Source organism: Saccharospirillum alexandrii, assembly GCF_043641555.1.
Classification (GTDB): domain Bacteria; phylum Pseudomonadota; class Gammaproteobacteria; order Pseudomonadales; family Natronospirillaceae; genus Saccharospirillum; species Saccharospirillum alexandrii_A.
On the sequence record NZ_JBHZRJ010000002.1, the window covers coordinates 720,012 to 777,682 of the forward strand.

Annotated in this window: 50 protein-coding genes (2 of these 50 cut by a window edge); 23 read left to right on the top strand and 27 right to left on the bottom strand. The window is 57.6% G+C overall.

What is annotated here, in order from left to right:
- Together prfA and hemA are read right to left on the bottom strand one after the other, a co-directional pair.
- Window positions 1-758, bottom strand: the 5' portion of a protein-coding gene (prfA, locus tag ACHUE7_RS09215) for a peptide chain release factor 1 (protein WP_394169706.1). Its footprint begins 328 nt before the window's first position; 758 of the gene's 1,086 nt are visible here — the first part of the coding sequence; the start codon lies at window positions 756-758; the stop codon falls past the left edge of the window.
- Between the two features lie 15 nt (window positions 759-773).
- Window positions 774-2,030 carry a glutamyl-tRNA reductase gene (hemA, locus tag ACHUE7_RS09220; protein ID WP_394169707.1) on the bottom strand — a complete coding sequence of 419 codons (1,257 nt, stop codon included), beginning with the start codon at window positions 2,028-2,030 and terminating at the stop codon, window positions 774-776.
- A gap of 461 nt (window positions 2,031-2,491) precedes the next feature.
- Here hemA and ACHUE7_RS09225 point away from each other — a divergent pair, with 461 nt between their 5' ends.
- Entirely contained in the window at window positions 2,492-4,240 is a 1,749-nt protein-coding gene (locus ACHUE7_RS09225; protein WP_394169708.1) for a tetratricopeptide repeat protein, read from the top strand.
- On the top strand, window positions 4,237-4,797 hold the full coding sequence (lolB, locus tag ACHUE7_RS09230; protein ID WP_394169709.1) for a lipoprotein insertase outer membrane protein LolB: 561 nt from the start codon (window positions 4,237-4,239) through the stop codon (window positions 4,795-4,797). The genes ACHUE7_RS09225 and lolB overlap by 4 nt, the downstream gene beginning before the upstream one ends.
- Window positions 4,798-5,005: 208 nt before the next feature.
- Here lolB and ACHUE7_RS09235 read toward each other — a convergent pair whose 3' ends face one another.
- The 5 genes from ACHUE7_RS09235 to ACHUE7_RS09255 all read right to left on the bottom strand — a co-directional run bounded on the left by ACHUE7_RS09235 (window position 5,006) and on the right by ACHUE7_RS09255 (window position 10,968).
- Window positions 5,006-6,178 (bottom strand): 1-acyl-sn-glycerol-3-phosphate acyltransferase, encoded by a 1,173-nt coding sequence (locus tag ACHUE7_RS09235; RefSeq protein WP_394169710.1) that lies wholly within the window; start codon window positions 6,176-6,178, stop codon window positions 5,006-5,008.
- Window positions 6,179-6,261: 83 nt separating this feature from the next.
- Window positions 6,262-6,936 (bottom strand): TetR/AcrR family transcriptional regulator, encoded by a 675-nt coding sequence (locus tag ACHUE7_RS09240; RefSeq protein ID WP_348475679.1) that lies wholly within the window; start codon window positions 6,934-6,936, stop codon window positions 6,262-6,264.
- A gap of 135 nt (window positions 6,937-7,071) precedes the next feature.
- A complete protein-coding gene (gene guaD / locus ACHUE7_RS09245; protein WP_394169711.1) occupies window positions 7,072-8,418 on the bottom strand; it encodes a guanine deaminase in 1,347 nt (448 codons plus the stop codon).
- A 221-nt stretch (window positions 8,419-8,639) separates the two neighbouring features.
- Window positions 8,640-9,332 carry a sensor histidine kinase gene (locus ACHUE7_RS09250; RefSeq protein WP_213678275.1) on the bottom strand — a complete coding sequence of 231 codons (693 nt, stop codon included), beginning with the start codon at window positions 9,330-9,332 and terminating at the stop codon, window positions 8,640-8,642.
- A complete protein-coding gene (locus ACHUE7_RS09255; RefSeq protein ID WP_394169712.1) occupies window positions 9,316-10,968 on the bottom strand; it encodes a response regulator in 1,653 nt (550 codons plus the stop codon). Before ACHUE7_RS09255 ends, ACHUE7_RS09250 begins: the two co-directional genes overlap by 17 nt.
- A 283-nt stretch (window positions 10,969-11,251) precedes the next feature.
- On the opposite strand from ACHUE7_RS09255, the gene ACHUE7_RS09260 reads away from it, so the two are divergent.
- The 4 genes from ACHUE7_RS09260 to fabB all read left to right on the top strand — a co-directional run bounded on the left by ACHUE7_RS09260 (window position 11,252) and on the right by fabB (window position 16,483).
- Window positions 11,252-12,736: a tetratricopeptide repeat protein gene (locus tag ACHUE7_RS09260; protein WP_394169713.1), complete on the top strand. Its 1,485-nt coding sequence runs from the start codon at window positions 11,252-11,254 to the stop codon at window positions 12,734-12,736.
- Window positions 12,737-12,747: 11 nt separating this feature from the next.
- A complete protein-coding gene (locus tag ACHUE7_RS09265; RefSeq protein ID WP_394169714.1) occupies window positions 12,748-14,469 on the top strand; it encodes a FecR family protein in 1,722 nt (573 codons plus the stop codon).
- Between the two features lie 272 nt (window positions 14,470-14,741).
- Window positions 14,742-15,263, top strand: coding sequence for a bifunctional 3-hydroxydecanoyl-ACP dehydratase/trans-2-decenoyl-ACP isomerase (gene fabA / locus ACHUE7_RS09270; protein WP_028669714.1), 522 nt, complete (start codon window positions 14,742-14,744; stop codon window positions 15,261-15,263).
- Between the two features lie 2 nt (window positions 15,264-15,265).
- Window positions 15,266-16,483, top strand: a complete 1,218-nt coding sequence (gene fabB / locus ACHUE7_RS09275) for a beta-ketoacyl-ACP synthase I (RefSeq protein ID WP_394169715.1) — start codon at window positions 15,266-15,268, stop codon at window positions 16,481-16,483.
- Between the two features lie 568 nt (window positions 16,484-17,051).
- Here the strand turns inward: fabB and galU are convergent.
- Window positions 17,052-17,894: a UTP--glucose-1-phosphate uridylyltransferase GalU gene (gene galU / locus ACHUE7_RS09280; protein WP_394169716.1), complete on the bottom strand. Its 843-nt coding sequence runs from the start codon at window positions 17,892-17,894 to the stop codon at window positions 17,052-17,054.
- A gap of 333 nt (window positions 17,895-18,227) precedes the next feature.
- Here galU and ACHUE7_RS09285 point away from each other — a divergent pair, with 333 nt between their 5' ends.
- Window positions 18,228-19,973, top strand: a complete 1,746-nt coding sequence (locus ACHUE7_RS09285) for a sugar phosphorylase (protein ID WP_394169717.1) — start codon at window positions 18,228-18,230, stop codon at window positions 19,971-19,973.
- A gap of 155 nt (window positions 19,974-20,128) precedes the next feature.
- Here the strand turns inward: ACHUE7_RS09285 and ACHUE7_RS09290 are convergent, their stop codons facing one another.
- Window positions 20,129-20,734, bottom strand: coding sequence for a LysE family translocator (locus ACHUE7_RS09290; RefSeq protein ID WP_394169718.1), 606 nt, complete (start codon window positions 20,732-20,734; stop codon window positions 20,129-20,131).
- 43 nt (window positions 20,735-20,777) lie between these two features.
- Window positions 20,778-21,491, bottom strand: a complete 714-nt coding sequence (locus ACHUE7_RS09295) for an alanyl-tRNA editing protein (protein ID WP_394169719.1) — start codon at window positions 21,489-21,491, stop codon at window positions 20,778-20,780.
- A 301-nt stretch (window positions 21,492-21,792) separates the two neighbouring features.
- Here ACHUE7_RS09295 and ACHUE7_RS09300 point away from each other — a divergent pair, with 301 nt between their 5' ends.
- Complete coding sequence (locus ACHUE7_RS09300) at window positions 21,793-23,184, top strand: aminotransferase-like domain-containing protein (RefSeq protein ID WP_394169720.1); 1,392 nt, start codon at window positions 21,793-21,795, stop codon at window positions 23,182-23,184.
- Between the two features lie 7 nt (window positions 23,185-23,191).
- Window positions 23,192-24,121: an EamA family transporter RarD gene (gene rarD / locus ACHUE7_RS09305; protein ID WP_394169721.1), complete on the top strand. Its 930-nt coding sequence runs from the start codon at window positions 23,192-23,194 to the stop codon at window positions 24,119-24,121.
- Here the strand turns inward: rarD and ACHUE7_RS09310 are convergent.
- Window positions 24,087-24,713, bottom strand: a complete 627-nt coding sequence (locus ACHUE7_RS09310) for a LysE family translocator (RefSeq protein ID WP_394169722.1) — start codon at window positions 24,711-24,713, stop codon at window positions 24,087-24,089. The two genes, rarD and ACHUE7_RS09310, sit on opposite strands and share 35 nt — an antisense overlap.
- Window positions 24,714-24,851: 138 nt before the next feature.
- Here ACHUE7_RS09310 and ACHUE7_RS09315 point away from each other — a divergent pair, with 138 nt between their 5' ends.
- On the top strand, window positions 24,852-25,922 hold the full coding sequence (locus ACHUE7_RS09315; protein ID WP_394169723.1) for a hypothetical protein: 1,071 nt from the start codon (window positions 24,852-24,854) through the stop codon (window positions 25,920-25,922).
- A 6-nt stretch (window positions 25,923-25,928) separates the two neighbouring features.
- On the opposite strand, the gene ACHUE7_RS09320 is transcribed toward ACHUE7_RS09315, so the two are convergent.
- Together ACHUE7_RS09320 and ACHUE7_RS09325 are read right to left on the bottom strand one after the other, a co-directional pair.
- The gene (locus tag ACHUE7_RS09320; RefSeq protein WP_394169724.1) at window positions 25,929-28,025 is read right to left on the bottom strand and encodes a putative bifunctional diguanylate cyclase/phosphodiesterase; all 2,097 of its coding nucleotides are present in this window, start codon (window positions 28,023-28,025) and stop codon (window positions 25,929-25,931) included.
- Window positions 28,022-29,164 (bottom strand): FIST N-terminal domain-containing protein, encoded by a 1,143-nt coding sequence (locus ACHUE7_RS09325; protein ID WP_394169725.1) that lies wholly within the window; start codon window positions 29,162-29,164, stop codon window positions 28,022-28,024. The genes ACHUE7_RS09320 and ACHUE7_RS09325 overlap by 4 nt, the downstream gene beginning before the upstream one ends.
- Window positions 29,165-29,387: 223 nt before the next feature.
- Between ACHUE7_RS09325 and ACHUE7_RS09330 the strand changes: the two genes are divergently transcribed.
- From ACHUE7_RS09330 to ACHUE7_RS09345, 4 genes are all read left to right on the top strand, one after another.
- Window positions 29,388-30,197 (top strand): DUF1338 domain-containing protein, encoded by an 810-nt coding sequence (locus tag ACHUE7_RS09330; RefSeq protein WP_394169726.1) that lies wholly within the window; start codon window positions 29,388-29,390, stop codon window positions 30,195-30,197.
- A gap of 139 nt (window positions 30,198-30,336) precedes the next feature.
- A complete protein-coding gene (locus ACHUE7_RS09335) occupies window positions 30,337-30,525 on the top strand; it encodes a hypothetical protein (RefSeq protein WP_213678294.1) in 189 nt (62 codons plus the stop codon).
- A gap of 81 nt (window positions 30,526-30,606) precedes the next feature.
- Window positions 30,607-30,990, top strand: a complete 384-nt coding sequence (locus tag ACHUE7_RS09340; RefSeq protein ID WP_394169727.1) for a VOC family protein — start codon at window positions 30,607-30,609, stop codon at window positions 30,988-30,990.
- Window positions 30,990-31,781 carry an NRDE family protein gene (locus tag ACHUE7_RS09345; protein WP_394169728.1) on the top strand — a complete coding sequence of 264 codons (792 nt, stop codon included), beginning with the start codon at window positions 30,990-30,992 and terminating at the stop codon, window positions 31,779-31,781. The genes ACHUE7_RS09340 and ACHUE7_RS09345 overlap by 1 nt, the downstream gene beginning before the upstream one ends.
- Window positions 31,782-31,787: 6 nt before the next feature.
- On the opposite strand, the gene ACHUE7_RS09350 is transcribed toward ACHUE7_RS09345, so the two are convergent.
- The 7 genes from ACHUE7_RS09350 to ACHUE7_RS09380 form a co-directional block, all read right to left on the bottom strand.
- Window positions 31,788-32,591, bottom strand: a complete 804-nt coding sequence (locus ACHUE7_RS09350; protein ID WP_394169729.1) for a carbon-nitrogen hydrolase family protein — start codon at window positions 32,589-32,591, stop codon at window positions 31,788-31,790.
- A gap of 206 nt (window positions 32,592-32,797) precedes the next feature.
- A complete protein-coding gene (locus ACHUE7_RS09355; RefSeq protein WP_394169730.1) occupies window positions 32,798-36,742 on the bottom strand; it encodes a YhdP family phospholipid transporter in 3,945 nt (1,314 codons plus the stop codon).
- 79 nt (window positions 36,743-36,821) lie between these two features.
- Entirely contained in the window at window positions 36,822-38,282 is a 1,461-nt protein-coding gene (gene rng, locus ACHUE7_RS09360) for a ribonuclease G (protein WP_394169731.1), read from the bottom strand.
- Between the two features lie 96 nt (window positions 38,283-38,378).
- Window positions 38,379-38,981, bottom strand: coding sequence for a Maf family protein (locus tag ACHUE7_RS09365; protein ID WP_348475702.1), 603 nt, complete (start codon window positions 38,979-38,981; stop codon window positions 38,379-38,381).
- Window positions 38,982-39,067: 86 nt separating this feature from the next.
- Window positions 39,068-39,556 (bottom strand): rod shape-determining protein MreD, encoded by a 489-nt coding sequence (gene mreD / locus ACHUE7_RS09370; RefSeq protein WP_127554949.1) that lies wholly within the window; start codon window positions 39,554-39,556, stop codon window positions 39,068-39,070.
- Complete coding sequence (mreC, locus tag ACHUE7_RS09375; RefSeq protein WP_394169888.1) at window positions 39,553-40,395, bottom strand: rod shape-determining protein MreC; 843 nt, start codon at window positions 40,393-40,395, stop codon at window positions 39,553-39,555. The genes mreD and mreC overlap by 4 nt, the downstream gene beginning before the upstream one ends.
- Before the next feature lie 64 nt (window positions 40,396-40,459).
- Window positions 40,460-41,494: a rod shape-determining protein gene (locus tag ACHUE7_RS09380; RefSeq protein WP_127554947.1), complete on the bottom strand. Its 1,035-nt coding sequence runs from the start codon at window positions 41,492-41,494 to the stop codon at window positions 40,460-40,462.
- 427 nt (window positions 41,495-41,921) lie between these two features.
- On the opposite strand from ACHUE7_RS09380, the gene gatC reads away from it, so the two are divergent.
- From gatC to ACHUE7_RS09405, 5 genes are all read left to right on the top strand, one after another.
- Window positions 41,922-42,209 carry an Asp-tRNA(Asn)/Glu-tRNA(Gln) amidotransferase subunit GatC gene (gatC, locus tag ACHUE7_RS09385; RefSeq protein WP_394169732.1) on the top strand — a complete coding sequence of 96 codons (288 nt, stop codon included), beginning with the start codon at window positions 41,922-41,924 and terminating at the stop codon, window positions 42,207-42,209.
- Between the two features lie 12 nt (window positions 42,210-42,221).
- Complete coding sequence (gene gatA / locus ACHUE7_RS09390) at window positions 42,222-43,670, top strand: Asp-tRNA(Asn)/Glu-tRNA(Gln) amidotransferase subunit GatA (RefSeq protein ID WP_394169733.1); 1,449 nt, start codon at window positions 42,222-42,224, stop codon at window positions 43,668-43,670.
- Window positions 43,671-43,765: 95 nt separating this feature from the next.
- On the top strand, window positions 43,766-45,199 hold the full coding sequence (gene gatB, locus ACHUE7_RS09395; RefSeq protein ID WP_394169734.1) for an Asp-tRNA(Asn)/Glu-tRNA(Gln) amidotransferase subunit GatB: 1,434 nt from the start codon (window positions 43,766-43,768) through the stop codon (window positions 45,197-45,199).
- 254 nt (window positions 45,200-45,453) lie between these two features.
- Window positions 45,454-47,457, top strand: coding sequence for a methyl-accepting chemotaxis protein (locus tag ACHUE7_RS09400; RefSeq protein WP_394169735.1), 2,004 nt, complete (start codon window positions 45,454-45,456; stop codon window positions 47,455-47,457).
- A gap of 79 nt (window positions 47,458-47,536) precedes the next feature.
- Window positions 47,537-48,568: a serine hydrolase domain-containing protein gene (locus ACHUE7_RS09405; RefSeq protein ID WP_394169736.1), complete on the top strand. Its 1,032-nt coding sequence runs from the start codon at window positions 47,537-47,539 to the stop codon at window positions 48,566-48,568.
- A 68-nt stretch (window positions 48,569-48,636) separates the two neighbouring features.
- Here ACHUE7_RS09405 and ACHUE7_RS09410 read toward each other — a convergent pair whose 3' ends face one another.
- Window positions 48,637-50,325, bottom strand: a complete 1,689-nt coding sequence (locus tag ACHUE7_RS09410) for a methyl-accepting chemotaxis protein (RefSeq protein WP_394169737.1) — start codon at window positions 50,323-50,325, stop codon at window positions 48,637-48,639.
- A gap of 518 nt (window positions 50,326-50,843) precedes the next feature.
- On the opposite strand from ACHUE7_RS09410, the gene ACHUE7_RS09415 reads away from it, so the two are divergent.
- From ACHUE7_RS09415 to ACHUE7_RS09425, 3 genes are all read left to right on the top strand, one after another.
- Window positions 50,844-51,347, top strand: coding sequence for a hypothetical protein (locus tag ACHUE7_RS09415; protein ID WP_394169738.1), 504 nt, complete (start codon window positions 50,844-50,846; stop codon window positions 51,345-51,347).
- Between the two features lie 10 nt (window positions 51,348-51,357).
- Window positions 51,358-51,852, top strand: coding sequence for a hypothetical protein (locus ACHUE7_RS09420; RefSeq protein WP_394169739.1), 495 nt, complete (start codon window positions 51,358-51,360; stop codon window positions 51,850-51,852).
- A gap of 201 nt (window positions 51,853-52,053) precedes the next feature.
- A complete protein-coding gene (locus tag ACHUE7_RS09425) occupies window positions 52,054-52,977 on the top strand; it encodes a dienelactone hydrolase family protein (protein ID WP_394169740.1) in 924 nt (307 codons plus the stop codon).
- A 12-nt stretch (window positions 52,978-52,989) separates the two neighbouring features.
- On the opposite strand, the gene ACHUE7_RS09430 is transcribed toward ACHUE7_RS09425, so the two are convergent.
- From ACHUE7_RS09430 to grxD, 5 genes are all read right to left on the bottom strand, one after another.
- Window positions 52,990-53,298 (bottom strand): AzlD family protein, encoded by a 309-nt coding sequence (locus tag ACHUE7_RS09430; protein WP_394169741.1) that lies wholly within the window; start codon window positions 53,296-53,298, stop codon window positions 52,990-52,992.
- Window positions 53,295-54,032, bottom strand: coding sequence for an AzlC family ABC transporter permease (locus tag ACHUE7_RS09435; RefSeq protein WP_394169742.1), 738 nt, complete (start codon window positions 54,030-54,032; stop codon window positions 53,295-53,297). The genes ACHUE7_RS09430 and ACHUE7_RS09435 overlap by 4 nt, the downstream gene beginning before the upstream one ends.
- 112 nt (window positions 54,033-54,144) lie before the next feature.
- On the bottom strand, window positions 54,145-54,723 hold the full coding sequence (locus ACHUE7_RS09440) for a YqgE/AlgH family protein (RefSeq protein ID WP_348475712.1): 579 nt from the start codon (window positions 54,721-54,723) through the stop codon (window positions 54,145-54,147).
- 178 nt (window positions 54,724-54,901) lie between these two features.
- Window positions 54,902-55,669, bottom strand: a complete 768-nt coding sequence (locus ACHUE7_RS09445) for a HesA/MoeB/ThiF family protein (RefSeq protein ID WP_394169743.1) — start codon at window positions 55,667-55,669, stop codon at window positions 54,902-54,904.
- Window positions 55,670-55,775: 106 nt separating this feature from the next.
- Window positions 55,776-56,105, bottom strand: a complete 330-nt coding sequence (grxD, locus tag ACHUE7_RS09450) for a Grx4 family monothiol glutaredoxin (RefSeq protein WP_368055461.1) — start codon at window positions 56,103-56,105, stop codon at window positions 55,776-55,778.
- A 360-nt stretch (window positions 56,106-56,465) separates the two neighbouring features.
- Between grxD and argF the strand changes: the two genes are divergently transcribed.
- Window positions 56,466-57,374: an ornithine carbamoyltransferase gene (argF, locus tag ACHUE7_RS09455; RefSeq protein ID WP_394169744.1), complete on the top strand. Its 909-nt coding sequence runs from the start codon at window positions 56,466-56,468 to the stop codon at window positions 57,372-57,374.
- 207 nt (window positions 57,375-57,581) lie between these two features.
- On the opposite strand, the gene ACHUE7_RS09460 is transcribed toward argF, so the two are convergent.
- Window positions 57,582-57,671, bottom strand: partial view of a DMT family transporter gene (locus tag ACHUE7_RS09460; RefSeq protein WP_394169745.1) — the final stretch only. Its footprint extends 792 nt past the window's final position; 90 of the gene's 882 nt are visible here — the last part of the coding sequence; its start codon lies off the right edge, out of view; its stop codon occupies window positions 57,582-57,584.

Here is a 57,671-nt window from a genome sequence, read left to right on the forward strand (position 1 = left end):
GTAGGCAGGTGCGTCAGACGCACCGCCGAATCGGTTCGGTTAACGTGCTGACCGCCAGCGCCCGAGGCGCGGTAAGTGTCGACCCGCAAATCACCCTTGTCGATCTCGACTTCGGCCAGTTCATCGGCTTCAGGCATCACCGCTACGGTACAAGCCGAGGTGTGTATACGCCCCTGGCTCTCGGTTTCCGGGACGCGCTGAACCCGGTGGGCACCGGACTCAAACTTGAGATGCGAATACACCTGGTCACCGCTGATGCGACTGATGATTTCCTTGAAACCACCGTGCTCGCCTTCACTGGCCGACAACACTTCCAGACGCCAGCCCATACGTTCCGCGTATCGGCCGTACATCCGGTGCAGGTCACCGGCAAACAGAGCGGCTTCGTCACCGCCGGTGCCAGCCCGTACCTCAAGAAAGACGTTACGGCCGTCGTTCGGGTCTTTGGGCAGCAGCAGAATCTGCAGTTCATCAGTCAGTTGTTCCAGGCGCTCTTCGCCCTGTTTTACTTCGTCGCGACCCATGTCGCGCATCTCGGGGTCGCTGTCGTCCAGCAACTGGCGGGCATCAAGAATATCTCGTTCAACACCCTCATAGCGGGCAAAGCAGCCAACCACGTCTTCAAGCTCCGCATATTCCTGTGAATACTGACGGAACCGGGTCTGATCGGTGATCACCTCGGGCTGGGAGAGCAGACGTGCCAGTTCGTCATAGCGTTCTGTCAGTTCAGACAGTTTCTGGCGGATGGAGTCTTTCATAGACGCATGGATGCCTTATAAATCAAACAGACGGGAAACCCAGTCACTGGCTTCCTTGTCATCACCGTCCCCATGGGCCTTGCGCAAGGCCACCGTGGGGGCGTGGAGTAATTTGTTGGTCAGCCCCCGGGCCAGTTGCTCGACCACCCGCTGGGCGTCGACACCCTGTTCCAGAGCTCGCCGGGCTTTTTCCAGCTCGACGTCTTTCAATGTTTCGGCCTGTTGGCGCAGAGCGCGAATGGTGTCAGCCGCCTGGCGTTCTTTCAACGACTGACTGAATGCATCAGTCGAACGGGCGATGATGTCCATGGCTGCGCGCGCAGCCTCCTGCCGGCTTCGTACGTTGGCTTCGATGACGGTTTTGAGATCATCCACCGTGTATAGATAGACGTCTGAAAGATCCCCAACTTCACTCTCGATATCCCGTGGGACGGCGATGTCGACCATGAAAACCGGCTTGTGACGGCGTTTCTTCAGCGCCCGCTCCACCATGCCCTTGCCGATGATGGGCAACTGACTGGCGGTTGAGGAAATCACGATGTCGGCGCCGGGCAGTTCATCGGGAATGTCTGACAACAAGACCGCACGGGCCCCGAACTCCGATGCCAGACTTTGCGCCCGGGCCAGCGTTCGGTTGGCAACGACGATGTCGGTTACGCCCTTGTCGCGCAGGTGGCGGGCCACCAGGTCAATGGTTTCACCGGCGCCAATCAGCAGTGCCCGGCACCGGTCCAGGCGGTCGAAGATGCGAGTGCTGAGGCGCACAGCAGCGTAGGCGACACTGACGGCATTCTCACCAATGGCAGTGTGGGTGCGCACTTCCTTGGCCACACGAAAACTGTGTTGAAACAGATGGTGCAGCTGCTGACCGACGGAATCGTATTCCTGGGCAACGGCGAAGGCCGACTTCAGTTGCCCCAGAATTTGCGGTTCGCCCAGCACCATGGAATCGAGCCCGGCCGCAACGCGCCCCAGATGGGAGACTGCATCGGCATCGGCATGTATGTAGAGCGCAGCGCGCAGTTCGTCGGGGGAGATGCGGTGTGTCAGGGCAAGCCACTGGATCAGGGCTTCTATGCCAACGGCAGGCTCGGTCAGGGAGCAATAGATTTCACTGCGATTGCAGGTGGAGAGAATCACCGTCTCTTCGACGCCCGGAATCGACAACACCGATGCCAGCGAGTCAGACATGGTTTCGGGAGCGAAACTGACTTTCTCCCGAACGTCTACTGACGCCGTGTTGTGATTAATACCTAGGGCCAGCAATGACATGTTTGGACGGGGCCTGCTCACTTCGTTGATCAAACGCGTAGTCTACCGATTTTCCGGTCCCGAGGCGACTGTGATAACGCCCGGCACCCAGGCTCTAACAAGCCTGAAGGCTGCCATCTTTACACGGATTTACGCTTCGTCTGCTGTACCCGGCAGCCACCCACAGGTCACTCTAACCAAGCACTGGAAGGCAGTATGAGGGCAGCCGGGTCACAAACAATGCCGCGGCCGCTATACTCACGATTGCCGATAGCTATCACGCATGGCGGGATGCACTGTCCGAGCCACCCGAGACTGAGCTGAACCATCACCCTGTGCGTACACCCTAATCACGATGTTGACTGCACCGGCTGTGATTCAGTCCGTGCACCCTAGGGCAACACCCCGGCAGCAAAGCCCGGAGTAACCTGTGTGTTAACCCAGGTCGTAACCCTCACCATCAGACTGCGAAGCCGAGACACATGACATCTACAGCACCTTTCAAACGCACCATGCTGGCCACTTTGGTTCTTAGCCTGGCCTTAAGCGGCTGTACCACGACCGCCTCCCAGGCCGAGTCATCGGGCGATGCCGCGCCTCAAACCGGGTCATCAGAAGCGCAAGCACCCCAGTCCGACACTCGCATTGCGACAACGCCGCTGACCGGAGAGGCCTTCTACACCCTGCTACTGGCAGAAATTGCCACGAACCGTGGCGACTACGGCTCAGCCGCGCAGCTCTACAGCCGTCTCGACCGGCAATACGACGATCTGGAAGTGGCCCAACGCGCCACCGCCTTGAACCAGGTGGTGGGTAATTACGACGCCATGGGCGAACATGCCGGCCACTGGTTGCGGCTCGAACCAGAGAACGCCGAAGGCTGGCAAGCGCTGACCATCGCCAGCCTGGCCAATGCAGACCAGGTCACCGCCAGCCGGGCCCTGAATCAGTGGCTGACGCTCGACCCGGACGCTGAAATTGAAGTGGCACTCGCCGGTATTTCCACCCTGGCCGCCGACCAGCAAGAACGTTTGCTGCCGGTACTGGCCGAGGCCGAGGCCAACCATCCGGAGAACACCAGCATTGGGTTTGCCAATGCCCAGTTGCTGTCGACGCTGGGCCAGTACGAACAGGGGCTGGAGGTCATCAGGGCCAATCGGGCTCAGCAAGACAGTCCGGACAAAGGCCTGCTGGAATTCCGGCTCCATCTCGAACTGAACGACATTGAACAGGCCCGCACGGTAATCAGCGACCTGGCCGAGCGTTACCCAAACAACAGCCAGGTCGCCACCACCTTTGCCGGCTTTGCCTATGCCGATTCGGATACCAACAAAACAGAGACGCTGGAATCCCTGTTCAACCGCTTTCCGAACGAACCGGTGATCGCCCGTGCCTTTGCCCGCGAGTCGTTCGACAATGAAGACTACGACACCGCAGAAGTGCTGTTCGAACGACTGATAAACTCTGAATTCAGCGACGAGGCCCACTATTTTCTGGGCAGAATCAGTCGCATTAATCGTGTGCCGGAAGAAGCTGCCCAGCGCTTCTTAAGTGTCGAAGCGCCACCTTACCTGGTGTCGGCCCTCGCTGAACTCAGTGAAGTCTGGCAAGACAGTCGACCGACCGATGTGCAGGAAGCCCTGCACCAGGCCCGCCAGGATTACCCGGCCCAGAGCCCGGTCTTGTGGCGCATTGAAGCGGATCTGTTCCGTCGACTGGGCAATACCGATCAGGCCATGGCGGTATATGGACAAGCCCTGTCAGCCCACCCGGGTGACACCAGCCTGCTGTACGATCAGGCGTTAATGGCGGCCAACCTGGGCCAATATGAGTTGCTTGAGGAAAACCTGACCGAGGTTCTGGAACAGGAGCCAGACAATGCCTCGGCACTGAATGCGCTGGGTTACACCTGGGCAGACCGCAACATGAATCTGGACCAGGCAAAACGCTACATCGACCGGGCACTCGAGCAGCAACCGGATGACCCGGCAATTCAGGATTCCAAGGGCTGGGTGGAATACCGCCTTGGCAATCTCGAAGAAGCGGAGCGCTGGTTACGTCGCTCACTGGAATCCATGGAGTCCGATGAAGTAGCGGCGCATCTGGCGGCGGTACTGTGGGAACAGGACAAACAGGAAGAAGCCCAGCGCTGGCTCGACCAGGCGTTTAGCTGGAACAGCAACAGCCCGACCGCCAGGAACATCATTGAAACGCTGGACATCGACCGATGAGGTCCCTCCTCGTTGTTGCTCTGGCTACTCTGGTACTGACTGGTTGTGCCGGTTTCGGCAAGCAGCCCGGGGCCAGTGAGCTGACCGAAAACTGGGCGCTATCGGGCAAGATGGCGGTTCGCAACGCCACCGAAGCCAGCAGTTTCAATGTAGACTGGGAGCAACGGGCACAGGACTTCGAGATCGAACTGAGCGGCCCACTGGGGCAAGGTGCCGTTCAGATTAGCGGTGAACCGGGCGAAGTGACTCTAACAAAAGGGTCCGATCAGGTGACCCGAAGCACCCTGCGCGAGCTAGCCTACGAAATTACCGAACTGGATCTGCCTCTCGACTACCTGCAATACTGGGTGCGCGCCAAGCCCTACCCGGGCATAGAGGCTACCGTTAACCGAGATACGGACAACGGGCAAGTAAAAAGCATTTCTCAATCGGGCTGGCAAGTGGACTACCCGTTGTACTTCACTGAAACCGGAGAATCCCTGCCTAGACGAATTGATTTCGCCCGCAATGGCAGCAGTGGCCGGCTGGTCATCCGTAACTGGGTCAGTGAGCTTTAGAGCCGTTTCGGAGGCCGCGGCTGACAGGTTGCCGATAACCCGTGCCGGTCACCAGATAGGCTTATCCAGGGTCGGCGTGAACCCATCCATGGGGCCTGGACCGCAGCGTCCTGCTGCGGACCACCCTGGATAAGCCTATCTGGCAACCGTCACTAGCCTTCTTTGGCGCGGCCTCCGAAACGGGGGCTGCTTCCCCAAACGCCCGTCCCTATTGATCCTTGGTATCGTCAGACTTTGGCGCAGCAGCATCCATTGCTGAGGTAAGTGCCGGCAAGCCCCGCTTCATTTGCACCGCATTCGCATACTGGCGCAGCATGTAGGGTTTGAGGGTATCCCGCGTTACCGCTACTCGCTCAGCCAGCTTCACTGCATCCGCATTGGTCGGTTCGGTGTGGTCACCATGAAGAGTGGCGTGGGCCCATTCGTTGGATTCGTACAAGCGGTAATGTTTGTGCACCTGGGCATCGATCGCTGCGGCGACATCGGTGTCTTTTTCGTAGTCGCCGTTCAGTACCTCGCCAAAGGCCAGATGCACTCGCCCTTTCCAGCCGGTCATGCCTCGGGCGATGGACTGAACATCTTCGTGGGCTTTTTTCTTGTAACCGCCCTTGTGTTCCTGGGCATAGAGCTCGCGTGCCTTTGATAAATCGAGCGGATCGACTTCATAGCTGATGGTCACCGGCACGATGTTCAGTTCGCGAATGTAGCTGGCGTAGTCGCGGTCTTTGGGTTTGCTCAGGCTGAACATACCAATGACCGCCGGGTTGGTTTTGTCGTAACCGTCTTTGGCTCGCCCTTCCCGCTGTGCAATCCAGACATTCGCCTTATCTTCGGTGATACAGTGGTGAATGTACCGCGACAGAATCTGGGCTTCTTTCAGCTTGGCCTTCATGCCCTTTACCGAGCGACGCACGATAAAGCTTTTGTTCAGCCGCATCAGATCACTGACAAAGGGCTTACTCAGCAGGTTGTCGCCAATGGCGATGCGTACGGTCTGGAAACCCGCGTGGTAGAGTGTCCAGTTCACCATGGCCGGGTCCATGACGATGTCCCGGTGGTTGGAGACAAAGAGGTAGCCTTTGGTCGGGTCTAGCGATTCCAGCCCCGAGACGGTCAGGTCGGCGACGCTTTTATCGAGAATGCGTTTCAGGTAACCGCGCAACCGGGGTTGAAAGTCGTCCACCCGGCGGATGCCACGAAATTGCCAGGCAAGTCCCAGCCGAATCAGGGGGCGCAGTAGCCAGGGAGCCTTGCGGTTCAATCCCGGGGCTACCCAGGCGCCGATGGCGGCGTGCATTTCCGGGTCGGCCAGCACCCGCTTTAATACGAGCGGTACTTCGTCGTCGTTAAAAGGACGAATGTCGTCAAATTCAGCAGTCATACAGCCCTACAAGACCAGTAAAAAGGCGGCTACTGTACTCCAACCTCGCCTTAAAATCAGGCCCGGCGTTCAGAATACAGACGTCAGGCCTCACCGGGCACCTGCAGACCAATGCCCTTGAGAATCACGTGCGTCAGCGTGCGTTCTGCTGCTTCGAAATCGGCTTCTGTCAGTCCGTCGCTGTCGAGCGCCCATTCGATCTGGGTGGCGAAGTCGGCGTAATGTTGTGTGCTGCCCCAGATCATGAACATCAGGTGCAGCGGGTCGATCGGGTCTATTTTTCCGGCGTCAATCCAGGCTTTGATCACCTCGGTGCGGCCCAGGGCCCAGTGGTGCATGTCTTGCGCCAGGTATTTCTTCAGGTGTGGCGCCCCCTGAATCACCTCGATGGCGAAGATCTTCGACGCCAGGGGGTGACTGCGGGAATAACGTATTTTTGATCGAATGTAAGCGTATATCGTGTCCGCCGGGTCTTCGTCGGCGGTGGTGGTGTTGAAGGCCTGGTTCCACATGCCCAGTATGTCTGACAACACCGCGCCATACAGGCCGATTTTGCTCTGAAAATAATAGAGGATGTTGGATTTGGGCAGGCCGGCGCGTTCGGCAATGGCATTCAGCGAGGTTCCCTTGAAACCGTGCTGCGCGAATTCAATTTCGGCGGCTTCAAGAATGATGGCTTCGTTCTGTTGCCGGATTCGCCCTGCCTTTTCCTTGGTCTGGAACTCTTCTTTCAAGCGTTTCTGGGCCTGATCGACCATGATGACTTCCCGCACTGAGGTGATAGAGAGGGCGAAGCCAGTGGCTAACGACCAGCGCTCACCGGCCAGTCTAACCCACTGATTCCGCGTACATTTCGAGCTTAAGCGGCTTCCCAGTTCAATGCAACTGGCTGGCTAGGCGCTGAAGCGCAGTTCCCCGGCGACCCAGGTAGCGCGCGTCAGACGTTCATCGCCCAGAATCAGGGTCGCGAACAGGGCTTCATCGAGCGATGTTGCTTGCGCCAGTCGCGCGCTGAGGTTGACGCTGCGGTTCGGGTCGAGCACGAACAGATCCGCCATTTTACCGCTGTCCAGGGTGCCGATGTCAGCCTGCAGGTGCAGCGCCCGGGCATTGCCCGAGGTCATCTGGTACCACAGCTGGTTGGCCGTCAGTTTGTAGCCCTTCAACTGACCGACTTTATAGGCTTCAGCGGCCGAGACCAGTTGCGACAACGAGGTGCCACCGCCGACATCACTGGCCAGGCCCAGCACAACGCCTTCCTGTTCGGCCCGGGCGAAATCGAAGAGGCCACTGCCCAGAAAGGTATTGGAGGTCGGGCAAACGGCAATGCGCGTCTGGTGCTCGCGCAGGGCAGTCCATTCGCGGTCGGTCAGGTGCAGCCCGTGTGCCAGCACAGCCCGGTCGTGCAGCAGACCATAGTGTTCATAGACATCCACATAGTCTCTGGCTTTCGGAAACAGTGATTGCACCCAACTGACTTCATCCGGGTTTTCGGACACGTGGGTTTGCATGTACAGCCCGGCGGCCTCGCTGTGCAAGGCACCCGCTCGCTCCAGTTGTGCTTCGGTCGAGGTTGGCGCGAAGCGGGGAGTGATGGCGTAGTGCAGGCGGTCGGTGCCGTGCCAGCGATGAATCAGCCGGGCGCTGGCATCAAACCCGCTGTCAGCGGTGTCGCTGAGGTAATCCGGGCAATTTCGGTCCATCAGTACCTTGCCGGCAATCAGAGCCATGCGGCGCTCGCGGGCTGCTTCGAACAGGGCATCGGTGCCCGCCTCATGCACGGTGCCAAACACCATGGCGGTGGTGGTGCCATGCGCCAGCAGCGCATCCAGAAAGACATCGCTTTGCTGACGGGCGACCAACGGGTCTTCAAAGCGGCGCTCGGCCGGAAAGGTGTAGCGGTTCAGCCAGTCGAGCAGTTGCTCACCCCAGCTGGCCATCACTGGCATTTGGGCGGCGTGGACATGGGTGTCGATCAGGCCAGGCAGAATCCAGGCGTCGCCATAGTCTTCAACGCGGGCAAAGGCCTGTTGCGCCACTGGCAATTCCGCGGCGGGGCCTTGCCAGGCAATACGCCCCTGATGGATCACCAGTGCGGCGTTCGGGCACTGGCGAATCGTATCGGGCTCGGGAAAATCGATGCTGTGACCGAGTATCAGGGTTGCCCGGGCAAGCTGCTCGGGTGTCAGGCTGGCCGACACATCAGGTGCCGGTGAGGTGTTCTGTTCGGGGCTGGTCATGGCGAGTCACGGGTAGTTCATACAGGAAGACTGTACCAAAGCTGACCGAAAGGTCAACTAGGAGCCTGTCGGACATAGGGGGATCGAAGCGAGGGAGTGGGACGGCGAGACCAAATGTCTGCAAATTTCGAGTGCATAGTGGGCCTATGTGCTCGAAATTTGCAGACATCTGGGCCGACGTCCTGCTTCCGTAGCCGATTCATCCTAAGTCCGACAGGCTCCTAGGGCAGCCACAAGGTGAACACAGCACCGCCATGTTCTGGATGGTTGGTCAGTTTGATGTAGCCTTCGGCGTCTCCCTGGCGATGCAATTGAGCGATCTGCTGGCAAAAGTACAGCCCGAGGCCGGTGCTGCCATTCTGAAAACTGAGTTCGCCCTGGTTTGGGGTTTCACTCATGAAGTTCATCATTTTCGCGGGATAGCCTTCGCCGTTGTCGGTGAGGGTAATGCACAGCCCACCGTCCGCCATGAAGGCCCGGAAATCGAGTCGGTCTTTGGTGTAACGAATGCTGTTGGTCAGAATATTGGCCAGTACACCTTCGATCAGTACCGGGTCGATGACCCAGGCGATGTCCGGGTCTTCCAGTTCGATTCCCAGATGAATGCCCAGTGATGCCAGCGTTTGCTGGTAACGGGAGGTCGCATCGTGAATGACGTCTTCAATCAACACCTCATCGAAATCGGGCCGGAAAGTGTCGGTGTTCATGCGATACAAGCCGAGCATGTGCACCAGATCGTTGTTGATACGCCCTGCTTCCAGTCGCAGCCGGTTCAATTTCAGCGTACTTTCCGGCTCGCGCTCGTGAATGCTGTCGATCACTTCACGCAGTTCGTTATCGATCAGGCTGAGGGCATTTTTCACATCATGGACGGTGGCGGCCATGATGGTGTGCATATCAACTGGGTTGCTCATGTTTCACCTTGGAATGCAGCGCAATGACTTTGTCTCGAATGCTGGTATAGCGCTCGTACTGATAGTGGTCGGCGGGCAGATAATCCAACCGGTTGACGATATCGAGACAGCGATCAAGCTGTGACAGAGACACACGGGTCTGCCCCATCAGCAGCAAACTCGACTGAACGAAATTCAGAATAATGCCCGGGTGGCGGGGCGAGAATTTGAGGGCATCTTCAAACAGCTTGGTCGCTGCCTGGTAGTCCTTGTGCTTGTACAATTCGATGCCTTCGGTGTTCACCTTGTGGGCATGACGCCGGGCTTCCTGGGTGATGGGTTCGGCCTGCAGCTGGTTCAGCCGTTTTACAAAGTTACCAGACTCTTTATGGTACTGACGCAATTCCTCGACCAGGGCGTCGGCTTCTTTCGACAGCCCTTTTTCATAAAGAATGTCGACGATATCCAGTGCGCTGTCTTCGCCGAGGTCACCCATTTGCTCCCGCGCCGCCTCGGCGATCGATTCCAGAAACACCCGGTCGGTTGACTCGGCATCGCCAGCATCAGCCAGGTAAGCCCGATAAGCTTTACTGAACAGTTCGGTATCCGGTTCATCCGGGTATTGCTTGATCAGTTTTTTCAGCAGCGACTGGGCATCCTTCTGCAACCGGCGCTTGAGGGCTTCGTCATCCAGGCTTTGCAGTTGTGTTCGGGTTGAGCGCAGCACATCTTTATACCCTCGGGACGATTCATGCATGGTGCCATCCGCCAGGCTGACGATTTCCTTATAGGCCCGGGTGGCGGCAACATGATCGCCGTTATCGCTGGCCAGCCCGGCGAAAACACGTTGGCGGGCAATGTTTCGCGGCGATCGAACCAGTGCCTGTGACAGGGTTTCCTGTGCCTTTTCGGGCTGCTTGATCTGCATTTGCACGTCAGCCAACAGGTCGTAGGCTTCGACCATGTTGGGCTGCAGCATGATCAGCGTTTTCAGGCCGCGCTCTGCGGCTTCGAGTTTGCCTTCCTGAACATCGATCCGGTGGCGTTCCAGTCGCGCCCAGGGCAGGTCCCGTTTGTCGAGCAGAGCTTGCAGAAAATGCGCGGCTTCGGTCAACTGGCCCTGGTGGTAGAGCGCTTCAACATATTTTCGTTGCGCCCAGCCCCGGTATCTCGGTTTGGTTTCCATCACCTCCCGCGCTGCCTTGGCCAGCGCCGGGTAATCTTTTTTATCCAGCGCCTGATTGATCGGCCCCAGCGCCGACTGTCGATCCAGCCAGCGGTCCAGCCGATTCTGCAGGGTATCCATGGCGAAGGGTTTGGCCAGGTAGTCATCGGGCTGAAATTCGAGGGCGCCCATCACAAAATCGCGCGAGGTTTCGGCGGTGATCATCACAAACACGGTCTGGTAAGACAGCCACCCCCGGGTGCGCCACTCTTCCAGTAGCTGAGACCCGTTTTTGCTTTTTCCAAGATTGTAGTCGCAGAGAATGACATCGAACGTCTGATCACGAACGCTTTTGGTTGCCTCTGCTCCATTGGACGCCTCGGAGACATGGCTGACCCCCAGGGAGTTCAGCATGCCCTTGACCGACTTGCGCACATTGGAAAAATCGTCAATCAGCAAAAACTTTTTGTTCAAAGACTGGTTCAGTTCCAAATCACTGTTTCCTGTCGGTTTCAAATTGCCTGGGAGCCTCGGGTTTCCAACAGACCCCAAATCAACTAACGACGGTGTCGTTTTGACCTCTGTTCAACTACCCCACTGCCCTCAGCGTAGCCCCAATTTCGCTTTTTTGCCCGGGTCAGACTGCCAGAACGATGACGTTTGGGGCTATACTGTCACCACTTTCGGTCAATTAGAAATTTCGGCCGGGTTTACGCACACCGCTAGCGCCAGCGGCGGTGTAAAACCAACAGATTCACGGCGGAACCGCTGCATTATGACTGTTGCTGCATTGTCCGAGTACCGGGTTTACACCCGACGACTGTTTACCCCTATTTTCCGGCTTAGCCTTGGCCTGCTCACTGCCCTGACGCTGACGACAGCCTTCGCCGAATCTGATTCGTCCGATTCTGCTGACCCGGCAGCGCCTCAATCGACGCAAAACAGTGAACCCGGTGCAGAACCAACGGCACCTTTATCGGCCGACAATGCCGACGAAGACACCGCCCTGGCAAAGTTCATTGCCATGGTCGACGCGCAAGACTGGCCCAACGCCCGGGTGATGGGCAGCGAGATACGAGACCGTTTCGAGGGCACCCCGCGGTTTGATCTCTACTACGCCCGCGTGCTGATTCAGGAAGGCCGGGCGCAGGAGGCCATTTTCGCACTGGAGCGGGTGCTGGCCTTCGCACCCGAGCGGCACAGAGTGCGGCTCGACCTGGCGCGAGCCTATTTCATCAATAACAATCTGGAACGGAGCCGAACGGAGTTTGAGCGGGTTCGGGCCACCAACCCACCGGTCAATGTCCGTAATAACATCAACGATTTTCTGGCGCGAATCGATGCCGCCCAGCGGGCCCAGATCCAGCAATTTCAGATGTTTGCCGGGCTTGATGTGGGGTACGACACCAACATCAACGGCGGCGCAACGCTCGATGAGCGTTTGGCCCCCAACCTGCTGGGCCTGACGAACCTGAGCGAGTCGTCGAAAGCCATCGACAGTAGTTTTGGGCGATTTCGAATGGGCAGCACCTGGGTGCGACCTACTCACCTCCGGGCGGCCAACATTTATAGCCTGCAGGGCTTTACCACCCTCTATCCCGGCAACAGTGGCTACAACCAATTGGGCCTGAACGGCCAATGGCGGTACCAGAGTAACACTGACCGGTCGCGTCAGACGGTAGCCGTCAATGCCGGACAGCTGTGGCTGGATAACACTCCCTGGCAATTCAGTCTCAACCTGAGCGGCGAAGCGACCTACCCGGTTTGGGAGACTGTATGGATGGGGCCGGTAGCATCGACCAACATGGCCTTTGCCCAGCAGGATGGCCGCCGCAACAGTGTTCGGGATGCACTCGGTCTGGTTGCCACTGTGCAGGATGCGCCTCGCCGTCACCGCGTTAGCAGTCAGTATGTTCAATACAGCCGGGCTGGAACCGATAACGGCTACAGCGAATGGCGCGGGCTGGCACAACGCTATCAGCTCGACTGGCGCTGGCCGAACCGGTTGACGTCGACCCTGGTGCTGGAACACCAGTGGCACCGGTATCAGGCCGACGACCGTCTTTTTGTGGAACAAGGCACGACCAATAACAAGCGACGCTCTGATCAGCTGTTGTCGTTCGATGCCAGCCTGACCTGGGTTCCCGAGCCCTGGCTGACCAGCCGCAGCGGCCTGCGCTACGACTGGCTCGACAGCAACATCAATGCCTACAGCCGGGATCAGTGGGTGATTAGCCAGTCCCTGACCCTGACGTTTTAGGAGCCCTGACCATGCCAACATTACACCTGTTTCACCACGCGGGCCTGGCTCGATCAACGCAGTTATTGCTGAGCCTTGTTTTAATGCTGCCGCTTATCGCGCTGGCCTCGGCTGGCAAGGTGGTCATCGCCCAGGGTGAGGTTTATGCCCTCGACGCCAATAACGAACAGCGCACCCTGGCACGGCGCTCCGATGTAAACGAGGGCGATACCCTGATAACCGGTGCCGATGGCCGTTTGCAGATTCGCTTCAACGACAACGCGGTGCTGGCCCTGAGTCCGGATTCGCAGTTGAGAATCAGTGAATACCACAGTCGCGATGCCGGCAACGACCAGGAGCAGGTATTGATGGACCTGCTCGCCGGCGGCTTTCGCACCATCACCGGCAGCATTGGCAGCACTGATCGCGATGCATACCAGGTACGCACCCCCAACGCCAGTATTGGTATACGCGGTACCCACTATGAGGCTGTTCTGGCCGAATCCAGCCTGTTGCTGGGCGTTTATGACGGCGGCATTGTCGTCAGCAACGAAAACGGCCGTCTCAATGTGGGTATGGGTGGCAACTTTCTGTTTGCGGAGGTCGGCCCAGCCAGCGCGCCGCGGGGGTTGCTGGAGCCACCTGCCCGCTTAAATCAGTCGCGTGTACCGGGGACAGGCCAACCCGGCCAACCGGCACCGGACGATGAGCCGGAAGCAAACCTTGAGGATGACGATGAAGGTGGCCTCTCACTGGAAGAGGCCTTTGCCGGCGATGAACCGCCGCCGACCATCCCTCAGTTAACGGACGAGCAACAGGCTCAATTGCTGGCATTGCTGTCGGAGCTCGACGATGAACTGACCGACCTGGGTGAAAAGGCTGAAAACCAGCCCATAACAGCGGATGTCCGGCTGACAGAGGCACAGCAAATAGAACTGGCCAACGACCCCGACAAAGGCTTTATCGTGCTGACCGACAGTGACGGCGATGCCGTGCACTTCGTGTACCGGGTTGACGGCGAGAACGGCCCGGTGTTTGTCAATTACGAGGGTGAAACCCTCGCCGAGCTGGACACGGGTTATGTGTCGCCCGACCGGGTTTACAAAGGGCCAACGCAGACCGATCCGCAAAGCCTGGTCACGCTCGAACGTGACGATCAGACGGTTGAATGGGGTATCTGGAACGCCAGCCCCAACGATCCGGCGACCTTGCTTGAGAGCAGCACCTCGCTGTCAGAATCGAGCCTGGATACCACACCCTTCTTTTATGTGTTTGCCGAACCGGCGGATCTGACCACGCTGACCGGCACCCGAAACCTGACCCTCTGTTCGAGCATGGATTGCATCAATGTCTCAGCATCTAACGGCGAGACACTCTCAAGTGCCGACGGCTATATGGATGTGAGTCTGGACGACCTAACCACCTCGGCGGGCATGAATTTGAACATGTCGGACGGCTCCCAGTGGAGCCTGTATTTCAGTGGTGAGGTTAAAAACTCGCTGCTGAATACCAATGATTTGTTTATCGACTATGGCCAGGGAGAGCAGGACGTAAGCAGCTACAACCCGGGCGATCAGTCTCCGCAGGCGACAGACCTGACCGGGGAGTTCCAGGGCCTGTTTATCAACAGCGAAAGCCAGGGGCTGGAGTTTGTGGGTGGCTTTGGCGTCTCAAGCGCTGAAGCCGACCAGTCGATTTCGGGGGTCTTTCTGATGTCCGGGTCGGGCAGTGAAGCGGACATAACCGCGCAATAACCTTTCCTGACCAGGCAGTCAGAGACTGCCTGTTAGGGAGTCACCCCTGCGCCCGCCTTCACTCACTTTTTCCCGCACAGCATGGAATAGCCAGGGGTATTCCAGTATTGTCGGTCAACAGACAACGCAGATGGCACCGCAGCGCCACAAAAATAACATCGGGTAGGTGCTAAACTAACCCCCGACACGCTGAACAGTGCCGCCATGCGACCCATATTCTTAAAAACGTTACACTCAACTCATTACTTTCAACTACACGGAATCCGACAGTTATGACAGATCGCCCCTCCTCCCTAGACAAAGCGGACCTGATCGAATGCGGTTACGGACGCATGTTCGGGCCGGGTAATGCCCAGCTGCCGGTCGATAACATGCTGATGATGGACCGCATTGCCCTGATCACCGATGAAGGTGGCCAGTACGGCAAAGGCGAAATCATTGCCGAACTCGACATCAACCCGGACCTCTGGTTCTTCCAGTGCCACTTCCCCGGAGACCCGGTCATGCCTGGCTGCCTGGGCCTGGATGCCATGTGGCAGTTGGTCGGCTTCTTCCTCGGCTGGCGCGGCAATGCCGGTAGAGGCCGTGCCCTGGGCGTTGGCGAACTGACCTTCAAGGGCCAGATCATGCCGGATGCCAAGAAAGTCGTGTACAAGCTGAACATCAAGCGTGTTATGGAATCCCGCCTGGTCATGGGCATTGCCGATGGCGTGGTTGAATGCGACGGCAAACCCATCTACTTTGCCAAGGACCTGAAAGTCGGTCTGTTCAAACCTGAACAAATGGGAGCCTGATCGTGAGAAGAGTCGTAGTTACCGGCCTTGGCATTGTCTCTTGCCTGGGCAACGATGCCGAGACCGTCACCGAGAGCCTGCGTGACGGCAAATCGGGCATTCGTTTCAACCAGACATACGCCGATATGGGCATGCGCAGCCACGTCAGCGGCACGCCCGACATCAACCTGGCAGATCACATTGACCGCAAAGCCATCCGTTTTATGGGCAAGGCCGCAGGCTATGCCTACATTTCAATGGATCAGGCCATCAAAGATTCGGGCCTGACACCCGAGCAGGTCTCGAACATCCGTACCGGCCTGATCGCCGGTTCCGGCGGTGCCGATTCCGACAGCCAGACCGAGGCGGCCGATATTCTGCGTGAAAAAGGTCTGAAACGAGTTGGCCCCTATCGCGTGACCCAAACCATGGGTTCTACGGTATCAGCCTGCCTGGCCACCCCGTTCCAGATCAAAGGCGTGAACTATTCCATCACTTCAGCCTGTTCCACCAGCGCTCACTGCATTGGTAACGCGGCAGAGCTGATTCAACTGGGCAAGCAGGACATCGTTTTCGCTGGCGGCGGTGAAGCCGAGCACTGGACCATGAGCTGTTTGTTCGACGCCATGGGTGCCCTCTCAACCCAATACAATGATGAACCGGAACGCGCCAGCCGCGCTTACGACGCCAACCGTGATGGTTTTGTCATCGCCGGTGGCGGCGGCATGTTAGTGCTCGAAGAGCTGGAACACGCCAAGGCCCGCGGTGCCAAAATCTACGCGGAAGTCGTCGGCTATGGCGCCACCAGCGATGGCTACAACATGGTCGCACCAAGTGGCGAAGGCGCAGTGCGCTGCATGCAAATGGCGATGAGCACGGTCGATGGCGACATCGATTACATCAACGCCCACGGCACCTCGACGCCTGCCGGTGATGTCACCGAACTGAAAGCCGTACGCACCGTCTTCGGCGATGCGATGCCGCCAGTCGCCTCAACCAAGTCACTCTCCGGTCACAGCCTCGGCGCTGCCGGCGTGCAGGAAGCCATCTACTCCCTGCTGATGATGCAAAACAACTTCATCGCCGCCAGCAAAAACGTTGAAAACCTGGATCCGGAAGCCGGCGATGCCAACGTCGTCACCGAACGCAAAGACAACGTCACCCTGAACCGGGTTATGTCGAACAGCTTCGGTTTCGGTGGCACCAACGCGACTCTGGTGATGCAGCGGTATCAGGGCTAGATTCGTTGCCCATTCGGCTGGGTTTGCTTGGTTGCCAGGAGCTCGTGACAGCAACCGGGTAGGCCTGGCCGGGGTCGACGTGAACCCGTCCATGGGGCCCAGATCGCAGCGTCCCTGCTGAGAACTTCCCCGGACAGGCCTGCCCGGCCACTGGCACTTGGTACGTCGGGTAAATACAGTTCAAGAAGCACTGACAAGATACTAAAAAGGTCGCCTAATTGAGCGACCTTTTTTATGTCTATGCATCTAACCTAGGGAGCCTCTGAACAACTCCCCCAGGGCTCTGCGCGAGCTAAAACGTTTTGGCCAAGTGGGCGGCACCCCGACGCGCTTCGCAGCGCAATGGCCGTAGCCCTTGTCAAGAAGTGCAACGCCGGGGCAGGACGTTTTGGCCGCGCCCTGCGGGTGGTGCGGCATTCCGACTTTCCGAGGAACGTAGCCACCGCGTTGGACTCATTTGAAAGGTCTAGACATTCCTGCATGAGTCCGCCTTGTGGCAACGTCCCTCGGATAAGCCAGAGCCCCGGGGGAGTTATTCAGAGGCTCCCTAACTATTAAAACCAAAAACTCAGTTCAAATTGCCCTTCTTATACAACTCTTCAAAGCAATAATTCGTCGCTTCAACAAAGCCTTCAACCGAGCCACAGTCAAACCGGGTACCTTTGAACCGGTAGGCCATCACAACGCCATCCTGTGCCTGGGTCATCAATGCGTCGGTCAACTGAATTTCATTGTTCTTGCCCGGGGGTGTGTCACGCAGAATGTCGAAAATATCCGGCGTTAAAATGTAGCGACCGATGACGGCCAGGTTGCTGGGGGCGTCTTCTTTCTTGGGTTTTTCGACCATGCTTTTCACGCGGTAGAGACCGTCTTTCATCTCTTCGCCTTCGATGACACCGTATTTGTGAATCTCGTCTTCCGGTACTTCCATCACCGCGACAATGGAACAGCGGAATTGTTTGAAGACTTTGACCATTTGCGCCATAACGTTGTCGCCATCGGCTTCCGGTATACACAGATCATCAGCAAGTACGACGCCAAAAGGTTCGCTACCAATCAGGGTTTCGCCCGCCAGAATGGCGTGACCGAGGCCCTTCATTTCTTTCTGGCGGGTGAAGGAGAAAACGCCTTCGTGCATGACATGGCGAATGGAGGTCAGGTATTTTTCCTTGTCGGAGCCGCTGATCTGGTGTTCCAACTCATAGGAAATATCGAAGTGGTCGGCAATGGCGCGTTTGCCCCGTCCGGTTACAAAGCCAATTTCAAACAAGCCGGATTCGATGGACTCTTCCACCCCGTATTGCACCAGGGGTTTGTTGACGATGGGCAGCATTTCTTTGGGGAGGGCTTTGGTGGCCGGTAGAAACCGGGTGCCATAGCCACCCACGGGAAACAAACATTTGCGGATCATGTTACGTCCTCTTCCAGTGTGTTTAGCGCCACTGAGCTGACCGGTTCGGCCTGGCCTGACTCAGCGAGTCTGTGTTCAGTCTTGCAATTCCCTGACCAGTAACATTTTTGGCGCGACCTTTGCGATGCAAAACAACAAGGTCACCCTCTCCACAGCCCTTAACTGGCGGGAGCGGTGCCCGGGTCAGCCAAAGGGAACGGCCAGCCCTTAAATCGACCATCATTCTGCACCAAAATGGTCGGTAGCACCAATGCGGTGCATGCCGGCTCAAGCCGTGCCAAACTCAGGCTGAATTGTGACGCATAAGTATAACCGCGAACAAGAGGACGCATTATGACAAGCCAGGACGGTTCACTGGACCGGTTGAAAATCTCAGCCCATACGCGGCTGGCTCGGTTGTATGGTGCCCACCGTGCGGAAGCGATAACCGACCAGTTGATGGGCCTGGTACAGCGCTACCAGCCCGTCATTTACCATCATACCCGGGACCCCGGGCTGGATGAAACGGATACCCTGCTGATCACCTATGGTGATGCCATTCGCCAGCGCGAAGAACCTGGGCTAATGCAGCTGGAGCGGTTTCTGGAAGACTTCTACCCCGATCTCATCACCAATATCCATTTACTGCCCTTTTACCCTTTCAGCTCGGATGACGGCTTTTCCGTTATCGATTTCAAACAGGTTCGGCCCAGCGTCGGCCAATGGGACCACATTGATGCCCTGGCTCGACGCTTTGGGATCATGTTCGATCTGGTACTGAACCACTGCTCGCGCGAGAACCTCTGGTTCATCGAGTACATTCAGAACCAGGAACCCGGCTGCAATTACTTCATCGAGATGGACCCGCAAACCGATGTCTCCGAGGTGGTTCGACCGCGTTCCAGCCCCTTGTTGGCCCCCATCCATACGCACCGGGGTACGCGCCATGTCTGGGCGACGTTCAGTGAAGACCAGATCGACCTGAACTACAGCAACCCAGATGTGTTGCTGGCGATGATGGATATCTTTCTGTTCTATCTGTCGAAGGGCGCCCGCCTGGTTAGGCTCGATGCAGTGGCGTTTCTATGGAAGGAACTCGGTACCTCATGCATTCATCTGCCGCAGACCCACGAAGTGGTCAAACTCATGCGGGATCTGGTCGACGCTATTGCGCCCTGGGTGGAACTGGTGACCGAAACCAATGTGCCCCACCAGGAAAACCTGTCGTACTTTGGCCAAGGCGACGAAGCCGCCATGGTCTATCAGTTCGCCCTGCCCCCACTGATTCTCTACACCCTGAACCGGGGCAATGCCGACCTGCTCACCAACTGGGCGCTGACACTCGCCCCGCCACCGGAGGGCGGCACTTATCTGAACTTCACCGCCAGCCACGACGGTGTGGGTCTGCGAGCACTGGAGGGTATTCTGCCGCCTTATGAAATCCAGAGCCTGTTAGACTGCATGCACCAGTTCGGTGGCTACGTCAGCATGAAAGCCAACCCCCGCGGGCCGGACAGCCCCTATGAAATCAACATCAGTTATTTCGATGCACTCAGGGGAACCCGAACCGGGCCCGATCAATGGCAGATCGAACGCTTTCTGTGTTCCCAGACACTGATGATGACGCTTCAGGGTGTGCCAGCTTTCTACCTGCAATCTCTGATCGCCACGCCCAACGACATTGCCGGCGTCGAGCGCACCGGCCGGTTGCGTTCCATTAACCGCAAAATCTGGGACTGGGGACCACTAGCCGAAGCCATGAAAGATGCACGGCATCCGTCCCACCTGGTCAGCCAGGAGCTGGCGCACCGGCTTCGTCTGCGCAAAGGCAGTAAGGCGTTCCACCCGGCCAGCCGACAGCGGGTACAGGATCTGGGGTCAAATTTGTTCGTGGTGATACGCGACAGTGAACAACAGCGGGTGTACGGCGTTTTTAACGTCACGTCAGTCACCCAAACGCTGGCACTGATGCGACTGGTCCCCAAAAATGATGACTATCAATACCAGGACCTGATCAGTGAGGCGACATACAACGAAGAAGATGATTTGGTATTGCAGCCCTATCAGTGCCTTTGGCTGGTTGCCACTAACAAGTCATAAAAAAATCCTCGCACGACGAGGGAGGGTATCGCCAGCGAGGATTGGGCAACTTAGCCGCTCAAGTTTCGGAGTTCGGGGCGGCGGGTGCCATTGGTCCGCGACAGCTACCGCTTATCATCTCAGCGACCTCCGAAACTTAAGTTACATAAAAAACATCACATCAAAATAAAAACCACACACAGGGCAGTCAGAATGCCCAGCACCAGATTGAACATCCGCAGCCGGGCCGGCTCTTCCAGCCAACGGCGTAACTGAGAGCCAAGCACCGCCCAGACGCAACTGCAGGGGTAGGTCATCAGCGCGAACATAAAAGCCACCGTCAACGCACTCGGCCAATAAGCATCGCCCGGCAAGCTGAAGGCGGCTATGCCGGTAATCGCCATAGCCCAGGCTTTGGGGTTCACGACCTGAAACAGCGCAGCATGCCACCAGCGCATTGGGCGGGCCTCGCCGTCTACCCGGGCCATGCCTCCCGCCGTGGCAATGTTCCAGGCGAGCCACAACAGGTAGATCGACCCAATAATCTTCAGCGCCAAATGCAGTTGCGGCACCGCCAGCAAGAGCGCGCCTATGCCACTGGCGACCACTAAATTGAGCGTCAGAAACCCGATGCAAATACCGGTAATGTGCGGCATGGTGCGGCGCAAGCCGAAGTTCATGCCGGAGGCCGTTACCATTAATACATTGGGCCCCGGTGTTATCGTTGTGCTGAAGGTGTAAACCACGATCGGAAGTAAAAACCCGAGGGTTAAAGCGTCCATTTAGTCAGGCCTCTCAGGCTGCAACCGCAGCCCAGGTTAAGGGTCAGTCGACCAGTTCGATATTGATCCGTTTGTTTTGCTTGCCTTTGCTTTTGATGCTGGGAATTCGAACCTTCCCTATTTCAGCAATGTTATTCACGTGAGTACCACCACAGGGCTGATAATCCAAGCCTTCAACCCGCACCATCCGAATGGCACCGTGTCCACGCGGTGGTTGCACACTCATGGTCCGCACCAGCTCAGGCTGTTCATCCAGAATCGATTCAGGTAACCACTCGGTCGATACCAAAGCCCCCTCGGCAATGGTGGCGTTCAACCGTGCTTCCAATTCGGCTTTGTCGAGTGGTTCCGACAGATCAAATTCAGCCCGGCTCAGGTCGGTACCAACATTACCACCGGTAACCGGGTCTTTGATCAGATGACACAGCAAATGCAGACAACTGTGCATGCGCATATGACGATGGCGGCGTACCCAGTTCAGAGTGATCGTTACCCGATCGCCTTCGCTAAGACCAAGCCCTTCGCACGCGGCTTCATCCAAAAAATGTTCAATGGCTGACCGGTCCTGACTGTAGCGAGTGTCCGTTATTGCAATGCGCTGATCACCAATGATCAATTCGCCACTGTCGCCTGGCTGACCACCGCCATGCGGATAAAAAATCGTATCGGTCAACACCAGCCGATTACCCTCGAGGCGAACCACCTGGGTATCAAGTTCGGTTTGATAGGCATCCTGATAGAAACGATAAGGGTTCATAAACCTTCCTTTGTATCGATACAATTTTCAAGAACTCAAGTTTCGGAGTCTTCACAATGCGAGCGACGGGTGCCGGTGATGCCTCTGTGGGGTAGTCCGCAACATGGATGTTGCGGTCTAGGCCCGAACCGTCGGACCGCCATGGATAGGTTCACGCCGACCCCACAGAGGCATCACCGGTAACCGACGCGGACCATGCCCTCGATAAACATACTGACTAAAAGCCGTATTTGTGTTCGACAAAACCAAACAATTACAGTGTAATACGACGACAATTCACTGCAAGCAGTTCTTTGTCACCATGACAATCCTAACACTGACCGGTCAAACCGGCCCCAAATACAAGGCATTGGCCAACAGCATTGAGCGTGCCGTTCACGATGGCGAACTCAAGCCTGGCGACCGTCTGCCGACGCACCGGCAATTGGCCGAGCAATTGGGTGTCACTGTTGGCACCGTCACCCGCGCCTATGCCGAGGCCGAGCGTCGCCGGTTGATCGAAGCCCGGGTCGGCAGCGGCACTTTCATTCGCGGTTTGAACCCCGGCACCGCCAGCTTCAAAGTCACCGATTCAACCGTCGACACCGGTATCGATCTGGGCTTCAGCATTGCACTGGAAATGGATCAGTCTGAACAGCTAACCCGCACCCTGGCAACTCTGCAGCACTCTGATGTATTGCCTCACCTGTTGCGCTACCAGTCTGAATTTGGCCTTGCACACCACCGTGAAGCGGGCCGTCGCTGGCTGCTAAAAACCGGCCTCGGCGACTTCAACAGTGACGATTTACTGGTCACACTGGGCGGTCAGCACGGGTTCTACGTTGCGCTCAATGCCCTGCTGCAACCCGGCGATGGGCTGGCCTGCGAGGGGCTGACTTACCCGGGGCTGGTCGCGGCAGCCACGCAGCAGAACCTGCGACTGATGCCGCTGGCGATCGACGACCAGGGCCTGACGCCCGAAGCACTGGAAAGCCAGTGCCAGCGCCACCCGCCACGGGTGCTGTACCTGATGACCCGGATGCAGAACCCAACCGGCGGGTCGATGTCTCAATTGCGTATTGATGAGCTGGCGCTCATTTGCCGGCAGTTTCAAATCACCGTGATTGAAGACGATGTGCAAGGCTGCCTGGGCGATCCGGCCCAGCCTTCCTTTAGCCTGCACCACCCGGACATCACCGTCACCATCGCCAGCCTGTCCAAGGCGTTATGTGGTGGCTTGCACGTGGGTTTTATGCGCGCACCAGAGGAATGGGTGAATGCCATCGGCGCTGCTTTTCGCGCCACCTGCTGGATGGCCATTCCGCTGACCACGGAAGTCGCCTGCGACTGGCTGAACAATGGCTATGCCGACCAACTGCTGGCCCGTCAGCAAGCCGAGATCGACTGGCGCCAGAACGCAGTTTGCGAGCGATTGAGACAGGCGGGGCTCACCCCGCGCGGTGGCGGCTTCAACGTCTGGCTGGATTTACCCGCCCCCTGGCGCGCGGTCAACCTGGTTGCGCGCGCGGCCGAGCATCGCATTCAACTGAAACCAGCGGAAGTGTTTGCGGCCGGGCAATTCGCTGCCCCACAAGCGGTGCGTATCTGCATTGGTGGCCGGCTGAAACGCGATACGTTACTCAGCGCCATCGACACGCTAATCGACCTGATCCAGAGCCCGGGCAATGCCCAGGATTCACTGACCAACATCTGAGGCGACTATGATATCCGCAACGCGCAGCGGCGCTTTTTACGCACTGACCGCCTACATTCTGTGGTCAGTAGCCCCCATTTATTTCAAGATTATGGATGACGTTGCGGCAGCAGAATTGTTGTCGCACCGCATCATCTGGTCGTTTCTGTTAACGCTGGGTCTGATTTTCCTGTTGCGCAAACGCGCGGCCCTGATGACCGCCCTGCGCTCTTCCAGAACCCGTTGGAATTTACTCGCTTCGACAATACTGATCGGGTTTAACTGGGGATTGTTTATCTGGGCGGTGCAAAGCAATTACATGCTCAGCGCCAGCCTCGGTTATTACATCAACCCGCTGATGAACATTCTGCTCGGCATGATCTTTTTCCGGGACCGGCTCGACCGGGTACGCACCATCGCCGCGTTGCTGTGTGTCGCCGCCGTTGCTTTCGAACTGATCCAGTTCGGTCGCCTGCCCTGGGTTGCCTTACTACTGGCCACCAGCTTTGCGCTGTATGGCCTGGTGCGTAAAAAAATCGGCGTCGACAGTTTCACCGGCATGGCACTCGAAACCGGTTTACTGCTGCCCGTTGCCGCTGGCTATTTATTGTTGACCACCAGCCCGACCAGTAACCTGGTCGAAAATACCTGGTCAATCAACCTGCTGCTGTTTGCCGCGGGTCCGGTCACGATGGTGCCGTTAATGTGCTTTGCGGCAGCGGCCAATCGCATCAGCCTGACCGCGCTCGGCTTCTTTCAATACATTGCCCCGAGTGGCATGTTCTTGCTGGCGGTGTTCGTTTATGGCGAAACCCTGAGCCCGGGCAAGCTGGTAACCTTCGGGCTGATCTGGACAGCCTTGCTGCTATTGACGCTCGACTCGTTGCGTACCCTGGGGCGCAACCAGTCTGCCAAACGCGCGCTCAAAGCATCCAACGCTGCCACCAGTCCCAAATAAACAGCAGCGACAAGGCAACAAAAATCACTCCGGCGCCCCGGTCGATCCAGTGGCGCCGGGTTAAAAACCGGCGCTGTAAAACCGGTTGCGACAATACCCAGCCAACCAGACCAAACCACAGGCTAGTCACCACAAACACATAGCCAACCAGGGCAGACTGCATCCATCCGTTCAGGCCGTCTACCAACTGCAGCAAGATGGCCGAGAAAAACAGCAGCGCCTTAGGGTTCAGCACATTTGTCAAAAACCCCTGCCAGAAATCACCCCGGTCGCTGACTCTTGCGGAACTGTCTAGTGGTTGGCCTGGCGGAGTCGGTTGCGCGTTCAGCCCACCCCAGCCCAGATACAACAGATACCCGATACCCAGCCAGGGCAGCGTCATCGCCAGCCACCGGCTCGACTGCACCAGAGCGGACACGCCAAGCACAGCAACCAGGGTATGGAGAGTAACCCCCAAACCTATGCCCAGGGCATTCAGCGTGCTGGCACGCTTACCCCGGGTAAGCGCCGATTTAACCACCAGCGCGAAATCCGGCCCCGGGCTGATTACAGCGGCGGTATACACCAATACAAAAGGCCACCAGGCGGGCATAAAAATCTCCAACACAATGAGTAAACAACGTTCGAAGACTACCAGAAGCCGGAACAGAATGGCGAGCGGGGCCGGGCATTCGCCAAACTGGGAGCTTGCCCCTTATACTGCGGATAAGACCCTGCAGAGATTCGCGCCATGCATACCCGCCCGATTCAGGACCGCATCGACTGGCTGCTCGACCTGAGCCGCACCCACTCGGAACGCTTTTGCGACCCTGAAAATCACCTGGCACGACAGCGTTACCAGGCTGAACACAGCACTGAAATCATCGCTCTGAAATGCATGGACGGTCGCATCCACCTGCCCCACGCCACCCAAACCCCCCTGGGCATCATTCGCCCGTTTCGCAACCTCGGTGGCATCTTCGACCTGGGCTGGCCTTATTTGGGAGATCTTCTGGCGGATATGGTCAGTGACTCGATCCGTCAGGGTCGGCGCGTACTGGTGATCATCACCTATCACTTTTCAAGAGGCGATACCGCGCGCGGCTGTGCGGGGTTCAATTGCGATCACGAAGCGGCGCTGGCGCATGCGCAAGGCATTAAAGCGCAAGTCGAGGCCATTTTCGGGGCTGGCCATCAAAGCGTTTACCCACTGGTCTGTGGATTCGAGACCGACGAAGATGCCCTCATCCTGCACAACAAGGCAGACAACCGGCTCGACCTCTCAACCCTGGTTACAACCCGACACCCGGACTTGCCCGCCCGTCTGGAAGCCATGTTCACCGACATGCCCGGCCAGGTACGGCATGACCTGATGCCCCTATTGGAAGGCAACATCCGCCATATCGCCGAGATTCGCAGCAGCAACCGTGAACTGGCCGTTGAGCACCGGGAATGGACGCTGTGCGTGGGTCGCGGCTTTGATTTTCTGCACGTCCCCAACATTGCGCTGATCATCGGGCCTTTCAGCCCCGATTTATCGCACCCCATTCAAAAGGCAGCGGGCATTATTCAGGGCAATATGGATAAGGGCCGCATCCCCGATGACGGCTTTCTGCTGCTCTCGTCGGCCCCCTATCAGGAACCGGGCCCCGATCGGGCACGAGCTGAAATGAAGGCGCGCTTTATGGCCGCCTTTACCGCCAAAGTGATTCGTGATTGCCAGCCACAGCTGGCAGAAAAGATGATCAGCCGGACCGCCATTTTGAACTGGCCAACCCGGCGGCTCGAAGTATTTGAAGCAGCCGCAACCGGCAGAGTGTAACTCAGGCTACTCGGTATCACTGGCCAGCATGCTGGCAAAATCCGCTGCCCGCATCGGGTGGCCAAGGAAATAACCCTGGCCAAAATTGCACTGCAGCCGGGTCAGTGTTTGTTCTTGCGCCCGGGTTTCCAGCCCTTCGGCAACACTCTGTATTCCCAGGCTGGACGCCAGTTGAATGATGCTGGTCACTATGTCCATCGCATTGGAGTACTCATCGATGGCGCTGATGAAGGAGCGGTCAATCTTCAACTGATCGACCGGAAAACGATGCAGGTAAGACAAGGATGAATAGCCGGTTCCAAAATCGTCCAGTGACAACTGCACGCCCAACCGTTTGAGCTGATGCATGATGGCAATAATGCTGTCGGAATGATGAAGCAAGACCGTCTCGGTAAACTCCAGCAACAACTGATCGGCCACAAGGCCCGAGTTGGCCAGAGCCGTTTTCACCGATTGCAGCACATTGCCCCGGTAGAACTGGTCTGCCGCCAGATTCACCGAAACCCGACACGGCAAGCCCTGAAGATGCCAGTTCGCCGCTTCTGCGCAGGCTGTTTGCAACACCCAGTGGCCCACTTCCACCATCAGCCCATGTTCTTCGAGCAGGTACATGAACTCGCCAGGCGCCAGCACGCCACGGTCGGGATGGTTCCAGCGCAGCAAGGCTTCTGCACCGGTCAGGCGGTTGTCCGAAAGGCGATACAAGGGCTGATAATACAACTCGAATTCATCGTTGCGGATGGCATGCTGCAACTGCGATAACAACACCAGGTGTTCATGGGCTGCCCGGTTCAGTTCATGGGTAAAATAACAATACTGACCCCGCCCGCTCTTTTTCGCCGAGTACATGGCGGTGTCGGCGGTACGCAACAAATCGTGTGCGCTGTCACCGTCTTCCGGGTAGAGGCTGATGCCGATGCTTGCGCCCAGCTTGAGCGGTTGATTCCTGACGAAGAACGGGGCTTCCAGCTCATGCATAACCTTGGCAGCCACCGTTGAGGCGGTTGTGTCAAAACCGATGTCCGGCAAACTGATGACAAACTCGTCGCCACCCAGGCGGGCTATGGTATCGCTGCTGCGAACACAGCGCTGAAGCCGTCCGGCTACCTCTTTGAGCAACACGTCACCGGTTTGGTGACCCAGAGAGTCGTTCACGTGTTTGAACCGGTCGAGGTCAATCATCAACACCGCAGTGCGCGACTGCCGGCGCCTCGCCGATTCGATGGCCCCGTCAATTCGATCCTGCAACAGCGACCGGTTGGGCAAACCAGTCAGCTCATCGTGATGCGCCATGTATTGAATCCGGGCCTCGGCCCGGGCCCGATCAATCGCAATGCCTGCCAGGTGAACGGCCGACGCGATGAGTACCCGCTGCTCTTCACTGGGGCCTCGCACATCCCGATAATAAATAGCGAACGACCCCAACACCTGGTTTGACTGGGTAGTGATGGGAGTGGACCAGCACGCCTTCAGCCCGACGCCAAGTGCCAGCTCACGATAATCATCCCAGAGCGGGTCGGTCGCGATGTCAGAGACTTCAATGGTCTGGTTCAAATACATGGCGGTACCGCAGGATCCCGCCCTGGGCCCAATATCGACACCTATCAGCGCACGGCAGTAGTCTTCCGGCAAACTCGGGGCGATACTCTGGTCTATGGTTTTGCCGCTGTCGTCGAGCAACAGGATCGACGCCAGCCCAACATGCCCCTGAGCTTCAACCCAATGCGCCAATTGACGTAAGATGGATTCCAGAGGCGCGTGGGCAGCAATCAGTTCCAGAATGTCATACTGACCGGTGCGCAAAGCTTCAGCCCGCTTGCGCTGGTTAATTTCCTCTTTCAGATCCCGCGTCAGCCGGTAGAGGTTCTCGGTGATGTGCTCGTTGTATTCCAGCGCTCGCGCCAGTTCCTGAGTGCGCTGCTGCACCGTCGCTTCCAGTGTCAGCGCCGTCTGAAACAGCCCGAAGTCAGACCCCTGTTGCGACATGCTGCGTTCGGACCGGTCCATCAGGGCGTCGATGATTTTATTGAGCCGGCGAATCTCGGCTTCTGGCCCGGGCGCACCGGCTTCTGCCGCATGCCCTGCAGGCGACCTGGACGTCATGACTGCCCCCCCTCCGGATACCCGATCGCCAGACCGGTAAAGGTCTGGTTTACGTGAACACCGCCGAACTGCTCTCCATAGGAATTAAAGCCAAGGGTATTGCAGGCCTGCGTCAGCGCACTCGCGCGGGCAGTATCGTCGTTTTGCCCCATCTCGAGCTTGCGCAGCACACAATCAAACGCCAGCATCACTTGCGGCGACCCCAGGGTTTGCTGCACAGACTCCAGAGAAAGTCGCAGGTTTTCAATCAGATCCACACCCCGGGCAACCCGGAACACCAGGCCCGCTTCAATGGCGCAGTAAAAGCTCAGGCTGCCATCCGGGTTGGCCTGTCGAATTGACCGCACGTATTCCTTGCCTTCGATCATCACCACCACCGGTGAGGCTGCAAACCGCATTAGGTTCAAATCATCAACATCAACACCGGTCAGGCGGGCGTATTCGGCGGCAGCGGGCAATCCGTTGATTTCAGTCACCAGGCGCCGCTCAGGATCTGCAGCCGTGATCACCAGACGCTGATCGGTCGCAACAAAGTGCTGGGACTTCACCGGCGCAATGGAACAACGGGTGGACATCAGCAACATCAGGGCGCTGTTGGTGTGAAACAGGCCCTGATGAAACACCCAGGTATGCTTGAACACCAGGTCATCGCCTGTCGACCCTCCCACAATGGGAATGGTGGGTAAGCTATTAAACAGCGTTCGGGTTACAGCGTCTTCACGCTGGGAAACGCCATCGATCAGTAGCATGGCAAAGGTATTGGGTAATTCGCCCTTGCTGTGCTCATGGCTCAGCACCAGACTGTGAGCAAAGGTTTGCAAGCGGCCGACTTCCGCTGACTTCAGGCTGTCGAGCCTTGCCACGGAAGCCACAAAGTGATCGGCCGGGAAGCTGGCCCCACTGATGCTATGATCACAATACCCCGCAGGCCCTATTTCTCCGGCAGTAGTACAGCCAATGACGGGGGTGTCACCAAACAGCTGATTAAGCGTATTGGCCAGAATAGCCAGGTCGTAGCGACTCGAGCAAAAAAAGATCACCAGACTGGCGTCAGGCTGACTGATTTGCTGATGCAAGTCCCGAACGGCCGCCTCGGGATCGGACAGAGTGGATTGGCCAAGCTTCACACAACGCGTCAATTGAAACCCTCCGATCGCTGGCAAACGTCCAACCCGGACGACAAATAACTTGCCATAGCAAAAGCCTAGTCCAGAAGCGGCTGCTCAGCCAGACAACCGTAAAGGTCGCGCATTCACAAAGTGACGGCGTGCTGCTGATAACCGCTGTGAGCGCAGCTCAGTAGACTGCCTGCATCGTCTGGTTTAACCACCAGGCCAACCCCTTTACTCGCTGGAGACTTAGATGAAGATCGACGCGTTTTTTGACAACCTGTGGCAGGACTACATCAACATGACCCCCCAGGCAGAGGCCATTGCCAATGCCCTCATCGCCCGGGGTGAAGTGGTTCAGAATGACCACGTTGCCTTTCGCACCTTCAATATAGGCCCCATCCAGCTGAAACACCTCGAGCCCTTTATTCTCGACATGGGCTACAGCCGGTATGAACCCTACCACTTTCCCTCGAAGAAGCTGGATGCGTTCGGCTATATTCCGCCGAGCCCCGACCTGCCGCGCATTTTTCTCAGTGAGCTGCGCGTTGAGGAACTGACCGACACCGCCCAGACCCTCGTTCGACGCCTGGTCGATCAGATCAATCCGGATGACGTGGCCGATGCCTCAATCTTCTGGCGCGGGCCATTGTGGCAGACACCGTCTTATGAAGACTACGAGCAACTGGCCAGTGAATCCGAATACGCCGCCTGGCTGAGCGTGATTGGCCTGCGTTGCAACCACTTCACCATCAATGTGAACGCCCTCAATGGCATTAACGACATTGAACAGATGAACCAGATGATTGAAGAGCTGGGGTTCAGCATCAACGAAGCTGGCGGACGGGTTAAGGGGTCACCAGCGGTGCTCCTGGAACAGGGTTCTACCAAAGCCAGCGTGCAGCCTTTTACCTTCGCCGATGGCAAGCAACACGACGTGACCACCTGCTACTACGAGTTTGCCAAGCGCTACCATGACGACGAAGGCAACCTCTACCAGGGCTTTGTAGCCGCCAGCGCCGACAAGATTTTCGAATCGACCGACATGCGCAAGGACTCCTGAGACTGACCGTCTTTCCGGTGGCCTGACCCCATTTGCGGGCCACCGCTCTTTCCCGTCACTTTCGGGCGCAGAATCTTGGTGCTAGACTGGTTGGGTTGTTGACAGGCTCAGCACTTACTCAAACAGGTCAGGTACAGGGATGAAAGGTTCAACACTGTTTACGCTTACCGTGGTTACACTTGCCATTACGGCCCTGTATATGGCGCTCGGGCAGCCCGAGGTGACACCCGGTTATTTCATGAGAAACCCGGTCAGTGCCGACGCAGGCGGTCAACACCCGCTGACCTGGATCGACCAGATCCAACAGACCCTGGCTTCCTGGCTGTAAGCCCGCTTGTCTCGCTTACCGATCGGCCGTTGTCGTCTTGGTTAACGCTCTGTATTCTGAAACTGATCTGGTTCACCCCTCATGCCCCCACTGATTCGCTCAAACCCTCTCGTCTGGCTGGACATTCCCGTTGTGGATCTCGACCGGGCCATCGCCTTTTATCAGCCAGTGCTCGACTGGACGCTCGACGACCAGCGCCCCCAGGCTAATATGGCGGTTTTCCGGCACAGCCGGGGTGAGGTTGCCATAGCGCTCATACTACAATCGTCAGCGCCCGGCGGGCTGGGCCCACTGCCCTACCTTAACTGCCATGGGCGACTGAAGCTGGCGATGGCGCAGGTTGAACCCCGGGGTGGCACCATTGAGCAACCCATCCATTCGCTGGCGCCCTTTGGTTTCCGAGCCGTCATTCGTGACAGCGAAGGCAACCGTGTGGCGCTGCACAGCATGGCGATGAACGAATAATGTGTCTTTGCGCAGTCAATTACCGACCCGGGCACGACTGGCCCCTGCTACTGACCGCCAACCGCGATGAATTTCTGAACCGGCCAGCCGAAGCCATGCACTGGTGGGAGCCTTCCGTGGCGCACGATGCACCCGTGCTGGCCGGTCGGGACCTCAAAGCCGGAGGCACCTGGCTGGCCGTAGACGCCAAAGGCCGAATCGCCATGCTGACCAACATTCGCCCGGGGTATCTGGGTAAGACAGGCCAGCGCAGCCGGGGCGAACTGCCGCTGGCGTTTTTGCGACAATCGCACGACATCAGCACCTTTCACCAGTCATTGCTCCCCGACATCGATCAATACGCCGGCTTCAACCTGGTGTTGTTTGATGCAACCGGCCTGTTCTGGTTCAGTTCCGACCACCCGAATGGTCAATGGCTGGCGCCCGGCATTCACGGGCTCAGCAACGATGCCCTGAACACGCCCTGGCCCAAGGTCGAGCTGGCCCGCGCGCAGATGGCTGCGCACCATGCCCGGCTGGAGGTCATGCCCTGGCAACCGGCCAGCCTGGCCACCCTGCCCATACTAGCTGACCCGCACACCCAACCCGATGAACAGTTGCCGGATACCGGTGTACCCAGAGACTGGGAACGCATCCTGTCTGCCCAGACCATCACGTCGGAACACTATGCCAGCCGGTGTCGCACCTGGATCGCCCTGCATCGCAGCGGCCTAATGCAGGTCAGCGAAGCACAACTGAGCCCGGAAGGCGCCATCGCTGAGCCCCGGTTGTTTTCCTGGCAGGTATCGTGAACGGCGTTAGAGTCTGCGATGCTCCTGCGTCGGCATCTTCAACCGCACGGACTCAACGCGCCCCAGGTCGGTCGTCAGGGTGAGCCCCTGTTCGCCTTCACCGACACTGTCCACCTCACCCCAGGGGTCAACCATCAGGCTGTGGCCCCAGGTATGGCGTTTTTCATCGTGTTTTCCACCCTGATTGGCGGCGACCAGATAGCATGCGTTTTCGATGGCCCGGGCGCGGCACAGTACTTCCCAGTGCGCTTGCCCGGTGGACCAGGTGAAGGCCGAAGGCACCACAAACGTATCCACGCCCCGGTTGCGTTGCAGCCGGTATAACTCGGGGAAACGCAAGTCGTAACACACACTCAGCCCCCAGTGGCCCCAGGGGGTCTCCAGAGTGACGACGTCACCTCCGGGCTGGTAGTGGTCGGATTCACGATAGCGGCCCTGGGCGTCACCCACGGCGGCATCAAAGAGGTGGATTTTATCGTAGTGGGCCCGCACCTCACCCTGGTCATCGAGCACATGCATTCGTGCCCGGGGTTTCGTCTCGTTCGGGGCGTAGACCGGCAATGTTCCGGCCACAATCCAGAGTTTGTAGCGGCGCGCAGCGTCGCGCAGGTGCTGTCCGACCGGCCCGGTGAACTCACCCTCGCTGGCAGCCAGTTCCGTGGCGACACCGCCGCCGAACACCGCAAACATTTCAGGCAGTTGCACCGCATCGGCACCTGCTTCAGCGGCCACCGCCAAATGGCGGTCGACCGTATCGAGGTTGTCCTGCAGATACCGCGAACTGATCATCTGGGCCAGATACCATTTCATGCGTCATACTCCTGGTTGGGTCCACACCGACACGCGGTCTTTAGCAGGCTGTTGAAATTCAACGAATTTCAGCCGCCTGCTACCGGAACAAGGACGTTCCGGCAAAATTGATGACTGTTAAGTCATTGATTTTGTGAGAGAAGCGAAAATCGCAATTTTTGGTTCTCGTGTGTTGAAAAAAGCAGGAAGCCTTTTTCAACAACCTGTTAGGGTGACCCCGGACTGCCCGGGTTCGTGGGCACCACGTTGCGCAACCGGTCGCCAACGCTGGGGGCCAACGAGCTGCCGCTGTTATTATCGAACACGCGATAAAAGCGCAGCTCGGGCTCCTCAAGTGAGCCGGTCACGTGCATGCGGGCCGAACTCAGGCGTTCCAGTTCGTTGTTAAACACCCGTTCGGTCACATAAATAGCTGCCGCAGCCTGAGGCGTCACACCGGCCAACAAGGCGACCAGCGGGAAGGTGCTCGACAGCGGGACTGTCATCACCATATCAACATCGAGCACATCCCGCACCAGATCGGCATCGCCACTGAAACGGAACTTGGTCGAGGGTCCGTCGATCAGTAACCGGTCGCCTACCCGGGCAAAGCCCCGGTCAAACAACAATTCGCCTTCGATCACATCGTAGCTGATGCCGTCGCGAATCAAATCGGAAAAATCCAGGGCAAGACGGCGCAGCACCCGGGTGAAGTTGAGCAGACCCACCAGTTTCACGCCTTCGTATTCATCCAGCTCCAGAATCGAGCCATTGGTCAGGCGTAGTTCGATTCGGCCGCGCAAGCGTTCATAGTCGAAATAGGCGGGCGTGCCCGGCCATTCGAAATCCAGATCAAACTGCCCGGAGCGGCTTTCGAGCACCGGGGCGTAATCCCAGCTTTGCAATACGCTCAGGATATTCCCGGTCCTGACCTGCCCCTTAAACGCCGTGCGGTGTTCGTTATTGAGGTAGCGCCAGGTCAGTTCGCCATCCAGGCGAGCCTCGGGCATTTCGACTCTCAGGTTGCGCAGAACGGCGCTGTCACCATCACGACGAATCTCTGCCCGCCAACTGCCCATATCGCGACCGTCGATCGACAGCCGGGCGATCTGTAAATTCGCATCCGGCAGCTCATCCGGCCGCAGCATAGCCATCGGGTCTGGCGCGGGTGCATCGTCAGACGCCTCTGTTGCAGCGTCGGCAGCTTGTGGCGTCCGGTTAATGTTCACAAAATCAAAATCGGCGAAATGCGGATCGCCGTTAAAGGGGATCAACACTCGCCCGCTGAGCTCCCTGGCTTCCAGAGTTGCCAGCCAGCCTTCATCACTGCTGAGTATCTGAACGCGGGGTTGAGTCCAGTTCAACCCCTGTCCGCGCCACAGTGCACCGCGCAAATTCACTTCGCGAATCGGTTGTGTACTCGCTTCGGCCCCGAGTTCAACCAGGGGGGACCCGGCTTCCCGGTAGACGTCACTGACGGCTTGCAAGGCGTCGCGCCATTGATCGATGTCCGCCTCGGGCAGAAGTGCATCGACATAAATCCCGCTTTGAATCCGCCGCTCCAGCGGCGCGTTCAGGGCCACGGTTCCCGCCTCGAGCTGATTATCAGGTGAGAAGTCGAATGCCCATTGCACCACCTCGTTATAATGACCGGAGATGCCCAGCCCCTCGCCATCGGTAAACACCAGGTCCAGCGCGAGCGGTCGGCTCGCCTCTGCTGTTTTACCCAGAGCCGCCGGAAACGACAGCGGCAAGTTGATGAGATCCGACGCCAGGGCAATGCGGGTCTGGCCAGGCAAAAAATCCAGCTGTGCATCGGTGGCAATGCGATACGGCTGGTCTGTCAGCCAGGGGTCTTCAAGCCATCGGCCCCAGGCATCCAGCGGCGTTTCACCGGAAACCGCGAGACTGACCCGGGCATTTGCCCCGGTCAGATCGGACGTCAGTTGTGCCTGATGCCGGGCGCCGAAGAGTTCACCGTCCAGGCGGTTCGAGTAGAGCCCTTGCCGGCTGTTGTAGCCGATATCACCACTGAGCGCCGATAGATTCAGATCCAGTTCGGTCAATTCAAGCGTGCCATTGCTGAGCTGACTGGTCAGCACAATGTCGAGCGGCTCGTCGCTCAACGGCACTCTGAGCTCCAGGTTAGCTTGGGTGTCACCGGTCATCGTCCAGTCACTGACAACATCCGCCGCCAGAAACTCAAGCGGCCCGTCCTGCTTGAATAACGCCAAGGCGTCGCCCGCGTCTGAGCTTACATCGAGGTCAATCAGCAGTTGCCGCTCGGCAAATGGCAACCGCAATTGACCGCTATTGAGCGTTATCCCGGCCAGATTGCCGCGTTGCGCTTCAACGCGCAGATCATCGAGTGATAACCGGACTTGACCTGAGCCACCGGCAATCGCCGGCCAGGCGTCATTGAAGCGCACCACGGCATCATCGAAATCGGTCACCAGGGCGAGCCCGCTGTCGGTCATCTGACCTTTGCGAAAGCCAGAGACAAAGGAGAAATCCAAATCCGAAAACCGGCCCGACTGTATGTTTTCGACAATCCAGGGTTTGATCGGGTCGGGCAAACGATTATCCGGCGTCAGCCGCTTGGCCCAGCTGGCATTGGTTGCGTCTGTCGCCACTGCCAGCCGAAACCCGATTTCGCGCTGACCGGACGCCAGGTCGCCGCCATTGACCAGATCCACCCGCCAGTGACCGGTTAGCGGCTGTGCCGACTCACCCTGGGACTGTTGCGTTGCATCGGGAGCAATGGTCGCCCGATGCTGCCCTTCCAGTTGCACACCGGCACCAGCCGACCAGCGCACATCCAGAGCGCCCTCAATGCGCTCGAACATGAACGGCTGGTCATAGATGGCCGGCAACCGGAAATCGACGCCGGAGTTGTCGAAATTCAATCGCGCCCTTGACCCTTCCGCCCGCAGCTCACCACTGACACCACTCAAGCCCGGGATGCCCGAGTAAGGTTGCATCCGCACATCGCTGACACTGGCCGTCACTCGCAATGAATCGTGCTTACCCATGCGGTAAGACAGCTTGCCCTGGTCAATACTGGCTTGTGGAAAGGCCTGCTCCCAGTAACCGCTGCCATCATTGACGGCCAGAAAGGCGCTGATCGGCGCGAGTGGCAATTGATCCCACTGTATCTGCCACTGAGTCTGACGCAGGCTGGCCCGGGCCACGAACTCGCCCTGCAGGTCGGGTTCAGCAGCGGCGGATCGCTCCAGTTCATGGGAAAAATGGTGTAACCAGACATCCGCCCCTCCGCTGCTTCGCTCGGCAAACAGCTCCATATCCAGATTCCGCAGCGCCATTGCACTGCGGCTGCCGCTGAGACGGGTCGCCGGGCTCTGCAGGCGGGCCTGGATCGACTGCCACTGATCGCGGGTCAGGCTCACCCAATACTCGCCCGCTACAGCGGCCTCACGCACATCCGGCAGCCACTCTTGCAGCCAGGGAGCCATATCAAAAGCCCCGTGCCGGGCATACAGGTCCACTTCGTATTGATCGTCACGCCGACTGCTTTCCAGTTGCAGTTCAATGGGCACGGAAAGGCCATCGTAATTGACGCTGGCTTCAGCCCGCATCCAGTTGTCGTCACCCGACCCGGTCAGTTGCGCCGATTCCATCGCAACCGTCATCCCCGGCAACAGCAACGGCTCTATGTGCAATGCCATATCGGTAAAGCGCACATCACGTTGCTGGCGGATCAGAGCGATAAGCCGCTCCAGCGACATATCCGGCGTATTGGCTGCGCCGGAGCCGGCGTTTACGCCGGCAAAACTCCAACCCTCATCGGTTTGCTCCAGATTGGCTTCAAACCCGGTCAGTTCAAACCGCTTGAACACCGGCGACAGCGTTATCAGCGACTGCAGCAACGCCGGTTCCAGCAGCATTCGGTCAACACTGAGAGTCGAGCTGATTCGCACATCTTCGGCAATCAGGATGGGGTTAAACTGGCGCCATTCTCCGGTGAGACTGCCAATGGAGACCGAGGCATTGAGACGGTCGCTGAGCAACAACGCCAGTTCGGCGTTATAGCGTTCGACGTGAGGGAAGAACTGTCGGCCGAGCGCGAGATAGGCGGCCACCAGCAGTATCCAGAACGCGCCAATTTTGAGCAACACCGTGCCCAGGGCTTTCAGAATGCGGTAACGGGCCATGGGTCAGGGTTTCAGCGTAAAGGCAGCGGTGCCGCCGTTGCTGGCAATGCCCGTGAATGGAATCAGACCGCGCGTCTGTCTACTGCAAAATGACATCAAACTGTTCCTGGCTGTACATGGGTTCAACCTGAAACCGAATCGGTTTGCCGATAAACTCTTCAAGGTCGGCCAGATTGGAGGATTCTTCATCCAGCAGCCGGTCGACGACTTCCTGCGACGCCAGCACCAGATACTGGTCGTTGTTGTAGGCACGCTCTTCGCGCAGTATTTCGCGAAACACTTCATAACAAACGGTCTGGGGCGTTTTAACACGACCGCGACCGTTACAGACCGTGCAGGTCTCCGTCATCATGTGTTCCAGGCTTTCGCGGGTTCGTTTGCGCGTCATCTCCACCAGCCCGAGATCGGAAACGCCGGTCAGCTTGCTTTTCGCATGGTCTTTTTCCAGGTACTTCTCCAGCATGCGCAACACCTGGCGCTGATGCTCGGGGTCGTCCATGTCGATAAAATCGATAATGATGATACCGCCCAGGTTACGCAGGCGCAGCTGGCGCACAATGGTGGTCACGGCTTCCAGGTTGGTCTTGAAAATCGTCTCTTCCAGGTTGCGATGACCGACAAAGGCGCCCGTGTTGACGTCAACCGTGGTCATCGCTTCGGTCTGGTCAATGATCAGGTAACCGCCCGATTTCAGTTCGACCTTACGCCCCAGCGCCCGGCGAATTTCATCTTCAACCGCAAACAAATCGAAAATGGGCCGTTCACCCGGGTAATACTCAAACACCGGCTCCACTTCGGGCGTGTACTTGCGCACGAAGTCGATCACCTTGGTGTATGTCTCCTTCGAATCTATGCGAATTTTTTCGACGTCGGCACGCACCAGATCCCGGGCTACGCGCAGGTACAGTGGCAGGTCTTCGTAAATGGTGGCCGGGCCCGGGGTCTCCACAATGCGCTCGCCCAGCACCCGGAACACGCGCTTCAAATAGTTCAGATCCGACTGGATTTCAGCCTCGCCGATGCCTTCAGCAGCCGTACGGAGGATGTATCCCCCCTTTTCGATGCCTTCATCAGCCTTAACCTTAACCACCAGAGCGCGCAGGCGTTCACGCTCCTCTTCGCCGTCAATCCGCTGGGAAACACCAATGTGGTTGGAGTCCGGCATGTATACCAGGTAGCGCGAGGGGATCGATAAATGGGTCGTCAGTCGAGCGCCTTTGGTGCCGATGGGGTCTTTGATGACCTGCACCGTGATCGACTCGCCCTCTCGCACCAGAGCCTGGATGGACTTTTGCGCTTCGCCTTCCCGTTTGGGCTGATCAAAATCCGAGGCATGAATAAACGCAGCCCGCTCCAGACCAATATCAACAAAGGCCGCCTGCATGCCCGGCAAGACCCGAACCACCTTGCCCCGGTAAATGTTGCCGACGATACCGCGCGTTTGCTCCCGCTCGATGAATATCTCCTGGACGGCGCCGTTTTCAACAACAGCAACCCGGGTCTCCATCGGCGTTACGTTTACCAATATTTCTGAATTCATAACTGAGCCTGTTCGTACCTGTCGATTCAAGCGCTGGCGCACTGCTAATACCCCAGGCTCACACTGTCTGGCCGCTCTACTGTAACCATCACCCGATTAGATTGACACCAGGGCTCCATCCCAGACCGTAACACCACGCCGGGTCAGTAACTGGGCCGTTTCGCGCAGTGGTAGACCTACAATAGCAGAATAGCTGCCTTCAATCCGTTTGATAAACACCGAGGCCAACCCCTGTACCGCGTAGCCTCCGGCTTTATCACAGGGTTCCTGCGTATCCCAGTAGGCACGGGCCTGTTCCGGCATCAGCTCGGCGAAGACAACCCGGGAGGTCACTACCTCAACCTCCACCCGATCGTGGCTGGCCAGCGCGACGGCGGTCATCACATCGTGCGCCCGACCGGACAGCCGTTCCATCATATCGAGAAAGTCGTCCCGGTCGCGCGGTTTACCGAGAATATCCCGGTCGACCACAACGGCCGTATCGGAACCCAGCACCAGCGCACCGGATTCGCCCCTTCCTGCAACAACCGCCAATCCGGCGGCCGCCTTTTCGCGGGCCAGGCGGCTGACGTAATCGGCTGCACTTTCCAGCGACTGCATGCGCTCATCAATGTCGATAGGCAAAATGGAAAACTCAACCCCCAGGCCGCTCAGTAATTCACGTCGGCGGGGAGACTGTGAAGCCAGGTACAGGGACATGAAGACTCCTTCCAATAAAAACGAGGTCAAAAATTGGCCGGCCGGTCAAAGCGTGCAGCGACGGCACACAGCGTAAGCATCAACGCCTACTGAACCCGGAACCGCAATTGCAACGCCCGCAAAATCACGTATACCCAGGGCCACAGCAAGGCACTGACCAGCGACGGCAGCAAATGCATCTCGCCGGTGATGCCCGACCCCAGAAAATCACGACACCATTGCACCAGCAACTGACTGACCGCAATGATCAGAAACACGACCAGTGCCTGCTGCAAGATCGGGTACATGCGCAGCCGCTGATGCAACAGCAGCACCAGATACACCAGCCCGCTGTACGACAGAGCAAACACCCCGAGATAGGTACCCAGCACCACGTCTTGCAACAAGCCCACGCAAAAACCAACGGTAATGCCAACCCGGTCGGGCAACACCAGGACCCAGAAAATAAGAAACAGACCAACCCAGTCGGGTCTGGCCAGCGCAATCATCTGTGGCAGCGGAACCGCGGCAAGCAAATAAGCGATAAAGAAACTGAGGGCGATAACCCACAAGCCCTTGGCGGGTTTGGTTTTCATTCCGACTCCCGCTTGAAGATGAGCAGTAAATTTCGACTGCGTGACAGTTCAGCCAGCGGTTTGGCCCGAATGGTCGCAAAGGGTTCGCCGGTATCGTATTCAATAGCCTGAACTTCAGCGACCGGATAGCCTTCCGGGAATCGCCCGGCCAGACCGGAGGTGATCAGCAGATCGCCGATCTTTACATCGGCCGTGCTGGGTACAAACTCCATTTCCAGCACGTTCAGATCACCGGTACCCACCACAATGCTGCGCATGCCGTTGCGGTTAATTTGCACCGGAACTGCATGGTTGGCGTCCGCCACCATCAAAACCCGGGAAGTAAGAGAGTTGACCTGAATCACCTGGCCAAACAACCCGGTGGCGTCGAGCACGGCCTGGCCAACATAGACACCATCCTGGGCGCCGCGGTTAATAATAACCTGATGAGTGAAAGGATCCGGGTCGACACTGAGCATTTCGGCGGTCAGGTAGTCGGCTTCGAAGCGCGGAGTCGCATCCAGCAAACGACGCAAGCGCTCGTTTTCTGCCTCAAGCACGGCCAGCCGTTGCGCCTGCTGCCGGAGCACGAGCACCTGATTGTTCAGTGAACGGTTATCTTCGATCAGCTCATCGCGCTCGGCGAAGGTGCGGCTCGACCATTCCACCATATCGGTGGGCAGGCTGATCAGGGATTGTACGGGAGATACCAGATAAGACAGGGTCTGTCGCAGATAATCGACCTGGGTGTAGCGGGCATCCAGAGCCATCAGCGCGACAGAGACCACCACAGCTACCAATAGACGATAACCGTGCTGTGGGCCGGCAGAAAACAGCGCTTTGATGACAGACTCTCCTATGAAATTCGGGTCGCAAACAGTGCAGTCAGGCCGGCTTCAGGCCGGCACTGGCTGCAGGCGACCATTATTCACTGAAAAAGTCGAACACACGTTCATCCATCATTTCCAGTGCACGGCCGCCACCGCGGGCCACACAGGTCAGCGGATCGTCAGCCACAAGCACCGGCAAGCCGGTTTCTTCGCTCAACAGCTTGTCGATATCCCGCAACAGGGCGCCACCACCGGTCAGCACAAGGCCGCGCTCGGCGATGTCGGAGGCCAGCTCGGGCGGTGTTTGCTCCAGCGCGCTTTTCACCGCCTGAACGATCGCGGAGAGACTTTCCTGCAACGCTTCGAGCACTTCATTGGAGTTCAGGGTAAAGCTACGCGGAATGCCTTCGGCCAGGTTACGGCCTCGCACATCGATCTCGCGAATCTCGGTTCCCGGGTAGGCACAGCCAATTTCAATTTTAATGCGTTCGGCCGTCGCTTCACCGATCAGCGAGCCGTAGTTGCGACGAATATAGGCCACGATGGCTTCATCGAAACGGTCACCACCGACACGGACGGATTCGGCATAGACCACACCGTTCAAGGAAATAACAGCAATTTCCGTAGTGCCACCGCCGATGTCCACCACCATGGAGCCACGGGCTTCCTCGACCGGCAGGCCAGCACCTATCGCCGCCGCCATGGGTTCTTCAACCAGAAACACTTCACGGGCACCGGCACCAAAGGCCGACTCGCGAATGGCTTTTCGTTCTACCTGGGTGGATTTGCACGGTACACAAATCAACACTCGGGGGCTCGGCGCAAACCAGCTGTTTTCGTGTACTTTGGCGATAAAATGCTGCAGCATTTTTTCAGTGACGTGAAAGTCGGCAATCACGCCGTCTTTCAGCGGCCGGATAGCCTGAATGCTGCCCGGTGTGCGGCCGAGCATGCGTTTGGCTTCTTCGCCAACGGCGGCAACGGTTTTCTGGTTTCCGGTCAGGCGCACAGCCACAACCGACGGTTCATTCAAGACGATGTCGCGATCGCGCACATAAATCAGCGTGTTTGCCGTACCCAGGTCAATCGACAAGTCGCTTGAAAAAAGTCCCCGAATCTTTTTAAACATTTTTTGATGATTCCAATTCTGATGGGTGCGGTACAAGAGGGTATGGGAAACCGGCTACAGGATTTCCTGATGACAACCCAATAAATCCACACTATTAAAGCCATGACACAGCCCGGCAATGTATCAATGGCAGGGATTTTGGGCAAGCTGTAAATATGATAACTTATGCCTCATCAATGATTTATTGGGTAGAGTTAAAGCGTTAATACATCCTAATGTGAATTGAACACCGGTGCAGATTCACAGGTTTGAATCACGCCCGTCATCAATTCAGGTTGGGAAGGCAAGCGCCAGGCTCGGCCCGTGAAAATGCACCAGATTTGTCATCCATCCGCCCAATGCCACAAGAAGCCATGTGTAAAGCCTGCTTCAATCGCATTGAACGGCGTGGTTTGACCCCTAATTTAGCCCCAGGAGATCCACAACCATGAGCCTAGACCGCTCCCAGGTGGAAAATGTTGCCCAACTGGCTCGCTTGCAAGTCACGGAGGACGCTATGGCCGCCACCGTGGCCAGTCTGTCGAGCATTCTCGATCTTGCCGACCAGTTGCAAAAGATCGATACCGAGGGTGTCGAGCCGCTGTCGAACCCCTTGGATGCCACCGCGCGGCTGCGCCCCGACGAAGTCACCGAGCACAATCAGCGCGATGCCTACCAGGCAATTGCACCGAGCGCGGCCGATGGCCTGTACCTTGTCCCCAAAGTCATAGAGTGAGCCAGACCCGACATGTTAGATAAAACACTGACCCAGCTCGCCGCCGGTCTGGCCCGGGGCGATTTCAGCAGCGTGGAGCTGACACAGGCCTACCTGGAGCGCATCCGGCAGCACAATGCCGACCTCAACGCCTATATCAGCGTCACCGACGACATAGCCCTGGCTCAGGCGGCCACGGCCGATGAACACCGCGCCGCCGGCAATGCCGGTCCGCTGACCGGGCTGCCGATCGCTCACAAAGACATTTTCTGCACCCAGGGCGTACGCACCAGCTGTGGCTCACGGATGCTCGACAACTTCATCGCGCCCTATGAGTCGACGGTAACCGCTCGCCTCGCCGGTGCCGGTGCGGTCATGCTCGGTAAAACCAACCTCGATGAATTTGCGATGGGGTCTTCCACTGAATCGAGCTACTACGGCCCAACCCGCAACCCCTGGAACCGGGATACCGTGCCCGGTGGCTCCTCGGGCGGCTCGGCAACGGCTGTGGCAGCGCGTCTGGCGGCGGCGGCCACCGGTACCGATACCGGCGGCTCCATACGCCAGCCAGCCGCATTCACCGGCATTACCGGCCTGAAGCCGACTTATGGCCGGGTTTCGCGCTGGGGCATGATTGCCTACGGCTCATCGCTCGATTGCGGCGGCCCGATGACGCAAACCGCCGAAGATGCGGCGCTGATGCTGAACGCCATTGCCGGCTTTGACCCGAAAGACTCTACCAGCATGAACCGGCCCGTAGACGATTATCAGGCGCGCCTGAACGAGCCCCTGGCAGGCCTGCGTATCGGTTTACCGAAAGAGTATTTCGGTGATGGCCTGAACGACGGCATCCGGGCCGCCGTGATGGCCGCAGTCAGCGAGTTGGAAAAACTCGGTGCAACGGTCAAGGAAATCTCGCTGCCTCGCACCGAGCTGTCGATTCCGGCCTATTACATCATTGCCCCGGCTGAAGCCTCGACCAACCTGTCGCGCTACGACGGCGTCCGCTACGGTTACCGCTGCAAAGACCCGGTGGATCTCGAAGATCTGTACAAGCGCAGCCGCGCCGAAGGCTTTGGCGCGGAAGTTCAGCGCCGGATACTGGTCGGTACCTACGCACTGTCGGCCGGCTACTACGATGCCTACTACAAGAAAGCCCAGCAACTGCGCCGCCTGATACGCGACGATTTCCAGACGGGTTTTCAGGACGTCGATGTCATTCTCGCCCCCACCACGCCCTCACCGGCCTGGACTCTGGGAGAGAAAAGCAACGACCCGGTGGCCATGTACCTGGAAGATATCTATACGCTGTCGACCAACCTGGCTGGCCTGCCCGCCCTGGCCCTGCCCTGTGGCCAGGTCGGTGGGCTACCGGTGGGCCTGCAGCTGATCGGTAATTATTTCGAGGAGAGTCATTTGCTGAACATCGGCCACCAGTACCAGCAGGTGACCGACTGGCATCAGCAGGCACCGGCACTCTGAGACTGGTTTTTGAGCCAATTGAACGACACGCACGCATCCGTTAATCGCACGTGAGCAGCAGGCCCCAGCGCCCGCTGCCAGCAGAGGACCCAAAGATGGAATGGGAAACCGTAATCGGGCTGGAAATACACGTTCAGCTTTCAACCCGATCCAAGATATTCTCCGGCTCCAGTACCCAGTACGGCGCCGAGCCGAACACCCAGGCGAGTCTGGTCGATCTGGCCATGCCCGGCGCCCTGCCGGTGTTCAACGAGAACGCCCTGCGCAAGGCCGTCGCCTTTGGCCTGGCAATCGACGCGCACATTGGCAAGCGCTCGGTGTTCGACCGCAAGAACTATTTCTACCCCGATCTGCCCAAAGGCTATCAGATCACCCAGATGGACGACCCCATCGTCGGGCTGGGCGAAGTCGACATTGTGCTCGACGACGGCAGCACCCGCACCATCGGCGTGACCCGGGCGCACCTGGAAGAAGATGCCGGTAAATCCCTGCATGAAGACTTCGAGGGCATGACCGGCATCGACCTGAACCGGGCCGGCACGCCATTGCTGGAGATCGTCTCCGAACCGGACATGCGTTCGGCCAAGGAAGCCGTGGCCTATCTGAAGAAGATTCACAGCATCGTCACCTACATCGGCATTTCCGACGGCAACATGGCCGAAGGCAGCCTGCGTTGTGACGCCAACGTCTCGGTTCGGCCCAAAGGCCAGACTGAATTCGGTACCCGGACCGAAATCAAGAACATCAACTCCTTCAAGTTTGTTGAAAAAGCGATCAACGTTGAGGTTCAACGCCACATCGATGTCATCGAAGACGGCGGCACGGTTACTCAGGAAACCCGGCTATACGATGCCGACAAGAACGAAACCCGCAGCATGCGCTCGAAAGAGTTCGCCAACGATTATCGCTATTTCCCCGAACCCGACCTGCTGCCGGTTGAGATCGACGACGCCTACATTCAGGACGTAAAAGACCACCTGCCGGAACTGCCGGATGCCAAAATCCAGCGGTTCAAGGCCGACTACAGCCTTTCCGACTACGATGCCACGGTACTGGCCGCCAGCCGCGCCATGGCCGATTATTTCGAGGCCGTGGTCGACGTCACCAAAGACGCCAAGCTGGCCGCCAACTGGTGCATGGGTGAACTGGCAGGCCAGTTGAACCGCTATGAACAGGACATCGCCGACAGCCCGGTCTCGGCGACGGACCTCGGTTTGCTGATACAGCGCATACAAGACAACACCGTCTCCAACAAGATCGCCAAAACCGTGTTCGAAGCCATGTTCCGGGGCGAAGGGTCGGCCGACGAGATCATCGAGGCACAGGGCCTGAAACAAGTCAGCGATTCCGGCGCCATCGAGGCGATGATCGACGAGGTGATCGCCAACAACCCCGCCCAGGTAGCCGATTACCGCAGTGGTAAGGACAAGCTGTTTGGCTTTTTTGTCGGCCAGGTGATGAAAGCCTCCAAAGGCCAGGCCAACCCGGCCCAGGTGAATGATATTCTGAAAAACAAGCTGCAAGGCTGACCGGCCAGCGCCGGATCACCCCATCGGGGATTGATCCGGCGTATTTTCTGATCAACACCCTCTACGTTCGATCCTCACAATGCCCATCGCCCCTAAACCCTCGCGCGGCCTGGCCGATAGCCTTCCATGCCAGGTCAACAAAATTGTCACAGAACAATAACTGACCGATCGATCAAATAACGGCATAATCACAGTTCTCACACGTTCAACGGTGCCCGGTCACGGCCGGCCCTATCAGGTTTTGGATCAACACTATGAAGCTGTCCCTGATTGCCCGGGTTATTGCCGGTTTTACCACTCTGCTGATCTTGTTTTCGATGATTACGCTCTACTCGCTGTTCGTTGAAAACCGTCTGGCCAGACAACTGGAGCTGACGTCAGGTCAGTTGGGCCCCTTGCTGGATGATACCAACCGGCTGCGTAACACCCTTCAGGAGGCGAACCGGGCGGTTATCCTGCACGCCAATGCCGACGATGCAGAGCGCAGAACCCTGCTTGAAAGCCAATTCAGTAACGCGCGCAACGGTTACGACAGCCTGTTTCAGAGCCTGATGCAACGGCTCGAAGCCTATCCGGACATTCGTGATCAACTGGCTGCCAGCCAGCCCCTGGCTGACTCGCTCTTCGCAACCGGCGCCAACCATCTGGCGCTGCAAAATCAGCGGGTGCAGACCCGCCTGAATGCTCTGGAGCAAGCCCAGCAATTTGACGATGAATGGATATTCTTTACCGGGGATCTGAACGCCATTGGTTCCAGGGCTACTGCTCAGGGGGATTCGGGTCTGCAATGGGAAATCGATTACATCGTTTCCCAGGCTGAGGGCGCTCAGGCCTACCTGCAGCGGGCGCTGGCAATCAATTCTTCCGAACGCATGGGCCAGATCGAGTCCCAGTTAACCACAACTCTGGAACAGCTGAACGCCAAGGCGGAATCGATCGAATCGAATTTTGCCCGCTATGCCGCCGACACCAATGACTATATCGATCTGTTGCGCACCGCCATTGCCGGCGAATCGGGGTTGTTTCAAAGCCACAAGCGCTATGTTGAACTGAACGAGCAAAGCACCCTGGTTCTGCTTGAACTGAACGACACCATGGATTCCAACCTCACCGCACTGGACACTCTGGTCGGCGCGACGCGCAGTGTGTCGGCGCGGGCCACCCAGGAAGGCAATGCCATGGCCACCCGGGCCATTGCCATCACCCTGGGCTTGCTGGTGATGGCGCTGGTCATATCGGTGCTCATCGGGTTTTCCATCGTCCGCTCTATTCGCAAGCCAATGGCCGAAACCCTGGCCGTGCTGGACCAGTTGGCACAGGGCCATCTGGGCGAACGCATCAAACACACCTCCAGTGACGAAATAGGACAGATTGCCCGCAACGTGAATACCCTGGCCGACCGGCTCAGCGATGTCATTCGCGACATCCGGACGTCTTCCGAGCAGGTGGCTGAATTGTCGGCCAGTACGTCGGAAGTCAGCGCAACCACGCGCGCCAGTGTCGAGCAACAGCAGGAGCAGACCCAGTCGGTGGCCACAGCCATCACCGAAATGGAAAGCGCCATTCAGGAAGTGGCCGCCAATGCGGAGCGCACGCGCACCGAAGTGTCTGAAGTGACGGAGTCGGCCGAGCAGAACATGGCCAGCATGACGCAAAACATTGACTCGGCGCGGCAATTGAACGACTCCCAGGCGCACGCCAAAACCGTGATTGAGACCCTGCGGGATGAAAGCCAGCAGGTGGCTACCATACTCGATGTCATTCAGGCCATCGCCGAGCAAACCAACCTGCTGGCCCTGAATGCCGCGATTGAAGCCGCGCGGGCCGGCGAGCAGGGCCGGGGCTTCGCCGTGGTGGCCGACGAGGTCCGCACGCTCGCGACCCGGTCACAACAGTCGGCAAACGACATTCGCGTGATGATTGACCGGTTACAGCAGCAATCCGAACAGGCCGTAGCCATTATGTCGAGCAATCAGTCACTGGCGCAGGCCTCGGCCAGCCAGTCTCAACAGACCGGCGACTCACTGGCGGCCATGGTCAAACGCCTGGCAGACATCAACGACATGAGCCATTCGATCGCGACGGCGTCGGAAGAGCAAAGTGCCGTAGCCCGTGAAGTCACCGAAAACGTGGTACATATTTCCGATATGGCGGAATCCCTGGCCGAAACGGCCCGCCAGGCGGCCAGCAACAGCCAGCAACTGCGCGAACTGGCCCGAAACCAAACCGCACTGGTGGGCCGGTTTCAGTTAACCTGATCAACGCACACGCCGGAGCGACTGAACCAAAGCCGGCGTGGTGTGCGTATCAAAGAGCCACGTTTCACAGGAAGGCTGCATGCAATTACTGTCGTTCGGAGCACCTGTTCCGGCCCGCGCTCTGACAACTCTGACCATCACACTGCTGGCATCCGCACCGGTTTTTGCGGTCGACAGCGCGGCACTCAGATCCGGGCTGCAATCGGCAACCGGATCGTTAGCCACCCTGAAAACCATCCATATCGCCCATCAGGGCGAGATCATCTGGGCCGAGGCTTACAACGGGGCCAGCCTGTCAGCCTCCACCAACATCAAGTCAGCATCAAAGACACTGGTCGCTACGTTGGTCGGCATAGCCATCGACAAGGGCATTCTCGACGGCGTTGATCAACCCATCGCGCCACTGCTGCAAGACCAGCTTCCAGAGAACCCCGACCCGCGGTTAAATGACATTACCATTGGCCATTTGCTGTCGATGCAGGCCGGACTGGAACGAACCTCCGGGCGCAACTACGGCGCCTGGGTTGTCAGTGATAACTGGGTGAAAAATGCTCTCGCCCGGCCGTTCGAGGAAGAACCCGGTGGCGACATGCAATATTCAACCGGCAGTACCCACTTGCTGTCGGCCATTCTGATGCGTGAAGCCGGAGAGTCCACCCACAGCCTGGCCAACCGCTGGCTGGCACCCGCCGGTATACGGGTAGACAGCTGGCTGAAAGACCCCCAGGGCATTCCCATGGGTGGCAACCAGGTGGGCATGACACCGGAATCCCTGCTGGCATTGGGTGAACTCTTTCGCCGGAATGGCCAGACGGAAGACGGAGAGCAACTGCTGTCGCAAGAGTGGATTGACGAAAGCTGGGAACGACGTACCCGGTCCCGATTTCATGGCGGTGGATACGGCTATGGCTGGTTTATGCAAACCTTTTCCGGCGTCGATGGCTACTATGGCTGGGGGTACGGTGGCCAGATGATCTACGTCTTGCCCGAGCTGGAGCTGACCATCGCCATCACCTCCGAGGAAAACGAACCTTCAGGCCGCAGCGGCTATCGCGACCAGTTGCATCGCCTGGTCAGTCAGCAGGTTGTGCCTGCGGTCCGTGATTCTTAAGTTGCTATCCTCAAAAAAAATGCGGCTGCCCTACCGGACAGCCGCATTCTATTTTCTACTCATTCACCTTATCGCGCTTTTTTAACCGACCGGTTGTCCACCGGCACCTGAAAAACCTCGACTTCCCCTTCCAGGTCAGCCGCGAGCCCGTTTAGAGTGTTAACCGCATTCTGATTCGCCTTCAGGGCGGTGATCGATTTGCCAGAACTCTCAGTAACGCCTTCCATCGACGCGACCAGGTCATTGATGTCGCCAACCTGCACGCGAATGACTTCGACGATCTGCCGAACTTTTTTCAGCGAATCATTCGCCTGATTATCGATGGTTGTCAGCACTTCATTGGACGATTCACTCAATGACAGACCATGCTCGATTTGCGGCAAGGTTGATTCCATGGCATTCACCGATGCCTGGGTCTCCTTGCGAATCTGTCCTAGCATCGATTCGATCTGGCCAGTGGCATCGCCGGTGCGCTGCGCCAGGGTGCGCACTTCATCGGCCACCACGGCGAACCCACGGCCGGATTCGCCAGCGCGGGCAGCCTCGATGGCCGCATTAAGCGCCAGCAAATTGGTTTGCTCGGAAATACCGTTGATCACACCGGCTATGTTGGCAATCTCGCCGGTACGGGCTTCCAGCTGACGAATCTGATCAACCGCCGCGTGCACCACATCCGATACCTTACGAATTTCTATCGCCGTCTCGGCAATCAACCGACGACCGGATTCAGACTGCTCAACCGTCTTCGACGAGTTTTCTTCGGTATCTTCGAGCAATTCAGCGGTATGCAGCACACTCTGGCGCATGGTTTCCAGGCGATTGGCGGCATCGGTCGTCGACTCGCCCTGCTGCTCTGCCATCGTCAGTGCATCACTGGATTCCCGAGACAACACAACCGCTTCTTTGCCCAGTTGCTGTGAAGCGTTCACGATATTGGTTACCACTTCACCCAGCCGATTCTGCATCAGTTGCACCGAATACAGCACGCTGCCTTCCGGTGAGGTACGGATCGTCTGGCTCAGATCGCCTTCCTGAACCTTCGACAAAATATCGGCTACTTCGCGTGGTTCACCACCCAACGAGACTTTCAGGCTGCGTTCAATCAGGATCGCCAGCACAATGCCGAACAAAATGGCGAGCCCGGTCAGCAACAGCATAAAGGCTGTGAACCCTGCCGCGCCTTCACGAATGTCGTCGGTAATGGCCTGGCTTTGCGCTTCCTGGTAGTCAATGAAGGCGTTGATTGATGCCAGCCAGTCGATGAAAGCGGGCTTGGCTTCAGTCAGCATGAGTTGTTCGGCTGCCTCGCGCTGGCCGGCTTGCCGCAGGTCAATAACCTCTGAAATCAGCGGTTCTGTGCGTTGTTCAACGGCTTGAATGCGGCTGAGCAGTTGCCGCTCACTGGCGGACACATCGCCACCATTGTTCAGTAACCGGTTCAACGGACCTGCACTTTCCTGATAAAAGCGCTCCAGCCGCTCGATAATCGCAATTTCTTCGTTCAGAGCGGCTGTATCAGGCGCCAGAACCACGTCACGTATGGCGATAGCACGGTCGTGCACACTGCCCCGAAAATTAATGGCGTAGCGTTGTTTCACCGAATTCTGATCGGTGATGGCGGTTAACCCCTGATCAATGGTTTGCACATTACGCACACCGATCACGGTAATCGCGAGCATCACCGCCAATACCAACCCAAACCCAATGACCAAACGTCTTCGAACCGACATCCGGGAGAACAGCTTAATCAACCCCATGATAACAACCTCGTTATTTGCTGCGCCGTGTTAACAACGCTTTGTTTTCTTTACCAGAGACAATAGCCGTGAACTGGATCACAAAACAGCACCTTTACCTGTGAACCTACGAACTCCGCTCCGACTGCCCCATTCTCTTTCCAGCGACCCATTACGGACGTCCATTGATGACTTTTTAACCAGCAGTGTGGCAAAACCGTCACCATTCAACAGAAACCGTGGAAAGGCATTGTCAATCATTTGACAGCCCTTATTATTCGCCAAAGTTCGACACAGAATGAGACAACCTATACGCATCTTGCTGACGGGCCGACCACTTCCGGTTTCACTATATTTTTGAACAAGGAGTTCACCACCGCTCACCAAGCGCCTGGGCAGATAACGGCGGGAATGCTCTTTGCGCCAGAGCGAATAGCAGTTTTTGTTCATCATCCATACAGCCTGTGCGCCCTAGAATCACTGGCATATACTGACTTGAAGACAATTACCCTCAGGTAAATCACAGGGAGAAAAACAGAGTGAACCCACTTTTTAAGCTGCGCTGGTTGCTGACCCTTGCCTTGCTGTTGCCAGGTGTGACGCTGGCAGACCCGGCCTGGAAAATACGCATGGATCCGCTCATGGCGATTGCGGACTTCCCCAATCTCGAAATCGACCGGGCCATAAGCCCTACTGTCTCACTGGGCGCCAGTGTCTGGCGACACGATGGTGCATGGTATTCCGGAGCACGCAACACCTCGCTGGGTGCTCGTATAGACTGGTTTGACCGGGGCGTCTTCGATGCTGGCTGGCACACCAACGTCATCACCAAAGCCGATTTCAATGACAAGGGTCCGGCCCGGTTGCGATTCAAAGGCACCCAAACCTATCAGTGGGTGTGGTCAGACTTTCTGGTCAATGCCGGCATTGGCATTCAGTTCGTCGCCGACATCGACGACCAAACCAGCAGTCGGAACAGCAGTTTTGGCGCTGACGGCTGGGTCTACCCTGCCTGGGAACTGTCTATTGGTCGCGCCTTCTAAGGAATTTATCATGGCAATGAAGAGTACTCTGATCACGGTGCTGGCGTCGCTGTTCGCAACCCACACCCTGGCTCAAGACATCGTCAATATCCGGACCAACCCGCTGATGGTGTTCGGCAGTTTCGTCAACCTGGAAGTCGATGTCAGGCTCGGCGAACACCATGCACTGGGCCCGGCACTCACCGTCAGCGGGGTCGAACCAGCGTTTGAGGCAGGCTTGAACTACACCTACTTCGAACAGGGCGCCTTTCAGACAGGCTGGCAATGGACGTTGTCTGCGCTGGCGGGTCAGGAGGTCACCGGATACGACTATGACGAAACGACTGACACGGATGACTACTCAACCGACTGGACGTATCGGCTGGGCGTAACTCCCGGGTATCTGTGGCGCTGGGACACCTTCAATGCCTCGGCCGGCCTGGGGGTGAATGCTCTCTATCAGGCTGAAACAGAGGATGTCTCGGTGCATTCTACGCTGCTGTTCAGCATTGGGTGGGCTCGCTAGAAACTTTCCGCATGGACCACTCGCGGTCCATACCAACTTCTTACACGCTGGTAAATCGCCGGGTCATGAGGGGCGTCTATCATCTGTTGGTGCTTCGGTGTCGTATAAAAATTGATCGTGCTATGGCGGTTCAATGACAGCTTGTCCGACATAATTCGAAACACTCATCAACTGGTTTGCCAACTCCTGGGAGGAGCTACCATGACACAGACACCAGCACCTGCACGAGCGACGTCCCCTACCCAACCCCATCAACCCATCCCACAGCAAGCCTTCGACTGGTACGACGAGTATGCCCACGGTCTGATCGACCGTCGCACCTTCATGAACCGGCTGATGTCGCTTTCGGCCACCGGCATTGCCATGGGCACGCTGACGGCCGCACTGATGCCCAATTACGCCGAAGCCGAGCAGGTGTCATTCAATGACCCGGACATCATGGCCACCTATACCAAGTTCCCTTCGCCCCGGGGTCATGGCGAAGGCCAGGGGTATTTGGTGGTGCCCACCAACCTTGAAGGCCAGGCACCGGTCGTGCTGGTCATTCACGAAAACCGCGGGCTTAACCCCTACATTGAAGATGTGGCCCGGCGTCTGGCCAAAGCGGGTTTTATCGCCTTCGCACCGGATGCACTCTACCCGCTCGGCGGTTACCCCGGCAACGACGACGAGGGCCGCAGCATGCAAGGATCGCTGGACTCCGCCAAGATGGAAGCCGACTTTATGGCCGCCGCTGACTTTTTGAAGAACCACGAAGCGTCGACCGGTAAGCTCGGTGCGGTGGGCTTTTGCTATGGCGGCTATGTCGTGAACATGCTGGCTGCAAGCATGCCAGAGCAGTTAAACGCCGGCGTCCCGTTTTACGGTACCCCGGCTGCAACAGACATCCGAGACCAGGTAAAGGCCCCGCTGATGCTGCAATTTGCCGAACTGGACAACCGGGTCAACGCAACCTGGCCGGATTATGAAGCCACCCTGAAAGACAATGGTGTCGACTATACCGCTTACATTTACCCAGACACCAACCACGGTTTTCACAACGATTCGACCGCCCGTTACGACGAAGCAGCCGCCGAGTTGGCCTGGGAACGGACCCTGGCGTTTTTCAACACCCACCTGGGTTGAATGACAACAGCGTCACATCAGGTACCGCCATCCAGCGGCTACCGAAATGCCGGCCGCGATGGCCGGCATGGGCCGACGCATGACCAGCATGACCATGGCCGTTGCCAGTAAGGCCATGCGCGCGGCCAAATCACCTTCAACAGCCACCGGTACCAGAACCGCGACCAGGACCGAAGCGGACATGGCGTTAATGAAACTCTCAACGCGGTGATTGATCGGTACCACAGCCATGACCAGTACACCGCCAAACCGGGCCAGCAAACTGACTGCCGCCATTAGCGCAATTACGATCAGACCGTTAATTCCATCGGTAGCCATCATGCGTCTTCCTCCACGGTGCGTGCGCCGGAAGGGCGTTCGAGCCAGAACAGACCGACGAGACCACCACCGACGGCTCCCACCACCACATGGGTATTGTCGGGTAAAAACCGGTAAGCCACCCACCCGCTGAGTGCCGCAACACACCAGATAAGCACCAGTCGCCAGCTTCTGCGGCCACCAAATACCATGGATAACAGAAAGCAGCCCATCACCATGTCCAGACCGAAACGGGCAGGATTGGCAATGAGGTTGCCGAAGGTCATTCCCAGCAAGGTGCCGCCCATCCAGGTCAGCCAGATGGCAATACCACCACCGACCAACATGCCCAGATTGGGTTTTCCATTCTGACAATCGTTCAGGGTCATCGCCCAGTTGGCATCAGACAACACCAGCAAAGACCCGTAGCGCTGTATGGGCGGCACCTGTTTCAGCCAGGGGTAAAGGCTGGCACCCATCAGCAAATGCCGGGCATTGATGGCGAAGGTAGTAATAAGCAGAGGCACCAGGGGTATTTGCGGCCCCCAGAGTTCCAGAGCAGCAAATTGCGCCGTTCCGGCAAAGACAGCAACACTCATAAAGACGGTTTGCACCGGTGTCAGCCCGGTTTGAACGGCCGCCAACCCATAAGCGAGACCAAAGACGATGACAAAGAGCGACAACGGCAACAGGCGCCAAAAGCCTTGCCCGATACCCGCTAGTGTGAGGCCAGGCATGACAGAGACGGCGGTGGACATGACAACTCCCAATGGAAAGGATTAATACCGCATTGAACCAGCTTGGCCGGGAACGGCCAAGCCTGAAGCGGAACAGGGTTCAAGCTCGATTGTAAAGGATTATGGTCAGACTTCAGGCTTGACCACCGCTGTCACTGAGAAAGGTTTTATCAATGCCCAGCCTGCGCAAAGCCGCGTCGTAGCGGGTTTCCAGCCCTTCTTCAAAGATCAGGGCCAGATCACCCGGCACGGTCAGCCAGGCATTGCCTTTCAACTCCCCTTCCAGTTGACCCGGCGACCAACCGGAACACCCCAGGCACACCAGATAGTCCTCTGGGCCGGCGCCACGGGCGATGGCCTGCAGAATATCCGGACTGGTGGTAATGCTCAGGTGACCGTTGTTGACGGTACTGCTCCAGGGACCTTCGTTGGAGCGATGAATGATAAAGCCGTGCTCGGGCATCACCGGTCCGCCCGAGTACACCGGGCGATCCAGCAAGTCGGCGTTATCGCACTCGATGTCGAGTGATTCAAACACTTCGCCCAGAGTCATGGACGTCAACCGGTTGATCACCAGCCCCATACAGCCTTCATCGTCATGCTGGAACAGATAGGAAACGGTGCCGGTAAACCAGGGGTCACTCATATCGGGCATGGCCACGATGAACTGATGGCTCAAACCGGTGTCATTATGAAAGAGGGTGTCCATCATGGTACTCCTGTTGCGCTGAAACGATCGTCTGACGACTCAAAACCGCCGACCGTTCAGGTCGGGGATACCAACCAGTCACCCTGCGTTCAGTCGCAGGGTGCGGTGGCGGAAGGAAACCTCACATACCCGGTAATGCCTTATAGAATAGTAACTTATTACTGAGCTTGCACCTGTGTCACTAACGTTGCTGACAAACCGGACAATCTGGCTGACGCTTGAACCGGAACCGCTGCCAGCTAAGATCGGTGGCATCCAGTGTCAGCAGCGTTCCAACCAGGGGCTCGCCAAACTGTGCCAGTATCTTCAGGGTTTCAACGGCCTGCACTGACCCGACGATACCTACCACGGGCCCCAGAACGCCAGCGGTGGCGCAGCTGACATCGTCATCCTGACCGTCGGGAAACAGGCAACTGTAGCAGGGGCTGTCCTCACGCCGAAAATCAAAGACACTGAGTTGCCCCGATAAACCGATCGCCGCCCCCGATATCAGCGGTATACCAAGAGCCATACAGGCCCGGTTGGCGGCATAACGGCTGCTGAAACTGTCAGTGCCAATAACCACGGCATCACAGCCCCGGGCCCAGGCGAGCATGCTGGCCTCATCGAGGTGACTGTCGATCTCAGTAACCTTTACGTCGGGGTTCAGCTCGGCCAGGGTGGCTCGGGCGCTCGAGGTTTTCTTTTCACCCACGGCCCGGGTGCGGTGCACAATCTGGCGTTGCAGATTGGTTTCATCGACCCGGTCGCCATCGGCAATCAACAGTTCACCAACACCTGCCGCGGCAAGATACAACAAGATTGGGCTGCCCAATCCACCAGCGCCAAGCACAAGCACGCGGCTGTTAACAATACGTTGCTGCCCCACGATATCCACCTGTGGCAACAGGATGTGGCGGCTGTAACGCAACAATTGGTGATCGGTGAGTTCTTCGGGCGGCTGAGTCATGGCAGGGGCCTTGTTAGGCAGATCAAAACCCGGTTTCTTGCACTGAAACGGGCCAGATCAGCGGGCAACCCTGTCGGTCACCCACTGGCGGTTCAGACTGAGCCGATCAGGCTTCTTCGTCAGGAACGACTTCATCGATCAGGGTTTTAAGCTCACCCTTCTGGTGCATATCGGTAATGATGTCACAGCCACCAACCAGCTCACCGTTGACCCACAATTGCGGAAAAGTCGGCCAATTGGCGTATTTTGGCAGTTCGGCACGAATGTCCGGGTTGGACAGTACATCAACATAGGCAAACTTCTTGCCGCAGCTCATCACCGCCTGCACCGTCTGCGCAGAGAAGCCACACATGGGCTGGTTCGGGTTGCCTTTCATATACAGCAATACCGGGTTGGATTCGATTTGCTCTTTGATGTTCGCCAGGGTGTCGGTCATGGTTTCATCCCACAGGTTGCTTCAGATGTCGCTATTGTACGCCAATCCTGTTGAATCGACAGGGGATGACAGTGGCAATAACAGCTTGCCCTGTTAGTTAGGGTTTAATTGCCTATTTTCAATCGGACACACACTATTTCCAGCCCAAGATGACTCAACGGCGTCCATTTAAGCCAGGTAATAGCAAGCCATCCGTACCAGGCATCTCGCGTAGTACTCATTCTGACTTCTAAAACCCGCAAGACTTCACTGCATAGGTTGCAGACTGCTCTAATTGCCCTACAAGGCCTGCTTCAGTAAACTTGATCGTTTTCCCGCTGATGAGCGGGGCCACTAACCCCAGAACGGAGTCACCCACCCATGTCCGTCAGGCACTTTTTGACCCTGAATGATCTCACCCCGGATGAATTGCGGTTCCTGATTCAGCGCTCAGGTGAACTGAAAAGCCTGTTCAAGCGCGGCGACGTGTTCGAACCGCTCAAGAACCGGGTGCTGGGCATGATTTTCGAGAAGTCCTCGACGCGGACGCGGGTCTCGTTCGAGGCGGGCATGATGCAACTGGGCGGTGGTGCCATTTTTCTGTCACCCCGGGATACCCAGCTTGGGCGGGGCGAACCCATTGAAGACAGCGCCCGGGTGCTGTCGCAAATGGTCGACGCGGTGATGATTCGCACCTTCGAGCATGAAAAAATCGAAACCTTTGCCGAGTATTCAACGGTGCCGGTGATTAATGCGCTGACCGATGACTACCACCCCTGCCAGCTGCTGGCCGACATGCAGGCGTATCAGGAAGCGCGCGGCTCGATTCAGGGCAAAACCGTTACCTGGATCGGCGATGGCAACAACATGTGCAACTCCTACATCAACGCCGCCATGTTGTACGATTTCAAGCTGAACATCGCCTGCCCCGAAGGCTTTGAACCCATGGCTGAACTGCTGACCAAGGCCGGTGACCGGGTAAACATCATGCGCGATCCGGTGGAAGCAGTGGAAAACTCACATCTGGTCACCACCGATGTATGGGCCAGCATGGGTCAGGAAGAGGAAGCCGACGACCGGATTCGGGTATTTGAATCCCTGCAGGTCTCCCCGGCGTTGATGGACAAAGCCCACAAAGAGGCTGTCTTTATGCATTGCCTGCCCGCCCACCGCGGCGAGGAAGTCAGCATGGATATGCTCGACGATCCGCGTTCTGTGGTCTGGGAACAGGCGGGTAACCGCTTGCATGCGCAGAAAGCGTTGTTGGAATTTTTGCTCTGCAGTGAGTAGTAACACCGACTTTTCCATACGATGTAATTTGCCGTATAGGTTTTTCCGAGTTTGCACGAACCTGAGCGCCGGAGGGCAGGGATGCTCTTGCGGGGGTATCTGAGGCAGGGATGCCGAAGTTAAGCTTACATGGGTGTATCTACAGCGCCCCCGCAAGAGTGTCCCTGCCCTCCGGTGCGGGCTCATGGCGATACATCCCAAATTGGCTCAGGGCGTCACACTGCCCTGCCGAACTGGCAGTTTGGCCCGCTTGCGTTCCTTCAGGCCAATCAGAATCAGCGGCACCACAATCATGCT

What these genes read in the sequence shown, in the direction of transcription:
- ACHUE7_RS09435 (WP_394169742.1), bottom strand. Translation starts at nt 54,032, where the DNA reads ATGTCCACCGCCGTCTCTGTCATGCCTGGCCTCACACTAGCGGGTATC.
- ACHUE7_RS09300 (WP_394169720.1), top strand. Translation starts at nt 21,793, where the DNA reads ATGACAATCCTAACACTGACCGGTCAAACCGGCCCCAAATACAAGGCA.
- galU (WP_394169716.1), bottom strand. Translation starts at nt 17,894, where the DNA reads ATGATCCGCAAATGTTTGTTTCCCGTGGGTGGCTATGGCACCCGGTTT.
- ACHUE7_RS09235 (WP_394169710.1), bottom strand. Translation starts at nt 6,178, where the DNA reads ATGACTGCTGAATTTGACGACATTCGTCCTTTTAACGACGACGAAGTA.
- ACHUE7_RS09330 (WP_394169726.1), top strand. Translation starts at nt 29,388, where the DNA reads ATGAAGATCGACGCGTTTTTTGACAACCTGTGGCAGGACTACATCAAC.
- ACHUE7_RS09425 (WP_394169740.1), top strand. Translation starts at nt 52,054, where the DNA reads ATGACACAGACACCAGCACCTGCACGAGCGACGTCCCCTACCCAACCC.
- gatB (WP_394169734.1), top strand. Translation starts at nt 43,766, where the DNA reads ATGGAATGGGAAACCGTAATCGGGCTGGAAATACACGTTCAGCTTTCA.
- mreD (WP_127554949.1), bottom strand. Translation starts at nt 39,556, where the DNA reads ATGAAAACCAAACCCGCCAAGGGCTTGTGGGTTATCGCCCTCAGTTTC.
- ACHUE7_RS09440 (WP_348475712.1), bottom strand. Translation starts at nt 54,723, where the DNA reads ATGATGGACACCCTCTTTCATAATGACACCGGTTTGAGCCATCAGTTC.
- ACHUE7_RS09355 (WP_394169730.1), bottom strand. Translation starts at nt 36,742, where the DNA reads ATGGCCCGTTACCGCATTCTGAAAGCCCTGGGCACGGTGTTGCTCAAA.
- ACHUE7_RS09240 (WP_348475679.1), bottom strand. Translation starts at nt 6,936, where the DNA reads ATGGTCGATCAGGCCCAGAAACGCTTGAAAGAAGAGTTCCAGACCAAG.
- ACHUE7_RS09350 (WP_394169729.1), bottom strand. Translation starts at nt 32,591, where the DNA reads ATGAAATGGTATCTGGCCCAGATGATCAGTTCGCGGTATCTGCAGGAC.
- ACHUE7_RS09405 (WP_394169736.1), top strand. Translation starts at nt 47,537, where the DNA reads ATGCAATTACTGTCGTTCGGAGCACCTGTTCCGGCCCGCGCTCTGACA.
- ACHUE7_RS09320 (WP_394169724.1), bottom strand. Translation starts at nt 28,025, where the DNA reads ATGACGTCCAGGTCGCCTGCAGGGCATGCGGCAGAAGCCGGTGCGCCC.
- ACHUE7_RS09315 (WP_394169723.1), top strand. Translation starts at nt 24,852, where the DNA reads ATGCATACCCGCCCGATTCAGGACCGCATCGACTGGCTGCTCGACCTG.
- gatA (WP_394169733.1), top strand. Translation starts at nt 42,222, where the DNA reads ATGTTAGATAAAACACTGACCCAGCTCGCCGCCGGTCTGGCCCGGGGC.
- ACHUE7_RS09400 (WP_394169735.1), top strand. Translation starts at nt 45,454, where the DNA reads ATGAAGCTGTCCCTGATTGCCCGGGTTATTGCCGGTTTTACCACTCTG.
- ACHUE7_RS09410 (WP_394169737.1), bottom strand. Translation starts at nt 50,325, where the DNA reads ATGGGGTTGATTAAGCTGTTCTCCCGGATGTCGGTTCGAAGACGTTTG.
- ACHUE7_RS09445 (WP_394169743.1), bottom strand. Translation starts at nt 55,669, where the DNA reads ATGACTCAGCCGCCCGAAGAACTCACCGATCACCAATTGTTGCGTTAC.
- ACHUE7_RS09340 (WP_394169727.1), top strand. Translation starts at nt 30,607, where the DNA reads ATGCCCCCACTGATTCGCTCAAACCCTCTCGTCTGGCTGGACATTCCC.
- rng (WP_394169731.1), bottom strand. Translation starts at nt 38,282, where the DNA reads ATGAATTCAGAAATATTGGTAAACGTAACGCCGATGGAGACCCGGGTT.
- ACHUE7_RS09295 (WP_394169719.1), bottom strand. Translation starts at nt 21,491, where the DNA reads ATGAACCCTTATCGTTTCTATCAGGATGCCTATCAAACCGAACTTGAT.
- ACHUE7_RS09420 (WP_394169739.1), top strand. Translation starts at nt 51,358, where the DNA reads ATGGCAATGAAGAGTACTCTGATCACGGTGCTGGCGTCGCTGTTCGCA.
- guaD (WP_394169711.1), bottom strand. Translation starts at nt 8,418, where the DNA reads ATGACCAGCCCCGAACAGAACACCTCACCGGCACCTGATGTGTCGGCC.
- ACHUE7_RS09285 (WP_394169717.1), top strand. Translation starts at nt 18,228, where the DNA reads ATGACAAGCCAGGACGGTTCACTGGACCGGTTGAAAATCTCAGCCCAT.
- ACHUE7_RS09265 (WP_394169714.1), top strand. Translation starts at nt 12,748, where the DNA reads ATGCCAACATTACACCTGTTTCACCACGCGGGCCTGGCTCGATCAACG.
- ACHUE7_RS09225 (WP_394169708.1), top strand. Translation starts at nt 2,492, where the DNA reads ATGACATCTACAGCACCTTTCAAACGCACCATGCTGGCCACTTTGGTT.
- ACHUE7_RS09380 (WP_127554947.1), bottom strand. Translation starts at nt 41,494, where the DNA reads ATGTTTAAAAAGATTCGGGGACTTTTTTCAAGCGACTTGTCGATTGAC.
- ACHUE7_RS09250 (WP_213678275.1), bottom strand. Translation starts at nt 9,332, where the DNA reads ATGAGCAACCCAGTTGATATGCACACCATCATGGCCGCCACCGTCCAT.
- lolB (WP_394169709.1), top strand. Translation starts at nt 4,237, where the DNA reads ATGAGGTCCCTCCTCGTTGTTGCTCTGGCTACTCTGGTACTGACTGGT.
- ACHUE7_RS09365 (WP_348475702.1), bottom strand. Translation starts at nt 38,981, where the DNA reads ATGTCCCTGTACCTGGCTTCACAGTCTCCCCGCCGACGTGAATTACTG.
- ACHUE7_RS09260 (WP_394169713.1), top strand. Translation starts at nt 11,252, where the DNA reads ATGACTGTTGCTGCATTGTCCGAGTACCGGGTTTACACCCGACGACTG.
- argF (WP_394169744.1), top strand. Translation starts at nt 56,466, where the DNA reads ATGTCCGTCAGGCACTTTTTGACCCTGAATGATCTCACCCCGGATGAA.
- rarD (WP_394169721.1), top strand. Translation starts at nt 23,192, where the DNA reads ATGATATCCGCAACGCGCAGCGGCGCTTTTTACGCACTGACCGCCTAC.
- ACHUE7_RS09310 (WP_394169722.1), bottom strand. Translation starts at nt 24,713, where the DNA reads ATGCCCGCCTGGTGGCCTTTTGTATTGGTGTATACCGCCGCTGTAATC.
- grxD (WP_368055461.1), bottom strand. Translation starts at nt 56,105, where the DNA reads ATGACCGACACCCTGGCGAACATCAAAGAGCAAATCGAATCCAACCCG.
- ACHUE7_RS09290 (WP_394169718.1), bottom strand. Translation starts at nt 20,734, where the DNA reads ATGGACGCTTTAACCCTCGGGTTTTTACTTCCGATCGTGGTTTACACC.
- fabA (WP_028669714.1), top strand. Translation starts at nt 14,742, where the DNA reads ATGACAGATCGCCCCTCCTCCCTAGACAAAGCGGACCTGATCGAATGC.
- hemA (WP_394169707.1), bottom strand. Translation starts at nt 2,030, where the DNA reads ATGTCATTGCTGGCCCTAGGTATTAATCACAACACGGCGTCAGTAGAC.
- ACHUE7_RS09335 (WP_213678294.1), top strand. Translation starts at nt 30,337, where the DNA reads ATGAAAGGTTCAACACTGTTTACGCTTACCGTGGTTACACTTGCCATT.
- ACHUE7_RS09345 (WP_394169728.1), top strand. Translation starts at nt 30,990, where the DNA reads ATGTGTCTTTGCGCAGTCAATTACCGACCCGGGCACGACTGGCCCCTG.
- gatC (WP_394169732.1), top strand. Translation starts at nt 41,922, where the DNA reads ATGAGCCTAGACCGCTCCCAGGTGGAAAATGTTGCCCAACTGGCTCGC.
- ACHUE7_RS09430 (WP_394169741.1), bottom strand. Translation starts at nt 53,298, where the DNA reads ATGATGGCTACCGATGGAATTAACGGTCTGATCGTAATTGCGCTAATG.